The following is a 56,982-nucleotide window of genomic DNA, read 5'->3' as shown; positions in this document are numbered from 1 at the left end:
CCCGCCTTCGCGGGGGCGACGGCCATCAACGCTTGAGCGACAGACCGCCGAAACGCTTGTTGAACTTCGCAACCTGGCCGCCCGCGTCGAGCAGACGTCCGGTGCCGCCGGTCCAGGCCGGATGCGCGGTGGGATCGATTTCGAGCGTCATGGTGTCGCCCTCTTTGCCCCAGGTCGAGCGCGTCTGATATTCGGTGCCATCGGTCATCTTGACCGTGATCATGTGATAGTCGGGGTGAATGTCTTTTTTCATGTCTTAAGCTCCTGTGCCGCTGGTTACCGACCAGCAGCGTGAGTCTGTGCGTCCGGAAACGCGAAGGTGCGGCCTTTAGTGGCGAAATCCCGATTCCGCAAGTGGGCTTGCGGGTCGCCCTTCCGTCATCCCGGCGAAGGCCGGGATCCCGCCGGGGCGTAAGGATGCACGGGTGATATCCCGGCCTTCGCCAGGATGACGAGAAGGCGTGTTGGCTTAGTCGCTCGGCGGATCGGCAATCATCGCAGTGAACTGGCATTCCGCCGCCAGGACGCCGTCGAGCATCGCCTTGCCCTCGAAACGGCAGACGCTGCGCTTGGCCTGGATGATCGTGGCGTGCAGGTCGAGCAGGCAGCCGGGTTCGACCGGCTTCCGGAACTTCGCCCCGTCGATCGCCATGAAATAGACGAGCTTGCCGGTCCCGGCGAGCCCCATCGATTCGATAGCGAGGACACCGGCGGCCTGCGCCAGCGCCTCGACGATCAAGACGCCGGGCATGATCGGCCGACCGGGGAAATGGCCCTGGAAAAAGGGCTCGTTCATCGTCACCGCCTTGACCGCGTGGATCGACGTGTCGGGCACGATCGAAACCACCCGGTCGACGAGCAGCATCGGATAACGATGCGGCAGCAACGTCAGGATCCGGCGGACGTCCGCCGCTCCCATCGCCCCTGCTGCTTTATCCCCGTCGGACACGATATTAACGCGTCGTCGGCGCGGTGCCGGTCGGCGCCGGTGCGGCGGGCGTGGCGCCCGGCTGCGCCGCACGAGCGGCGTCCATCAGCTGCTGGTTGCGCTGCTGGACCAGCTGGCCCGGCTGGTAACCGGCGGGAACCGCGGTCGATACGGTCGGCAGGATGCGGTTGAGTTCGGTCACGACGGCGTCGGTGATGTCGACATTGTTTTCGCGCGCCAGCACCGCATCGGGGTTGAGCAGCAGGTCGATCTTTTTCGCGACCATTGCGGCGCGGATCGCTTCGTTCATGCGAACGCTGATCTGGTCTTCGACATAGGCGATCGCGAGTTCGATCGGCGCGCCGATCTGCCCGAGTTCCGCCTGCGCCGCCTGGCGCTTGTCCTGAACGGCCTTGCCGGCGGCTTGCAGCGCGGCCTGGTTCTGCGGGGTCTTTTTCGCCTCTTCATTATATTTGGCGATCAGGACGTTGATTTCGGCCTGCAGGGTCTGGCCGCGCGACTGCTGCTGATCGATCTGGGCCTTGTAGGTGGTTTCGATCTGCTGCGAGGCGACCGTAAAGGCGTTCGAGCGCGCGGCCGCAACGCGAACGTCAGCGACGCCGACGCCCTTTGCCTGCGCGATCGCAGGTGCGGAAACGATCGGCGAAACCGACAGCGTGGCGATGGCCAGCGCCGAGGCGACAAGAATTTTCTTCATTAGAATTGGGTTCCTACGTTGAATGAGAAGCGTTTGGTATCATCGCCCTCTTCTTTGCGAAGGGCGTAAGCGAAGTCGATCCGGAAGGGACCGAAGGGGGAGTTCCAGTTGACCCCGGCGCCGACTGCAACGCGCGGCATCCAGCTGTCGCCAAAGAAGCGTTCCTCGAACGGATCGAGGCGCGAGAAGCCGGTCGGACAGCTGGTATATTGGCCGGTACCCGTCGGCACGCCGCCCGGCGGCGTCGTCGTCGTTTCGTCGGCGAACTGGCTGGTTCCCGTCGTCGCGTTGCGGCACAGCGACTTGATCAGGCCAAAGCCCGGCGCGGCGGGATTGGTTTCGCGGAAATTGGCGAGCGTGGTCAGCGTCGGCCGCTTGACGCTGAACACCGAACCGACGTCGAGGAAGATCGACGGCCGCAGCCCCAGTTCCTTGGCCCCGGTGCCGAGCGGGATGTCGAGTTCCAGGCGGCCCTGATAATAAGCGCGGCCGCCGAGCGCGTCGTCGATCTGACCCCGGTCGCGGTCGCCCTCGGTGATCACGATCGGATTGGCGGGGTCGGTATTGTCGACCGAATAGCGGATCACGCGCGGGCCGACGCCGCGAATGTCGAAACCGCGCATCTGCGGTTCGCCGAGGAAGAAGCGGTCGGTCAGGCGCACCTTGTCGCTGCCCGGGGTCGGGGCGCTGCCGAAGGGATAGATATAGCCGCCCTCGGCCGACACGTTGAGGACGAAACGGCTACCCAGGTTGAAGTGCTTCGACGCATTGGCGCGGGTGCGGACATATTTGACGCTGCCGCCGAGACCCGCGAAATCCTGGCTCAAGGACAGCGACTGGCCGCGCGTCGGGCGCAGGCGATTGTCGCGGTCGTCATAGGCCAGCGTGTAGCCGATCAGCGACGTCGTGCGCTTGCCGATCGCATCGCACAGATAGCGCCCGGCGACGAGCGGGTCGCACTGGTTGCCGAAGAAATAGATGCCGCGGTCGAGCGTCACATCGTCATAATTCAGGCTGTAACGTCCGAAGAAGGACATGAATTCGGTGAGCGGCACGCCGGCGTTGAGCTGGAACCCGGTGGTCACCTGCTGGAACGTCGTCTGGCGATCATTGTTGATGAAGTTGAACGAGTTCAGATCGCGGCGATAGATGCTGCCGCCGACCGAGATATTGCGGTCGAACAGATAGGGTTCGGTAAAGCCGAGCTCGACCGACTTCGAATAGCTCGAATAGTTGACCGACGCCTGCAACTGCTGGCCGAGGCCGCGGAAGTTGCGCTGGCGGATCGACGCCTGGAGCAGGAAATTCTCGATCGACGAGAAACCCGCCGACAGCGACAATTCGCCGGTCGGTTTTTCCTCGACATTGGTTTCCAGGATGATGCGGTCGGGGGCGCTGCCCTCCTTGCGCTCGATCTCGAGATTTTCCTGGAAATAACCCAGACTGTTGATGCGGTTTTCGGTACGCTTGATGCCGAAGCTGTTGAAGGCGTCGCCTTCGTTCAGACGGAATTCGCGGCGCACGACCTTGTCGTGGGTCAGCGTGTTGCCGTTGACGTCGATGCGCTCCACGTATGTACGCGGGCTTTCGGCGACGTTGAAGGTGATCTGCATCGTCCGCGTTTCGGCGTCGCGGCGGAATTCAGGGTTGATGTCAGCAAAGGCATAGCCGAACAGGCCGGCGGTTTCGCTCAGGCTTTCGACCGTGTCCTCGACCAGCTTGGCATCATACCAGTCGCCCGTTTTCATCGGCAGCAGCGTCTTCAGCATCTCGGGCTGGAAATCGCGCAATTCGCTCTTCACATCGACGTCGCCGAATTTGTAGCGTTCGCCTTCCTCGACCACATAGGTGATGATGAAGTCCTGCTTGTTGCTGGTCAGCTCGGCGACCGCCGAAATGACGCGGAAATCGGCATAGCCGTTCTGCAGGTAGAACAGACGCAGCTTCTGCTGGTCATAGGCGAGGCGATCGGGGTCGTAGCTGGTGTTCGACGACAGGATCGTCAGCAGCCCCGATTCCTTGGTCGCCATCTCGTCCTTCAGGTCACCGTCGCTGAACTTTTCGTTGCCGATGATGCTGATCTGGCGAACCTTCGACTTCGGCCCCTCGTTGATTTCGAAAACGACGTCGACGCGGTTCTGGTCGAGCGACACCATCTTGGGCTCGACGGTCGCGGCAAAACGGCCCTGCCGCTTGTAGAGTTCGATGATGCGCGCGACGTCGGCGCGGACCTTTGAGCGGGTGAAGATCTGACGCGGCGCGAGTTTGATCTCGGGGCGGATCTTGTCTTCCTTCAGGCGCTTGTTGCCTTCCAGGATGACGCGGTTGATCACCGGGTTTTCAGTGACCTCGATCGTCAGCGCACCATTGTTGTCGGTGATCTGGAAATCCTTGAACAGCTCGGTCGCGGCAAGGTCTTTCAAGGCCTGGTCGAGGATCGATCGGTCATAGCGCTGGCCGACGCGCAGGCGAAGGTACGACAGGATTGTCTGCGCCTCGAGCCGCTGGTTGCCGACGATGGTGATCGACTGGACCGTGGTCGCGGCGGGCGCCGCTTCGGGAGCGGGCGCTGGGACGGTTGGCGGCGCGACCTCCTGCGCCATCACCGGCGCTCCGAGCATCGTTCCTGCCAAAAGGAGGGCCGACAGCTGTGTCCGCGCCGAGAATTTGTGTGAAGCCACGCTGTTCATCCCGAAAAAATAACTCAAAAGCGCCAAGCCCGCCTGACCGCGGGTTCGCGCGCAACTCCCTGCCCCAGACTCGCTAGCCAATCAAGCGCGCGATCCCGTCCCACAGGCCCAATGAGCCCAAATCGTTGAAAGTCACGACCAGCATCAGCGTGACGATCGCCGCAAAGCCGAATCGAAACGCCCATTCCTGTGCCTGCGCAGGCGCCGGGCGGCGCCGCACAGCTTCATAGGCGTAGAAAAGCAAATGGCCTCCATCAAGCATGGGCAATGGCAAGAGGTTGATGAACCCCAGATTGATGGAAATCAGCGCGATGAAGAATATTAGCGACGCCAGCCCCAGCGTGGCCGCCTGGCCCGAAACTTCGGCAATCTTCACGGGGCCGTTCATGTCCTTGATCGACCGGCGCCCGGTCAGGAACTGGCCGAGCACCTCGCCGGTCTGGCGGACGATCTGCCAGGTCTGGCGCAGGCCTACAGCAGGCGCCTCGAGCAAGCTGACCGACTGGATCTGAACCGGCGGCGGCGCCAGCCCGATGATCGCCCGTTCATATTCCTTGCCGAAGGGATCCTTGTCTTTGACCAGCCGAGGGGTCAGCGCGATTGTCCGTTCGCTGCCACCGCTGGCGACGCGGACCTGCATCGTTTCGCCCGGACGGTGGGCGACCGCCATCGGAATGTCGCTGAATACGTCGATGCTGCGCCCATCGATCGCGACGATCCGGTCGCCCGGACGCAGGCCAGCGGCGTCCGCCGCCGACCCCGCCTCGATCCCGCCCGCAACGGGCGGCGTCACTAGCGTTCCGCCCACCCAGGCAAAGCCCGCGAGGATCAATATGGCGAACAGGAAATTGGTCACGGGCCCCGCCGCGACGATCAGCGCGCGTTTCCACACCGGCTGCGCGGGAAAAGTATGCGATTTCTGTTCGGCGGGCAGATGCTGCCATTCGGCGTCGGGCTGGCTGACGGCATCGCGGTCGCCGGCGAACTGGACGTAGCCGCCGAGCGGCAGCCAACCGATCTTCCATTCGGTGCCGCGCTTGTCGGTCCAGCTGACGATCTTACGCCCGAAGCCGATCGAGAAGGTATCAGCCTTCACCCCGCACCAGCGTCCGACGATGTAATGGCCATATTCGTGCACGAACACGAGCGGGCCGAGCACCGCCAGAAATGCGATCGGATAAAGCCAAAGCGGAACGTCAAGCATGTTCATATTGGTCCACAAAGCGTTGGGCAGCCGCACGCGATGCGGCATCGACGCTGAATATATCTTGAAGCGATGACGGCGCGGCGGGTGCATCGGCGTCGATCACGCGGCGCACCGTATCGACGATCGCCGGAAAGGCGATGCGCCCCGCTAGGAAGGCGGCCACCGCCACCTCGTTCGCGGCGTTGAGCTGCGCCGGGCGCGCGCCGCCTGCGGCGATCGCGGCGCGGCAGAGCGCGGTCGCGGGAAAACGCACTTCGTCGGGTGCCTCGAAATCGAGCCGCGCGATCGCCGCGAGGTCGAGCGGCGCGCACGGCGTCGCCATCCGTTGCGGCCAGGCGAGCGCGCTGGCAATCGGGATGCGCATGTCGGGCGAGCCGAGCTGCGCGAGCGTCGAGCAGTCGATATATTCGACTAGGCTGTGGATCACCGATTGCGGGTGGACGAGGATTTCGATCCGGTCGAGGCCGACGGGGAACAGATGGTGCGCCTCAATGAGTTCGAGGCCCTTGTTCATCATCGTGGCCGAATCGACGCTGATCTTGGCCCCCATCGACCAGTTGGGGTGGGCGACCGCCTGCGCGGGGGTCACCGCCGCCATGTCGGCGGCGCTCATCGTGCGGAACGGGCCACCGCTCGCGGTCAGGATGATGCGGCGCACCTGTTCGATTTTGCCGCCAGCGAGACATTGGAAGATCGCATTATGCTCGCTGTCGACCGGCAGGATGGTGGCCCCCGACGTCCGCGCAACGGCGGTCATCAATTCGCCCGCCGACACCAGCGCCTCCTTGTTGGCGAGCGCGACATCATATCCGGCGGCCAGCGCCGCCATCGTCGGGGCGAGGCCTGCGGTGCCGACGATCGCCGCCATGACCAGATCGGTCGGGCGCTGCGCGGCCTCGACCAAGGCATCGGCTCCGGCCGCGACGTCGATGTCGGTGTCGGCCAGCGCATCGCGAAGCTCGCCAAACCGCGCCGCATCGGCGATCACCGCGACATCGGGACGAAATTCCCGCGCGAGCCTTGCCAGTTCGGCGACGTCGCTGTTCGCGGTGAGCACGGTGACCCGCCACGCCGCGCCGTCGCGCCGCACCAGGTCGAGGGTCGATTGCCCCACCGACCCGGTGGCGCCGAACAGCGAAAGGCGGCGCTGCGTCATGTCAGCCCGCCGTCCCGACGCTGAGTTGCCCGAGATACGCCAGCGCGCCGAGCAGCAACGCCACCGGCAGCACGCCATCGACGCGATCGAACAGACCGCCGTGGCCGGGGATGAGCTTGCCCGAATCCTTGACGCCCGCGCGGCGCTTCATCCAGCTTTGCGCGAGGTCGCCCATTTGCGCGAGCAGTCCCATGAACAGGCCGATCCACAGCGGCACGCCGATGATGCCCGCGCGGTCGCCGATGGTGGCGCTGGCGATCAGCGCCGCGACCATGCCGCCGATCAGTCCCGACCAGGTCTTCGACGGGCTGATTTTGGGCGCGAGGCGCGCGCCGCCGAAGGCGCGACCAGCGAAATAAGCGCCGATGTCGGTCGCCCACACCATGCCGAATACCCACAGCGCCGCGGTCATGCCGAGCCGGTCGCGGATGAACCACAGCCCCGCCATCGCGCCGAGCACGAGGATCGGGCCGAGCGCGTTCAGCGCGGCCTTCGCGCCGCCGCCAAGCGTCATCCGCTTGACCAGCTGAAACCACTCGACCAGCACGAGGGCGCCGCCGACGAGCAGGAGCAAGCCGAACGCCAGCCCGCCGAACCACAGCGCGGCACCCGCGATCGCGAACAGGATGATCGCCGACCCAATCCGGGTCCACAGGTCCGATTTTGTCGCGGTTGTCATTGCACGAACTCTTTTCTCAAGCCCCTCCCCTTCAGGGGAGGGGTTGGGGGTGGGGGCTCGCGACCTTGCGCATGGCCGTTGGGCCCCACCCCGCTGCGACTAGCGAACAAGTTCGCAAGTCTCGCTGCCCCTCCCCTGAAGGAGAGGGGTTGGAACGGGGACGAACCGACACGCGAGACCATCACAGCCCCCCATAACGACGGTCGCGCCGCGCGAAATGGTCGAGCGCCGCCTTTAGATCGGCGGGCGTGAAATCGGGCCACAGCTTGTCGGTGAAATAGAGCTCGGCATAGGCCGATTGCCAGAGCAGGAAGTTCGACAGCCGCACTTCGCCCGAGGTGCGGATCAAGAGGTCGAGCGGCGGCATGTCGGCGGTGTCGAGGTGCGCGGCAAGCGTTTCCTCGGTGATCGGACCCTCCGCCGCGGCGGCGGTGGCGGCGCGAACCAGCTCGTCCTGGGCGCCATAGTTGAGCGCGACCGCCAGCGTCGTGCGCTTGTTGCCCGAGGTGCGTTCGAGCGCATTGTCGATGAGCGCGACGACATCGGGCGCGAGCGCGCGCCAGTTGCCGATCACTTTGAGCCGGACATCATTCGCCGCAAATTCGTCGAGGTCGCTGAGGATGAAGCGCTTCATCAGCCCCATCAGGTCGTTGACCTCTTCCTCGGGCCGCTTCCAGTTTTCGGAGCTGAAAGCGTAGAGCGTCATCGCCTCGATCCCGAGGTCGCCCGCGGCGCGCACGATCGTCCGCACCGCCTCGACCCCGGCCTTGTGACCGGCGACGCGGGGCAGCAGGCGTTTTTTCGCCCAGCGGCCATTGCCGTCCATGATGATGGCGACATGGCGTGCGCCGTGACTCATAGATCCTCCCCGGAACGGGGAGCGGGACCACCGAAGGTGGTGGAGGGGCACGCGAGGCCACGCGCGGCGTATGATAGAGGGTGCCCCTCCACCATGCTTCGCATGGTCCCCCTCCCCGTTCCGGGGAGGATCGCGATGGCGGCACCGTCGCGCATCGGCTTAGCCCAGGATTTCCTTTTCCTTGGCAGCCGCGGCGGCATCGATTTCGGCGATCGTCGCGTCGGTCAGCTTTTGCACCTCGGTCTCGTGGCGCTTGCGCTCGTCCTCGCTGATTTCCTTCTTGTTCTCGTCGGCCTTCAGATTGTCCATGCCGTCGCGGCGGACGTTGCGCACTGCAACGCGCGCCTTTTCGGCATATTGGCCGGCGAGCTTCGACAGCTCCTTGCGGCGCTCCTGCGTCATTTCGGGGATCGGCAGGCGCAGCATCTGGCCGTCGACGATCGGGTTGAGCCCGAGCCCGGCCGAGCGGATCGCCTTGTCGACCGGGCCGACGTTCGACTTGTCCCACACCTGCACCGACAGCATGCGCGGTTCGGGCGCGCTGACCGACGCGACCTGGTTGAGCGGCATGTGGCTGCCATAAACCTCGACCGTCACCGGATCGAGCAGCGCGGTGTGCGCGCGCCCGGTGCGCAGGCCCGAAAGGTCGCTTTTGAGCGATTCGACCGCACCGTGCATGCGGCGTTCGAGGTCGGCCTTGTCATATTTCGCCATCGTCTTGTCCTCTCTTATGCTTTGGCTCAGGCGGTCGCGGCGGCATCGGTGACGACGGTCGAAACCCCCTCGCCCGCCAGCACGCGCGCCAGATTGCCGGCTTCGCGAATGTTGAATACGACGATCGGGATCTGATTGTCGCGGCACAGCGCCACCGCGCTCGCGTCCATCACCTTCAGATTGTCGGCGAGCACCCGGTCGTAGCTCAGCGTGTCGTAACGGACCGCCGACTTATCCTTTTTGGGGTCGGCATTATAGACACCATCGACACTGGTACCCTTCAAGAGCGCGTCGCACTTCATTTCGGCGGCGCGGAGCGCGGCGCCGCTGTCGGTGGTAAAATAAGGCGCGCCGACGCCCGCGGCGAAGATCACCACGCGGCCCTTCTCCAGATGGCGTTCGGCGCGGCGGCGGATGACGGGTTCGCATACCTTGTCCATCTCGATCGCCGACTGGACGCGCGTCTGGACGCCCAGCTGTTCGAGCGCATTTTGCATCGCCAGCGCGTTCATCACGGTCGCAAGCATGCCCATATAATCGGCCTGCGCCCGGTCCATGCCCTTGGCAGCGCCCGCCATGCCGCGGAAGATGTTGCCGCCGCCGATGACGAGGCAGATTTCGAGCCCGCGATCCTTGGCTTCCTTGACCTCGGCGGCCATGCTCGCGACGGTTTCGGGGTCGATGCCGAACGGGGTCGAACCCATTAACGCCTCGCCCGACAGCTTGAGCAAAACGCGTTTCATGCCGGGTAGAGCCATGTCGGGGGGAACCTCTTTGGGAATTAGATACGCGAATGGCGCGCACCCTAGTGAAGGCGCGCGCCATTGCCAAGCGGACTGCGGCGTTGTGCGGACAGCATTTCCCAAGTCGTCACCCCGGACTTGATCCGGGGTCCATGCGGCGAGGCCGGAGTGGATGCCGGATCAAGTCCGGCATGACGAACGCTGGGAAAAAATGCTGACCGAAGCCCGCAGCCCAATTCTTCTGTTAAACGCCGGCGACCGCCGCGACTTCCGCCGCGAAATCGCTTTCTTCCTTCTCGATGCCTTCGCCGAGCTGGAAGCGGGTGAAGCCCTTGAGCGTGATCGTCGCGCCAACGTCCTTGCCGGCAGCGGCGACGACTTCGGCGACCGGGGTCTTGCCGTCCATCACGAACAGCTGCGACAGCAGCGCGTTTTCCTTGCGGAATTTCGCGATCGCGCCATCGACCATCTTCGACACGATGTCGGCGGGCTTGCCCGACTGCGCGGCCTTTTCCTCGGCGATCGCGCGTTCGCGCGCGACGAGGTCGGCGTCGAGGTCGTCGCCGTTCAGCGCCAGCGGGTTGGCGGCGGCGACGTGCATCGCGAGCTGCTTGCCGAGCGGTTCGAGGACGTCGGCGCCCGCGGTCGATTCGAGCGCGACGAGCACGCCGATCTTGCCCATGCCGGGCGCGGCAGCGTTGTGGACATAGCCGGTCACGACGCCCGAGCCGACCGACACGATCGCAGTGCGGCGGAGCGACTGGTTCTCACCGATCGTGGCGATATTCTGCGTCAGCGCCTCGGCGACGGTACCGCCGGTCGGATAAGCGGCAGCGCCAAGCGCTTCGATGTCGGTGATGCTGCCGGCGAGCGCGACATTGGTGACGTCGCGGACGAAGCCCTGGAACTGTTCGTTCTTGGCGACGAAGTCGGTTTCGCTGTTCACTTCGACCATCGCACCGCGCGTGCCGTCGGTGGCAACGCCGACGAGACCTTCGGCGGCGACGCGGCCAGCCTTCTTGGCGGCGGCGGCGAGACCCTTGGTGCGCAGCCAGTCGATCGACGCTTCGATGTCGCCGCCATTTTCGGCGAGCGCCTTTTTGCAGTCCATCATGCCGGCGCCGGTGCGGTCGCGCAGTTCCTTGACGAGAGCGGCCGTAATTTCAGCCATGGGATATTCCTTTCCAAAAGGGCGGGCCCGTTTCGGCCCGCGGGACGTCCGCGCGCATGGCGGGACGACAAGTAAAAACGATGACGGGACAGCGTCGGGCAGAGCCGCGCCGTCCCGTCATGCGCAAAGCGGATTAAGCGTCGCTCTGGCGTTCGGTTTCGGCGGCCGCTTCGGCCGGAACCTGTTCATCTTCGGTCACAGCCGCTTCGACGAGCACGGGTTCGGCAACGGGTTCGACCGCCGCACCCAGATCTTCGCCGCGATCGGCGCGCGCCTGCTGGCCGCCACGCGTCGCGGCCTGAGCGATCGCGTCGCAGTAGAGACGGATCGCGCGGGCGGCGTCATCGTTCGCCGGAACCGGGAAGGCGATGCCGTCGGGCGAGACGTTCGAATCGAGGATCGCGACGACCGGAATGCCAAGGACGTTGGCTTCCTTGATCGCCAGCTCTTCCTTGTTCGCGTCGATCACGAACATCACGTCGGGAATGCCGCCCATGTCGCGGATGCCGCCAAGGCTCATTTCGAGCTTGTCGCGTTCGCGCGTCTTGTTGAGCACTTCCTTCTTGGTCAGGCCCGAGGTGTCGCCCGAAAGCTGTTCCTCGAGGGTCTTGAGACGCTTGATCGAGTTCGAGATCGTCTTCCAGTTGGTGAGCATGCCGCCCAGCCAGCGGTGGTTGACGAAGTGCTGACCCGAAGCGCGTGCGGCGTCGGCGATCGGACCCTGCGCCTGGCGCTTGGTGCCGACGAACAGCACCTTGCCGCCCGACGCCGCCGAGGAGGCGACGAATTCGAGCGCGCGCGCAAAAAGCGGCACGGTCTGCGACAGGTCGAGGATGTGGATGCCGTTGCGCGCGCCGAAGATATACGGCTTCATGCGCGGGTTCCAGCGGTGGGTCTGGTGGCCGAAGTGGGCGCCAGCCTCGATAAGATTCTGCATCGTGACGACAGGTGCCGCCATGGTCTTTCTCCTTCCGGTTGGTCCTCTGGAAAGCAAGAACCAGGGGTCGCAAGCGACGATCCCGGCACCGGTTTATGTGCGCCTTCCATGTGGAATGGGCGGCCCGTTAGCGGCCTTGGCGGTCAAAAGCAAGCGTCGAGCGCGGCTTTGCGACGAGCCGCGGGCGCACCCCGCCGATCGATCCGGCGACAATTTGACTCGGTTCGTCGCAAAACAGTTGAGAACAAATCAAGAACATGCAACTAAAAGCCAAGCGAAACCGTCATTCCGGTCGGAAAGGTTTCGTTAACGAAAACCCGGAAGGACAGATCATGGTTCAGGTCGCAGCCGCACTCCTCTTTGCCCTCGCCGCCGGACTCGGCATCACGGTGATCCTGGCGATGCTGAAATCGAATGAGGCCGCGATCCTGTCGGCGCTGCTTGGCGAAGGCGCTTTCCCGGTCGCCACGTCACCCGAATCGGACCCCGCGGTCACCGCGCTGCCGATCCACCGGACAAATGCGCGCCGCGCTGTCCCGCGCCGGGTGCCCGTCGCCATGACGGCTCGTCCGCAGTTCAGCCGCGCCGCCTGACCCGCGCATAGCTGGCCAGCCCGAACGGCAGCGTCGCCGCATAGATTGCGCAGACCGCCAGCAGGGTCAGCCAAGGCGCCGTCACCAGCGCGGCACCGAGCAACCCGACCCCCGCCAGCGCGAACAGCCGCCACGACCGGCGCAGGCGGATCGAGGCCCAGCTGTAAGTCGGGATTGCCGAGATCATCAGCATCGCGACGGCCAGTGCCCACGGCATCACCACATACCATTCGCGGAACAGTTCATTGCCCGTGGTCAGCCACAGATAGACGGGGACGAAGGACAGGCCGGCGCCTGCCGGGGCGGGGATACCGGTGTTGAAGCCCGCCGACTTGTGTGGCTGAAAATCGGCATCCATGCGCGAGTTGAAGCGCGCGAGGCGGAGCGCGCAACAGACCGCGAGCGCGAGCGCCGCGGTCCAGCCGAATTTCGGCGCGTCCTGAAGCGACCACAGGAACAGGATCATCGCGGGCGCCACGCCGAAGGCGATGACGTCCGACAGCGAATCAAGCTCGGCGCCGAATTTGCTCTGCGCGCGCAGCAGCCGGGCGATGCGCCCGTCCATCCCGTCGAGCACCCCGGCAAAGATCACCGCGGCGATCGCCAGCTCGAACTGCCCGCCAATCGCGAAGCGCACCCCGGTCAGGCCGAAACAGAGCGCCAGCACGGTGATCGCATTGGGCGCGAAGGCGCGGAGGCTGATGCCGCCGATGCGGCGCCCGGCAGCGTCGGGGGCGATCTGCTGGTCTTCGCTCACCCTATTGCCCGATGCCGTCGATCATGACCGCCTGGCCGATCCGCGCGATCACGGTTTCGCCCGCCAGCGTCCGCTGTCCGAGCAGCACCTGCGGCGTCGTACCGGCGGGCAGATAGACGTCGACGCGGCTGCCGAAACGAATGAGGCCGACGCGCTGGCCGGTGGCGAGATCGTTGCCCATGGTGACGAACGGCATGATCCGCCGCGCAACCAGTCCCGCAATCTGGGTGAAGCCGATCCGCACCCCGTCGGCGCGTTCGACGACGAAATGCTGGCGTTCATTCTCCTCGCTCGCCTTGTCGAGATCGGCGTTGAGGAATTTTCCGGGAATATACACCAGCTTGCGCAGCGTTCCTGCCACCGGCGTGCGGTTGATGTGGACATCGAACACGCTCATGAAAATCGACACGCGCAGCATCGGTGCGTCGCCGATCCCGTCGGCGCCCGCGATCTCGGGCGGCGGCGCGACTTCGGCGATCTGGGTGATCAACCCGTCGGCAGGTGCGATGACGACGTCGCTGCCGGTCGGCGTAACGCGAACCGGATCGCGGAAGAAGGCGCCGACCCACAAGGTCACCCCGAACATCAGCCAGCCGACAATTTCCCAGCCGAGCAGCCAGAAGCACAGCGTGACGATACCGGCGATGAGCAGGAACTTGCGGCCTTCGGGATGGATCGACGGCCATTGCCACTTGATGCCGCCACCGGGGCGGTTGGAAGAGATGATATTGGACATGGCCGTTCTTCTAGGGGGCGCACCTGATACTGACAATGGATAAGGCACGTCCCGGGTTCCGGACCGCCGCCACCACGCCCATTGATCAATGGCGCCGCTTTGCCTAAGGCCCGCTGCAACTCCGACTCCCCAAGGATAAAGGCTGAACGCATGGGCAAGATCAAGGTAGCCAACCCGGTCGTCGAACTCGACGGCGACGAAATGACCCGGATCATCTGGCAATGGATCCGCGAGCGGTTGATCCTGCCCTATCTCGACATCGACCTGCATTATTACGACCTCGGCATCGAGGAACGCGACCGCACCGACGACAAGATCACCGTCGAAGCCGCGAACGCGATCAAGAAATATGGCGTCGGCGTCAAATGCGCGACGATCACCCCCGACGAAGCCCGCGTCGAGGAATTTGGCCTGAAGAAAATGTGGAAGTCGCCGAACGGCACGATCCGCAACATCCTGGGCGGCGTGGTGTTCCGCGAACCGATCGTGATGCGCAACGTCCCGCGGCTCGTCCCCGGCTGGACCGACCCGATCGTCGTCGGGCGTCATGCGTTCGGCGACCAATATAAGGCGACCGATTTCCGCGTCCCCGGCCCCGGCAAGCTGCGCCTGGTGTTCGAGGGCGAGGACGGCACCGTGATCGACGAGGAAGTGTTCCAGTTCCCGACCTCGGGCGTCGCGATGGGGATGTACAACCTCGACGATTCGATCCGCGACTTCGCACGCGCCAGCCTGAACTATGGCCTCGCCCGCGAATGGCCGGTGTATCTGTCGACCAAGAACACGATCCTGAAAGCCTATGACGGGCGGTTCAAGGACCTGTTCGAGGAAGTGTTCAACGCCGAATTCAAGGCGAAGTTCGACGCGCTCGGCATCGTTTACGAACATCGCCTGATCGACGACATGGTCGCCTCAGCGCTGAAATGGTCGGGCAAGTTCGTCTGGGCCTGCAAGAATTACGACGGCGACGTCCAGTCGGACACCGTGGCGCAGGGCTTTGGCTCGCTCGGGCTGATGACCAGCGTGCTGATGACCCCCGACGGCCAGACCGTCGAATCCGAGGCCGCGCACGGCACCGTCACCCGCCACTACCGCATGCACCAGCAGGGCAAGGCGACCTCGACCAACCCGATCGCGTCGATCTTTGCCTGGACCGGCGGGCTGAAGCACCGCGGCAAGCTCGATGGCAATGACGCGCTGATCAAATTCGCCGACGATCTGGAAAAGGTCTGCGTCGCGACGGTCGAAAGCGGCAAGATGACCAAGGATCTGGCGCTGCTGATCGGCCCCGACCAGAATTGGCTGACCACCGAGGGCTTCTTCGAGGCGATCGTGGAGAATCTTGACGCCAAGATGGGGAGCTGACCTAATTTCGTCATCCCGGCGAAGGCCGGGATCTCGCCGGTGCGTAAACACGCGAGGGTGAGACCCCGGCCTTCGCCGGGATGACGGCTTAGATGTGGCTTATAACCACCTAGCCAACCGGGGCCGGCCTGCATAAGGTCGGCCCCTATGGTATCGGAAACCGAAACTTCAGCCATCGGCAACGCGCTGGTGGTGCTCGGCGCCGCGGGCATCGTCATCCCGGCGTTCGCGCGCTTTCGTCTGCCCCCCGTCATCGGCTTTATCCTGGTCGGACTGCTTGTCGGGCCGTCGGGCCTGGGCGCGCTCGCGGGCGATTACCCGTGGCTGGAGCATGTCACGATCGGCTCGCCCGACGACATCGCGCTGTTCGCCGAATTCGGCATCATCCTGCTGTTGTTCTCGATCGGGCTCGAACTGTCATTCCGGCGGCTGTGGTCGCTGCGCAAGCTCGTGTTCGGGGTCGGCGCCGCGGAGTTGCTGATCGGTGGGGCGATATTGGGCGGCGGCCTGTGGCTGCTCGGCGGGCTTTCGACCCCCGCGGCTTTCGGCCTCGGCATCGCGCTGGCGCTGTCGTCGACCGCGCTGGTGCTGCCGATGGTCGGCACCAAATCGGCGGTCGGCCGCGCGTCATTTTCCATGTTGCTGTTCGAGGATCTGGCGATCGTTCCGATCATCTTCATCCTCGGCGCCTTTGCCCCCAATCCGGCGGGTGACAGCACCGAATTGCTGCTGACCACCCTGTGGCAGGGAGCGCTGGTCGTTGCCGTTCTCGCGGTCGCTGGCTGGTTCCTGCTCCCGCGCATTTTCGCGCAGGCGGCGCGCGCCAAGGATCCCGAGCTGTTCCTTGCCGCCAGCCTGCTGGTGGTCATCGTCGCCGCGCTGGCGACCGCCGCCGTCGGCCTGTCGCCGATCGTCGGGGCGCTGCTCGCCGGGCTGATGATCGCCGAAACCGAATATCATGGCGAGGTCGAGGCGATCACCGCGCCGTTCAAGGGACTGGCGCTGGGGGTGTTTCTGATCAGCGTCGGCATGGGGCTGAACCTCAAGACGATCGCCGAGCAATGGCCGATGCTGGTCGCCGCCGTGGTCGGCGTCGTCGCCATCAAGGCGACCGTGACCGCGCTGCTGCTGCGCTTTTCGGGTGCGCGCCGCGGAACGGCAGCCGAGGTCGGTCTGTTGATGGCGAGCCCGTCCGAAACGACGCTGATCGTGCTGACCGCGGCGCTGACCGCCGGATTGATCGACCCCGAAACCGCCAGCTTCTGGCAACTGGTGACGGCGATCGGCCTGACGATCACGCCGTTGCTGGCGCGCATCGGCCACGACATCGCGCGGCGGATCGAGATGCGGAGCGGCGAACTTCCCGAAGAAGAAACGGTCGCGGCGCGCACGATGATCATCGGGTTCGGGCGCGTCGGCCGGACCGTCGCTGAACTGCTGCGCGAACATGGGCGTCCCTATGTCGCGGTCGACGCCGACATCGACACGGTGGCGGCGGCACGGCGCGAAGGATTTTCGGTGCGCTTTGCCGACGTCGCCCGGCCCGGCAGCCTCGACAAGCTGGGGATCGAAAGCGCCGACGCGATCGTGCTGACGATGGACGATCCGGTGCAGCAGTTGCGGATGACCAAGCAGTTGCGGCAGAAATTTCCCGGGCTGCCGATCATCAGCCGCGCGCGCGACGCCGACCATGCCGCGGCGCTGTATCAGGCGGGGGCAAGCGACGCGGTGCCCGAAACGCTCGAAAGCTCGTTGCAACTCGCCGAAGCGGTGCTGATCGACCTCGGCGTCGCGATGGGACCGGTGATCGCGTCGATCCACGACGTGCGCGCCAAGATGCGGCGCGACATCATGACCAAGGGCGAGCTGGACCGCGAACCGCGCATTCGCAAGGTACGCCGCCCGGCGACGGGCGAGGAAGCGGCTTAACGCACTTCGCCTCCCCATATCCGTAGCCCTGAGCTTGTCGAAGGGCGCTTCTCGGATAGGCGCCCTTCGACAAGCTCAGGGCTACGGATCGTTTGAACGGGTCCGATGTTAACGCCCGCCCGCCGATGGCGATGCGGTCGCCGCGCCCAGTGCCGATGCGTCGGCCAGCGTCATCCCCTTGGGCAGGATTGCCAGCGACCATTGCCGCTGCGGGGTCAGATATTGGCGCGCCAGCCGCTGGACGTCGGCGGCGGTGACCGCGGCAATATCGTCCTGCATCGACAGTGCGGCGGCGGTCACACGCGGATCGCGCGTCGCGCCCTCGAGCAGGAACATCCAGTAGACATTGCCGGTCGACGCGCGCGCGACCTGTTCGCGGATCGGGACGGCGTTACGCGTCAGCTCGTCGGCGCTGACCGGCGTCGCAACCAGATCGGCGGCAATGTCGCGCGCGATGCCATAGAAACGGTCGAGGTCCTTGGGCGCGAGCAGGCTGCCGACGAGCAGGTAGCCGCCGCTGTCGAACCCCGTCGGCCAATGGCTGTCCACCACGGGGCCGTAGCTCGCGCCCTGTTCGGCGCGCAGCCGGTCGAACAGCCGATCGTTGAACACCGCGGCGAGCACCTCCAGCCCGCGCGCGTCGCGCGGATTGGCGAGGCCGCCGCCGGTCTGCCACGCGGTCATTGCCGCCGCCTGCCCCTGCTCGCCGCGATGATAGGCGATCTCGGGCGTTTTGGCGGGCTTGGCAAAATCGACGCGCTGGCCGCCGGTGGGTGCCAGTATCTTTCGCGGCGGCAAGGCACCGAGCGTATTCGCCAGAATCTGACGATAATCGACCGCTTCCAGATCGCCGAAAATCTGCACCTCGATCGGGCCGCTGGCGAGCCGCGGTTCCCAGAAGGCGCGGAAAGCGGCGGGGGTCAGCGCCGCGATCGCAGCCTTGTCGGGCGCCGCCCAGCGCGCGTCATTGCCGGTCAGCCAGCCGCGCAGATTGCGGTCCAGCACCGCATTGGGGGTCGCGTCGTTGAGATCATAGCCGGTGAGGTAACCGATGCGCAGACGCTCGACCGGCGCCGCATCCCAGCGCGGTAACGCCAGCTTGCCCGCGATCAGCCGCATCTGGTCGGCGAGATCGGCGGGCTTGCTTTCCGCCGACAATTCGAACGCATCGTCATCGATCGCGAAATTCAGCTGGATCTGGCGGCCATTGGTCAGCTGGTCGATCTCATTCTGGCCCCACGGCCCGATGCCGCTGGCGACCAGCGCATAATCGCCGGTCCACAGCAGGTTCGGCGCGTCGGCGGCGACGCTGCGGTTGCCGGTGCCAAAGCGGACGTTGACGCGCACCTTGCCGGGTTCGACCTTGTTGTTCGACACCAGCGCGGTGACGCCATTGGCGAATTCGATCCGTTCGGCGCGCAGCCCGAGCAGGCTGTTGGTCGAGGTGATCGTGCCCGGCGTCCCGAACGCGGGCAGTTGTTCAAAATCGGCCTGAACCGCCGCCAGCCGGTCGTCGCGCGCGGTCACCGGCGCCTTCAGCGCCGCGAGCACCGCAGCATCACCCCCCGCCGCAGTCGGGGTGGTCAGCACCGCGCGGGTGACCGGCGCGGCAAAGATCGCCTTGCTGATGTCGAGCATCACCTGCGGCGTCGCCGAGGCGCGGATCGCCTTGAACATGTCGACCTGCCCCTGCGGGCTGGTTACCGTTTCGGCAATGTCGACCGCGCGGACCATGTCATCGGCCAGCCGCGCGCCGGGTTCGTTGCGCGCATTTTCCAGTTCCTTTTGCAGGAACGCTTCGATTTCGTTGGCTTCGCGGTCGATGTCGGCCTGCGATGGCGGGTTGGTGACGGCATCGGCGATCACCCCGCGCACATCGGCCAGCGCGGCTTTCCAGTCGCTCAAGGGGACGATCGATGCCATGGTGACGTCGGCGCTGCGGCTGACATATTGCTGTTCGACGGTGGCTACCAGGTAGCTGCCGCCGCTGCGCGCGCGGTTTTCCAGCCGCCGGTTAACCAGCGCCTGGGCGATGAATTCCAGATACAGCCGCCGGGTATTTTCCACCGTATCGATGCGCCGTTGCCACGGCCGCACCATCGCCAGTGTCAGCGCGAGCGGCTGGTTCGGCTCGACAATCTCGCGCGCGGCGGGCGCCGCCGGGTCGGGCTTGCCGAAATCGGGATCGACCGGGTTCGGACCCTCGGCGCGCCAGTCACCATAATATTTGGCGACGAGCCGCGCCAGTTCGGCGGGTTCGGCATCGCCGACGATGACCACCACCGCACGTTCGGGGCGGTACCAGCGGTTGTGAAACGCCGCGACCGACGTCGCGCTCGCCTTGCCGAGCGATGCGGTGGTGCCGATCGGCGAGCGGTCGCCAAGCAGCTGGCCCGCAAACAGATGCGCGTTGGTCGCGTCGGCAATCCGTTTTTGCGGGCCGTCCGATTCGCGCAGTTCGGACATCACCACGCCGCGCTCGGCGGCGACCGCGAGTTCCGAAATTCGCGGTTCGCGGATCATCCCCGACAGCAATTTCATGCTTTCGTCGAGATTGGCGGGTGTCACGCTGGGCAGGTCGAGTTGGTACACGGTCTGCGTCGGAGTGGTTTGCGCGTTGGAATCGCTGCCAAAGGTCACCCCGAACCGCTGCCAGATACGTTTGGCTTCGCCGTCGGGAATATGTTCGGAACCGCGAAAGGTCAGATGTTCGAGCAAATGCGCATAGCCGCGCTCCTGTTCGGTTTCGAACATCGATCCGACATCCATCCGCACCCGGATCGACACCTGCCCGGGCGGTACGCCATTGTTGCGCACCGCGTAGCGCACGCCATTGGGGAGAACGCCGAACTGCCAAGCGGTGTCGCGCGGGATGTCGCTGCCCGCATAGAGCCAGTCGCTGTTTGCCGTCTGGCTGGTCGCCGTGGCCGGCGCCGCGCTGCCCTGTGCGGCCGCCGCGAGCGGGGCCAGCAGCAGCGCAGCGACGCCGACGAACAAAAAGGATCGAGAAAAACGAAGCGACGCGCGCGCGGGGGCATAGGACATTGCGCCATCTTAACCGGTTCCAACCTTGCTGGCCACTGAACTGTCGCGGTGCTTGTCCTGTCGGCGGCGGCGGCCTAGCCAGTGATCATGACCGCTTCACCGCCCTCCCCGCCGATCGCCGCGCTCATCCAGATGACGAGCGGTACCGACCCACAGCGCAACCTGGCGACGATCGATCGCGCGATGGCCGATGCGGCGGCGCGCGGCGCGGCGATGGCTTTCCTGCCCGAAATGTCGCTGCTGCTCGACCGCGATCGGGCGCGATCGGGCGCGCATATCGTCCGCGAGGCCGATAGCCCCTGGCCCACCGCACTACAGGACATGGCGCAGAAGCATGGGCTGTGGCTCCATTCGGGGTCGATGCCCCTGCTTGCCGACGACGGAAAGCGGCGCGTCAACCGCAGCCATGTGATCGCCGCCGATGGCAGCATCCGAGCGCGCTATGACAAGATCCACATGTTCGACGTGACCTTGCCATCGGGTGAGAATTGGACCGAATCGGCGGCCTATGCCGGGGGCGATACACTGACGGTCGTCGATACCCCGCTGGGCCGGTTAGGCCTGAGCATCTGTTATGATTTGCGGTTTCCGGAACTTTACCGGGCGCTCGTCGGTCAGGGCGCGACGCTGGTCGCAATCCCCGCCGCTTTCACGGTGTCGACGGGCGAAGCACACTGGCATGTGCTGATGCGCGCGCGGGCGATCGAAACCGGGTGCCATATCCTGGCAGCGGCACAAAGCGGGCTTCATGACGATGGCCGCGCGACCTATGGCCACAGCCTGATCGTCGATCCGTGGGGGGCGGTGCTGGCGGATGGCGGCACGGTCGAGGGTGAAGCCGGGTATCGCATCGTGTCGGCGCCGATCGACAGCGCTGCGACGGACCGCGCCCGGCAAGCGATTCCCCTGGACCGTTCCCGGGAGATGCGCGGCATCACATTATAGGCGATGCGCAATCGCGCTTGCGGAACCCATTGTGGTCAGGGTCGGCAAACATCCATCGGCGCCGCTGATACAGCCACTACGGACGCACAAAAGGCCCCGAGCGCAGCTCGGAGCCTTTTGGTATCTTTAGCGATCAGCCGAAAATTACGGGCTGGTCGGCGAGTCGTCGTTGTTGTCCGACGCGATGATGATGCCGCCGATGATGGCAGCCAGCGCGACGATAGCGATGATCCAGCTGGTGCCGCCTTCGAGCTCGCTCTGGCCGTCAACGGCCGAAGCTGCACGGGCTGCGGGAGCGGCCGACGCGGCAACCGGGGCTGCAATCATCGAGGTCGCTGCGAGAGAGATCGCAGCCTTTTTGAGCAGGTTCATTATATTCTCCGTCCACTGGATTAGTCTTGTCGAATCGCACCAGGGAAATCCCCAACACTCATCTGCGAGGCCGTCTTAGGCACAGCGTTCAGCAAATGCAACGACGATTTGCCCTAGTCCGGCAATTCTTACCAAATTGCTAAATAGAGAGAAACTTGTTGCAAAAAGGTCACTAGCCCCGGCGAACACGCTCAAAAGATTCGCTTGTCACCGGGTATCCCAAATGCCCCGGAATGCACAAAAACGCCTGCCCTTCGCGATCCTCGATCCATGGTGTCACGAGATCGATCGGAAACTGCCTCGCATGATCCGAAAATCTCGCAAAATCAGGTGCCTGCGCCAATTTTTCGAGATTTCGGCGGGTCGGAAAAATGACCGAGACCTCGCCGCTGTCGGCCATCGCCAGTGTGTTCGTCGCGGTGGCCCAGAAAATATGGCTGTGCTCAGCCTCCTCGACCGTCAGTTCGTGGCTGTGCGGCGGCGCGTTAACGGCATAGAATCGCGTGTCAAATGTCCGCGCTTCCTTGAAGTTCGGGCACCAGCGCGCGAAGGGAACCAATGAATCCAAGGCGATTCGATCGCCGCGCGCCGCCAGCATGTCCGACAGCAGCGTGCCGGCGAGCAAGGCGCGGCGCACGTCGGGAACGTCACGGTCCGCCAGCCCCGGCCAGCCGACCGCGAGCCCGGTTTCCTCGAGCGTTTCGCGCAGCGCCGCCACCCGCGCCGCGCCGTCGGCTTCGGCAAGATCGGGCGCGTGCTGGCGCGCCACGAGATAGTCGTCGGGATCGACGCGCCCGCCGGGGAAAACGACCGCGCCGGCAGCAAAGGCCATGTTCGTCGAGCGCTTGACCATCAGGATTTCGTCGGGACCGCCGTCGTCCGACGGCCGCATGATGACCAGCGTGGCCGCAGGGATCGCGCCGTCGGGCAAATTTTCGGAGGTCGGTGATGATGGGACGGGGCTGCTCATCGACCGAGCGATAACCGGGCCATCGCCGCTTGTCATCCCGGCATTGCGGCCGCCGCGATGCGGGTGCAAGATGTCCGCCGACCGATAAAGGGGAGCAGGACATTGGGAATCGTCGAGATTTTGGGCGTCGCCGGTAGCCTGAGCCTGCTCGCCGGTTGGCGGCTCTATCTGACCATATTGGCCACCGGCACCGCGATGCATTTCGGTTGGCTGCCGCTGCCCGAACATCTCGCGGCGTTGCAGGTACTGGCGAACCCGTGGGTGCTGGGGGTCGCGGCGATCGGGACGCTCGCCGAATTCCTGGCCGACAAGATCGCGTGGGTGGATTCGGTGTGGGACATGGTTCACAGCGTGATCCGCCCGCTCGGCGGCGCCTTGCTTGCGCTTGCGCTCGTCGACGCGTCCGATCCGACCTGGCAGGTGATCGCCTTTCTGCTCGGCGGCGGCGGCGCCCTGCTGAGCCACGGCGCCAAGGCGACGACGCGCGCCGTCGTCAATGCCAGCCCCGAACCTTTCAGCAATGCGGTGGTCTCGACCGGCGAGGATGTCGCGACCGGCGGCCTGCTCGCACTGGCGATCGCCTTCCCTCCGCTCGCAATCCTGATCGCGGCCGTGATGGCCGTCGCCGCGGTCGTCGTCATCATCGCGCTGCGCCGCCTGCTCCTCAACATCAAGGCGACGCTGAAGCGCGCGCTGGGCGATGAGGCTCCGCGAACCGACGGGGGACCGCCCTCCTAGGGACAACTCCGGCCAAACTGAATCATAGCCCAGAACTCGTCGAAGGGCGCTTATCCGAGAAGCGCCCTTCGACAAGCTTAGGGCTATGGCGACGAATGATGCCGTCTATTCGGGACAAACCTCTGAGCCAAACCCTAGGCGGCGCCCGGCAACAACTGCTTCAGCGGCGTTTCGGTGTCGGCGAGCTGCTCGGCGGTCGCCACCACTCCCGCGGTGACGATCATCCGGCCCTGGACATAATCCTTGGTGGCGTTGACGCAGTCGATCGCGATCACCTTGCCCGCCTTCAGATAGATCACCGAAAAGCTGCGCGTCGCCGGGTCGCCGCGCATCACGGCGCGGTCGTGGCCGGTCGACAGCCCTGCGGTCTGAAGCTTGAGGTCATATTGGTTCGACCAGAACCACGGAATCGCGTGATAGGGCGCTTCGTCGCCGACGATACCCTTCGCGACGACATTCGCCTGGTCATTGGCGTTCTGAACCGATTCCAGGCGGATCACGACGCCTTCGGCATAGTCATTTTCATGCGCGGCGCAGTCGCCGATGGCATAGATATCGGGCAGGCTGGTCTTGCACAGGCGATCGACCAGCACACCGTTGCCGCCATTGGCTCCCGCGGCGATCAGCGGCTCGACGGCGGGAATGATGCCGATGCCGACAATGACCAGGTCGGCGGCGATGGCCTCGCCATCCGCCAGCCGCACCCCGGTCACATGATCGCTGCCTTCGATCGCCTCGACCGCGACCCCGAGCCGGAGGTCGACGCCATGATCGCGATGTTCGCGTTCGTAGAAGCGCGACAGTTCGGTCCCGGCAACGCGCGCCAACACCCGATCGAGCGCTTCGAGCAGGACGACCTTCTTGCCTGCCTTGCGCAGCACCGCCGCGGCTTCCAGCCCGATATAACCGCCGCCGATCACGACGATCTGATTTGCAGTTTCCGACGCAGCCTTCATCGCATCGGCATCGGCCTTGGTCCGTACGCCCTGTACGCCGGGCAGGTCACCGCCCGGGATGGGGAGCATCCGGGGCGATCCGCCGGTCGCCCAGACGAGCTTGCCATAGCCGATCGTCTCGCCGCCATCGGTGGTGACCGCATGCGCTGCCGGATCGACAGCGACGACGCGCTTGCCGAGCAGCATCGTCACCTCGCGCTCGTCCCAATATTTGGCGGGGCGCAGCTGGATCCGTTCGAATTCCTTCTCGCCCGCGAAATATTCCTTCGAGAGCGGCGGGCGTTCATAGGGAAGCTCGGGCTCGTCGCCGATAATCGCGATGCTGCCGGTGAATTTCTGCGTGCGCAGCATGATCGCGACCTGCGCCCCGCCATGGCCAGCGCCGACAATCACCACGTCAAAATGCATCGCTCGCTCTCCCGCTTTTCAAGCGCGTCCCCTTGCACGGCGACGTAACGGAAACAAGGCGGTTCGCCCTGCGACGCGGGCAAGAAAAACTTCGCGCTGCGGAGGCTCAGAACCGATGGCGGCGTCAGCCGCGGCGCGCGAGCCGGGCCCGGATCGCCGCGGTATAGGTGCGGCCGACGCGCAATTCGGTGCCATCGTTCAGCACCGCGATCAGCGAGTGAAACTGCCCGGCCTTGACGCGATCGACCGCATCGATACGCACCATCGTGCTGCGGTGGATGCGCTGAAACTGGAACGCCGGCAACAGTCGTTCAAGCGTTGCCAGATTTTCATTGTATAAATAGCTGTTCCCGTCGACATGCACGCGGACATAGTCACGCTCGGCGCTGATGTGCGAGATGCTCTCGGGCTTGATCCGGACATATTCGCCGCCCGCGCGAACCCATAATTCGCCCAGGTGATTGCGCGTTTCAGGCTCTGCCGCGCGCAGCGTCGCGACGACCTCTTCCAGTTCGCGGATGCGGTCGGCGCTGTGTTTTTGCTCGACCGCCATGCGGGCGCGCTCCATCGCGGTCTGGAACCGTCCCGCCTCGATCGGCTTGGTGACATAGTCGACCGCCTGCGCATCGAAGGCACGCAGTGCCTGATCGCTGAACGCGGTCACAAAGATCACCGCCGGAGCCGGGTCGGGCAAATGGCGGAGCAGGTCGAAGCCGCTGCCCCCGGGCATCCGGATATCGAGCAGGATGATGTGACACGGGGCACTGGCCAACCACTCGGCCGCCTGCGCGACATTGCCCGCCTGCGCGACGTCGCCGACCCACGGCAGTTGCTGCGCCAGCCGCACCACGCGGCGGCGCGCCAAGGGTTCGTCGTCGACGACCAGGATCGCAAATTCCCGCATCAGACCGACCATGGTAGCTTGATCTCGGCGCGAAACAGCGCCGGGGTCAATCTGGTTTCGAACGAACTGCGCGTTCCGAAACGCGCCGCGAGCCGTTCGGCGACGTTGCGCAGCCCGATCCGGCTCCCCGGTCGCGGCGAGCCCTCATCGATCGAGCAAAGGTCGTTTTCGACCCGGATGCACAGCTGGTCGCCATCGCGCCACGCGGTGATACGGATGCCGACTTCGCCCGTGCATGGTTCGATCCCGTGCTTTACCGCATTTTCGACCAGCGGCTGGAGCAACAGGTTCGGGACCAGCGCCTTCAACGCCGCAGCCTCCACGTCGATCGTGAAGCGCATGCGGTCGGGAAAGCGTTCGCGTTCGATCTCGAGATAATCCTCCTGCAATTCGAGTTCGGCGGCGAGCGTCACATCCTTCAGCGGATCGAGTTCGAGCGTCTGGCGCAGAAAGGTCGACAGCGACAACATCATGCGCTGCGCGCGCGCCGTCGCCCCCTCCTCGACCAGACCCATGGCCGAATTGAGCGTGTTGAACAGGAAATGCGGGTTGATCTGGTACCGCAGCGCGCGCATTTGCGCCGACAGCGCTTCTTCGCGCGCCAGGGCAAGGCTCCGTTCGCGGTCGCGCACGTCGAAGCTGTAAAGCAATGCGACGTACAGGCACGACCAGCCGAAAAACATGCCGGTGCTCGAAATCATCGTATGCCCGAACACCACCTGGTCAAACGTCCAGTTCGCGGGCCGCACAAACCAGATATAGACCAGAATATCGATGCCGCTGAGGATGGCGGCCGCTATGACCGAAAATACGAAAATGACGGTCACTTTGACAAAGATCGACGCCTGACGCAGCAGGAACAGCAGCGCGGTGACGATCAGCGTCAACCCGACGCCAAAGCTGTTCGTGATGAACTTGCCCAATGCCGATTTGACGGGATCGACGCCGGCCAGACCCCATAGAAAACTGTCGGTAATGAAAACGCAGAACCAGAACAGCGCCGCCAGCTTGACCGTGGTCACCGTAATCGCCTTGCGCTCCTGCACCACGGCGGAGGGCAATGACGCGAGCGGGCGCGCGCCATTCTGCGGAAAAATCGTCGATTCCGCCTGACGCTCCTTAGCGCTGGTCATCGCCGACAAGCCATTGGTAGAAAACCCCACCCGTTCATTGCCCCCAATAAGCCAATCGCCGGTTTCCCCCCTCATCGTTCGCCGACACTGCGATAGCATCGCTGCGCCATGAAACCTATCGATCCGTCAGTCTATCCCGCGCCGCTGTCGGCGACGGATAGCTTCGCCCCCGAAGACCGTACCATCGTGCTGGTCACCATATCGCGGCACTGCGGCGACGACGTCATTTCGAGGATAAAGTCCGCGCTTCCCGACTCGGACATCATCAACCTGTCGCAGCTCTACGTCGATCGCAACGCGGGGGCGACGACGCCCGGGCCCGTGGCACCGCCCTCCCCGCTCACCGATCGCCAGCGCGAAATTCTGGACTATCTGCTCCGCGGCCTGTCGAACAAGGAAATCGGCCGCAAGCTCGGGCTGTCGCATTTCACGGTGCGCAACCATGTTTCGAATATCCTGCGCATTCTGGGTTATCCCTGCCGCCGGGCGATGCGGCGGTCGCTGACACCCGAGCGTACCGCGCTGACATATCCCACCACCCTGGCCGCGTAGCCGCCAGCGGGCTTGGCCGTGACGAACCGCACCGACGGCGCGGCGGCATAGGCCGCGCGCGCCCGCACGTCGGCCATGATCGCCCGGATCCGGCGCTCGCCCGAGCGCAAGATGATGAAATTTCAGCCCCTGCATCGATGCAATCCTGTGGAAATCTATCGACGTCCACACCCTAGCGGAGGGCAACCGCGAACCCAATCGACCGCGTGAACCGGTACATGAGGCGCCTTCGCGCTGCTCGCATCAGCGCGGCGAAATTCCGCATCGCGGGTCATCGTCGGCGACAAATTCCAGCCGCTCGATCAGCGAAAACCCCAGCGCCGCCTTGTCGCCCGCCGGAAAGCGGATTTGCAGCCTGCTATTCCTGTCCTGACCCAGCTCGACCAGCCAGCTGCCGTCTTCGCGCACCCCCGGCGCCGCATAAGGCGGCCCGACACCGCGGCTGGGGTAAAAGGTGAGCGCGCTGCGGTGCAATTGCCCCGCGGGGTGCTCGCGTCGATCGTCGGGATCGATCGGCCGCATCGGCGCGACCGGACCCCATAATGCCACCGTCACGCCGCCACTGATCAGATAGGACTGCCCGGCGCGCTGCGACTTCCAGGGACGACGCAATTGCTCCCCCGCCGCAACCGCAAAACCGATGCCCCCCCGGCAATGATAGCCCGGCCCGACATCGGGCTGAGCGGGGTACAGCCCGGCGTAATAGGGATTGTCGAACGATCGTTCAAAACCCGCGGCGCGATAATCGGCCTTGCCTGCGTCGAGGTCAGAGGGCCGAACGCAGTCGGCAACGCCAGCGGCACCCAGCTGAAATCGCGCCAGAATCGCCTTGTCGGCGTCGGACCCGTCGAACGAAGGCGACGCGACGATCAGCATCGGCAGCATGTCGGCGGATGATGCCGCGCCGACGCGCGTCTCGATCGCATAACGCACCGCGTCTTTGCCGAAGCCATCGCGCGCGAAAATCGCATAGGGCGCCGCGGCAGGCGGCAAGTCGCCCGAATAGCGAAAGGCGATCGCAGGATTGTTCGGCAGACCGCCGGTCGCGAAAACCCCGTGCCTGACCGGCCCATTGAACAGCGAGAGCGCCGAAGGCGGCATCAGCATCGGGGTGGCGGCGATCAGATGATCATCGCCGATGATCCGAAAAATCGGGCCGACCAGATGCACCGCCTCGTCCGCGCGCACCGCGATCGACAGGTCGCCTTCGCAAACGACACGCGGGCCATAGGCGCCATATTCGGACGGGGTCGGCGGCGGCAGCGTCGCGTGCGCGGGCGCGGTGAACAGCAGGCCGAGCATGGCGAGACACGACAGACCCATTTTTCCGATCATGGCGTCGGCACCTCCAACGCGATACCGCTTCGCCGCAGCCAGTCCGCGACCGCGCGCCGCGACCGCCAGTTTTCCTCGGTCAGAAGATGGCCGGGGGTCATGAACAGGTAGCGCTGGAACGTCTGCTCCTGCGCATTTCGCGCTGCGGGGGGACCGCCCGCGCGCAGCAGCGCCAACACATAATCCGGCTGGTTGATCTGCGCCGCGACGTGCAGCGGCGTGTTGCCCGTGGCATCGGCCTGAGCGAGATCGGCGCCTGCGGCGATGAGCATGGCGAACTGCCGGTCGCGATCTGCCATCATGGCCGACATGATCGGGGTGCGCTGGCTGCGCGCATTGCGAACATTGGGACTCAGTCCGCGCGCGAGAAGCAATTCCAGATAGGCGGGGTTGCGGGCCATCGCGGCAGCGTGAACCGCGGTATCGCCGTCGCGATCCGGGCGCAGCGGATCGCGCCCCGCATCGAGCAGCGCGCGCAATCCTTCGAGGTTCGATCCCGCAGCGATCCACGCCGCGATGCTCGGCTCACCCTGCTCGCCGGCGATCGCGACGGTCGGCGGATCGGCGGGGGCGCGATCGGTCGCCGACGCGGCAATCAGGAAAGCGCAGCACTCGAGCGCAGCGCGCGCCGGTTTCGCGGCCATCCTGTTCAAAATCGCCATCCCACCGACAAGCGCCTTTGGCCGCCCAAAGACAACATCGATCGATGCACTGGTACGCCGCCCCGCGACCCGGCCCCGTGCCGCCATGACGTGCTAGCCCATCGCGTCGGTTGCCGGGCGTCGCCGATCGCGGCAATCTCACGCATCGGTTTGTCGCTGCGCTGTTGCGCATCGTCTCCTGGCATCCTTTGCAGGCGCGGCGACACCGGAAGCTCTAGTCCGCCAAAGGGTCGCTTGGTGGCGAAGGGGCTTGCAGCGATGCAGGCCCCTTCCTTTTCCAGCGAAAAAGGCGAACCGGTACCTTATCGGGCTGGCATCCGCGTCCGCATTGCGCGACCAAGCCACCACTGCCGCCGTGATCGTGATGGCAGCGGAGTTTCAGCGCCCGATGCAGATGCCAACCGCCGAACGAATATTGGTTGCCGACGACCACCCCATTTTTCGCGACGGGATGTGCCGTCTGGTTGGCGGTGCTTTTCCGCAAGCCGAGATCATCGAAGCGGGCAGCGTCGATGAAATGCAGGCGCTGGTCAGCGGCGGCGCGGCGCCAACGCTGTTCATCCTCGACCTGTTGTTTCCCGGCATGGATCCACAGACGACGATTGCCACGCTGCGCGGCCAGTTTCCCACATCGTCGCTGATCATCATTTCGATGACCGACGACACCGAAACGATCGCGCGGGTGATGCAGCAGGGCGCCGACGCATTTATCGGCAAAGCGATGCCGTCCGACGCGATGCTGTCGGCGATCAGAGCGGTGCGCGGCGGCGACACGCTGGTCCTCGTGCCCACGACCGCCTCCATCGTTCCGCAGCCCGCATCGCCGCGCCGCAGCCAGGATTTCACACCCCGCCAGCGCGACGTGTTGTCGCAACTGGCGATGGGCAAAACCAACAAGGAAATCGGTCGCCAGCTCGACATATCGCCGTTCACCGTGCGCATCCATGTGTCGGCGCTGCTGCGAATATTGGGTGCCCAAACGCGGAGCGAGGCCGCGGCAAAGGCGAGCGCGCTGGGGCTGCACTAGTGTCTGTCCTGCTCAGGCTGAATCATATCACCGTAGCCCTGAGCCTGTCGAAGGGCGCTTATCAGCGAGAAGCGCCCTTCGACAGGCTCAGGGCTACGGATCAGCCTGAACAGGGCAGACTCTAACCCCGCGCAGCACGGCGGCGTAACGCTGCGATCGCCGACCGCAAGGCGGCGGGTTGCACCGGTTTTTTGAGGATCAGCACCGCGGCGTCGGCGATGATCTCCTCGATCGCCATTTCGTCATGCCCGGTCATCACGATCGCCATCGGCCGCGGCATTTGGTGCCGGTGCAGCGCGATGCAATCGGCACCGGTCAGCCCGCCGCCGATATCGAAATCGGTGACGATCAGGTCGCACGGCTGAGCCTGCGGCGGGACGGTCGACCAGGCCGTCACGGCCGCGCCCCAAGAACGGAGCAGATGCGCGGTGGCATCGAGCACGTCGACATCGTCCTCGACCAGCAGGACGCGCAAATCGTGCAGCGGCGCCGCATAGCCGCTATCGCCGCCCGTCTCGCGCACCGCCACGGACGTTGGTGTCAGCCCGTGGATCGCCACCGCCGTACCATAGCCGGGCCGCGAATGAATTTCCGCAGCCAGTCCCATCAACGCACCTAGCCGCCGAACGATCGAAAGTCCCAAGCCGACCCCTTGGGTGTCGGCACCGCCGAGTTTGCGAATCTGGTAAAATTCGTCAAACAGCCGCGGCAGATGTTCCGCCGCCACGCCGGGGCCGCGGTCGATGACCCAGATCGACATGGAAGCGCCGCGGCGTCGGCAGCCGATCAGCACCGGACTGCGCGGCGCGTATTTGATCGCGTTCGATACCAGATTTTGCAGCATCGTCAGCAAAAGCGTCTTGTCAGCCAGAACGACCTGGTCGGACGGCACGAAGCGCAGATCGACGCCTGCCCATTCGGCGCTCGCCTGATTCTGTTGATCGAGCAGCCGGAACAGCTGGCGGATCGCAACCGGCTCGAGCGTCGGCGTCACCGCGCCGCTGTCGAGGGTCGAGATGTCGAGCAGCGATCGGAACAGTTCGGCGACGCCTTGCAGCGAGCGGTCGATGCGATCGACAATGCCGCGTTGTTCGGGGGCCAGCCCGGTCTGGGTCAGGCTGTTGAGGAACAACCCGATCGCATGCACGGGTTGGCGCAAATCATGGCTGGCCTGCGCCAGGAACCGCGACTTGGCGGCGTTGGCCTCTTCGGCGTCGCGGCGCGCCTGTTCGGTGCTGCGCTGCAGGGTCCGAATGTACAGCGGGACGATCAGCGTGGTCAGCGACAATGTGACGACCAGCGGCGGATTGGCCTGCCAATAGGGGGTCAGCATCGTGATGATCGCCAGCGTGACCTGCGCCATGACCGCCGCGACGATCATGTAGCGCGAACCAAAACGCAGGCCGTTGCCGACCGTGACCCACATGATCATAGCATAGATTGGCAGCATCACCTGGCATCCGACGATGATCGCGAACCCCAATCCGGCATAGTCATTGGCCATCGAAAACAGACGGCGCGCCGGATAATGGCCGGGGTAGCGTCGGATGACATAGAGCAGGCCGATCGCGAGCGGCGTATAGCACGCGAAATAGCCCAGCACGGCGATCGCCCAAGGCTCGACCCGGTGATCGGGCGACACGATGATGCTGGCGACGGTGGCGTAAGTCGAAATCAGCACCAGCAGCGCGAGGCGGATCCACGACTGTTTACCTTCCAGCGCGTCTTCGAGCGGGGTGCTGTTCGCACGCTGGAACAGCCCCCGCACACCTGCACCCATGTCGGCGGCGATTTGCCCGTATCGCATCTACGACCCGTCTCTGGATTTAGTCGCCAAGCGATGCCCGGCCGCAGCGAACGAATGTGCCGGTGGGGGAGCGGCGGGCGCAAGCGTTCCGATGCACCATGACATGTTGCCGCGACGGCGCGGTGGGGTCCTCCCAGAAGTGCCCTGCATGGCTGCGAGCGCTGACAGGCGGGTTCGATGCAGTTGCACAGCTTCAGGCTTGCCGCGATCGGGGAAACGGCGCCGCGAGATCATCGCGGCGCCGTGGCGCCATCATGGCTGCGGATCAGAACGCCTGCTTGAGGTTGATCAACACGCCCTGATCGACCCCCGCCCCGCTGTTGTCGCGCCGTGAATATTCGACATCGACCGCGGTCCGATCGCCGATCATCATTTCGACCCCCAGCCCCATCAGGAACCGGCTGCGGGCGTAGCCGGTCAGCGGCACAGCGTTGAACGGTCCCGAGAGCTGGTCGAAATAGGCGACCAACGCCTCGCTGTCGCGTTCGATGTCACGCTGATATTCCAGCCGCAGCCGCGGCAGGAAGAAGCCGTTTTCGACCGCGATGCGATAATCGAACTTGGCGCCGGCCCCGATCGACGTGAAGGCCACGTCCTGATCGCGATAGGTGAGGTCGAACACCGAACCGCTGTTTTCGGTATAGCCGTTCAGCGTGCCGCGCTGCGCGTCGATCCGCGCATAGGGCGTAAAGCGCCAGTTGCCGCTTTCGATGTCGGCGCCCGCCGAAACCGAGCCGAACCATTGGCGACCGCTGCGCGACGAGTTGACCATCGCACCCGACAGCGTGACGTAGCGACGGAGGTCGAAATCGAGCCACTGATAACCGGCGAGCCAGTCGAGATAGAGCCCGCCGCCGAGCAGGTGGCTGCCGTAGATCGCCAGCGTTTTCGCCTCGCCTTCGCTCTGCGACCCGTTGCGGCCGACATCGGTCGTCTCACGCCCGAGGCCGATGCCGATACCGGCGGCAAAGGACGGGTTGAAGCGATAGTCGGCGCCGAAGGTCACGCCTTCCGATTCAAAGCGTTCGGACGGGCGCCCGGTCTTTTCGTCACGGTCGCCCCAGCGGATCGTGCCGCCCGCCCAGATGGTGAGCGGCGATGGAGCACTGCCCCCCGACCCATTGGCGTTGGCTGCCGCGTCGTTGCCGTCGCCAGTCGTCGCCGCGCCGATCGCTCCGCCGCCGAGCAGCCCGCCGCCCATCGTGCCGCCGGTCACCGGACCGCCGTGCGGGTTGGTGCCAAAGCCGCCCGGTTGACGGGTACCCCCGCCCATGGCGTTGCCGCCGCTATTGGCGCAGATCGGATTGGTCCATGCGGTCACCGTGTCGATGCAATGATCCGACGCGCTGATCCGCAGCGAGTTGCTGAACCCGCCGCTGCCACCGCCGCGGCGCATCCCTTCGAGCCGCCGACTGAAATTGCCGATCTGGATATCGACGAAACGCCGGGCCGAATTGACCTGTGCCTGGACCAGTCCGCGCACTTCGGGATCGTTCGCCGGGTTGGGCCGTGCCACGATGCGCAGCGTGTAAGTGATCGTCGCGGTCGATGGCGTGCCGCCGGTGCTGTCGGTGACGGTGATCGCAAAGGTCGCGTCGCCCGATCCGGTCGGCGTCCCGGCGATAACGCCCGTGGTCGCATTGATCGCAAGGCCCGCAGGCAGCGCGCCCGAGCTGACCGCGAAGCTGTACGGCGCGATGCCGCCCGCTGCGGTGATCCGCTGGCTATAGGCGACCCCCTGCGTGCCCCCCGGCAGCGTGACCGGGGTGACGGTGATCGCGGAATTGGCGACGTTCAGCGTCAGGCTGGCAGCGCCCGTCTGGCCATTGGCGTCGGTGACGTTGACCGTGAAGGCAAAGGCGCCCGCCGCCGTCGGCGTTCCCGACACGATGCCGCCTGGCGACAGCGCCAGTCCAGCGGGCAGCGTGCCGCCGTTCAACACGAAGCGATATGGCCCGACCCCGCCCGCAGCGGTCAGCGTCGCGCTGTACGCGGCGCCGGCGGTTGCGACCGGGAGGGTGGTCGGAGTCACCGCGACCAGCGGCGCCGCGACGGTCAGGCTGTAATTGCCCTGCACGGTGAACGGCGCCCCTGCCCCGGTCGATCCGGTATCGGTCGCGGTCACCGCGAAGTTGAAGCTCCCCGACGCCGTCGGCGACCCGGAAAGCAGTCCGGTCGACGGATTGAGGGTAACACCCGCCGGCAGATTGCCGGTCAGGCTGTAGCTATGGGGACCGACCCCGCCCGTCGCGGTGAGCGCCTGGCTGTACGCCGCCGCGTAGGTGGCGGTGAAGCTGCCCGTTGCGGGGGTCAGCGCCAGCGTCGGCGCGCTGACAGCAAGGGTGAAGGTCTGGCTGGTGCTGAACGGCCCGCTGCCGGTCGACGCATCGGTGCCCGACACCGCGAGCGCGAAGCTGCCCGCCGCCGTCGGCGTACCCGCGATGGTCACGCTGTTCGCGCTGCTGCCGCTGATCGCCAGCCCGCTCGGCAGGTTCGTGACCTGATAACCCGAGAAGGGCTGTGCACCGCCGCTGAAGGTGAAGGTCTGGCTGTAGGCCGTCCCCACCGTCGCGGTCAGCGGTCCGCCCGCGGTGATCGCGATCGCCGGATTGGCGACGGCAATCGTGACCGTTGCCGGTGCCGATGTCCCGCCCGCGTTGGTCGCGGTGTAGGTGAAGCTGTCGCCGCCTGCATAACCGGCGTTCGGAGTATAGGTGATGCTGGTGCCGCTGGCGACCGCGGTCCCGTTTGCAGGCTGCGTCACGATCGCAACGCTCGCCGCCGCGCCGCCGGTCAGGTTGAGCGCGATCGGGTTGGCGGTGCTGCCATAAGCGACCGTTGCCGACACCGGATTGGCAATCGGCGCCGGTTGTTCGACCAGCAGCGTATAATTCTGCGTCGCCGCATAAGGCCCGCTGCCTGTGCTGCTGTCGGTGGCGGTCACCGCAAAGTTGAAGGTGCCAAAGGCGGTCGGCGTACCCGACAGCGTCCCGCCTGCCGACAGGGTCAACCCGCCCGGCAATGCGCCGCCGGTCACGGCATAGCTGTACGGCGCGGTGCCGCCGCTCGCGGGATTGAGCGGCGCGCTATAGGCAAAACCGACCTGCCCGCCCGCGAGCGTCGTCGGGGGCAGCGACACCACCGCCGCGCCGATGGTCAAGGTATAAGCGCGGCTGCCCGTCTGGGCATTGGCGTCGGTTGCGGTCAGCGTGAAATTGAAGCTGCCACCCGCCGTCGGGGTACCCGCGATGACGCCGCCAGCCGACAAGCTCAGCCCGGGCGGCAACGCGCCCGCGCTTACCGCGTAACCATAGCCCGCGACGCCGCCCGACGCGCTCGCCGTCTGGCTGTAGCTGGCACCGACGGTGCCGTTCGGCAGGCTTTCCGGCGAAATCATGATCGTCGGCGCGGGGACGTTGATGATGTAATTCTGCGCGATGGAGAACGGCGATCCGGTGCCGGTCGATCCGGTATCGGTCGCGGTGACGGTTACCGAATAGCTGCCCGGCGCGGTCGCAGTGCCGCTGAGGCTGTTGCCCGCGAAGGTCAGCCCGGCGGGCAACGCACCGGTGAGCGCATAAGTGAACGGCCCGACCCCGCCGCTGGCGGTAAAGGCCTGCGTGAAGGGGGTGTTATAGGCGGCGGTCAGGGTCCCTGCCCCGGGGGTCATGTTCAGCGTCGGTGCTGCGACGACAAGCGTAAAGACCTGGCTCGTGCTGAACGGCCCCGTCCCGGTCGAGGCATCGGTCGCCGATACGGTGATCGGGAAGCTGCCCGCGCTGGTCGGCGTTCCGATGATCGCAACCGTATTCGCACCGCTGCTCCTGACCTGCACCCCGGCTGGCAGGCCGGTGACCTGATAATTGGTGAAGGGCTGGGTTCCGCCATTGAAGGTAAAGGTTTCCCCGTAAGGCACCCCGACCGTCGCCGTCAGCGGTCCGCCCGCGGTGATCGTGATCGCCGGGTTGGCGACGCTGATCGTCACGGTGGCCGGTGCCGAATTGGCGCCATTGTTGCTGGCAAGATAGGTGAAGCTGTCGGTCCCGGCAAAGCCGGTGTCGGGAATATAGCTGATCGTCATCCGGTCGACGATTGCCCGCCCACCCGTCGGCGGCGTGACCACCGCGACCGAGTTTGCGGTGCCGGTGATGCTGAGCGGGATCGGGGTGAGCCCCGCGCCATAAGCCACATTGGCCGTGACCGCTCCAACGACGGGCGGCGTGTTGACGATGTTGATCGAATAGCTTTGCTGGACGACCTGCGGCCCCACGCCGCCATCACTGTCGGTCGCCGTGACGACAAAGCTGAACAAATTTGCGGTCGTCGGGGTTCCGGTGATCGCACCCGAAGCCGACATCGTCAGGCCGTAAGGCAGTTCGCCCGACGTCACGACATAGCTGTACGGGGCAACGCCGCCGCTGGCGGACGCGATCTGCGCCGAGTAAGCGACGTCGGTCGCGCCGTCGGGCAGCGTCGTGGGCGGCAGGACCAGCGGCACCTGGGCAACGGTGATCGAATAGGCGCGCGCACCGGCATAGGGTCCGGGCGCCGCAGTGGCGTCGGTGGCGGTGATCGTGAAGCCCCAACTGCCGCTGAGGGTCGGCGTGCCCGACAGCGTTCCGCCGGGCGCCAGCGTCAGGCCGGGCGGCAGCGATCCCGACGTCACGGCAAAGCTGTACGGCGCGATCGATCCGTCGGCGGTAATCGTCTGGCTATATGCCACGCCAAAGGTCGCGTTCGGCAGCGTCACCGGATCGAGCACGATCGTCGGCGCCGCGATCGCCACGGTATAGGCGCGGCTGGCCGTATAGGGTCCGGGTGCGCCGCTGCTGTCGGTCGCGGTGATCGTGAAGCTAAAATTGCCAGCGGCAACGGGAGTGCCGGACAAACGTCCGTCGGGCGCGAAGGTCAGGCCGGTGGGAATGGTGCCCGCGGTCACGGCATAACTGTAGGGCGAGACGCCGCCACTGGTGGTCAGGATCGCGCTGTACAGGATGCCGACGGTCCCGCTAGGCAGATTGACCGGCTGGATGTCGAGCGGCACATCGTCGTTGGTGATCGTGCCCGTGCCGGGGTTGGTGCCGATCGTCGCGTTGGTCACGCCGGACATGGTGGCGGTGAAACTTTCGTCGCCTTCCGGGGTGGTGTCGCTGTTGACGGTCACCGGAAACGTCTTGCTGGTTTCGCCGGGCGCGAAGGAGAATCCTCCGCTCGCCGCGACATAGTCGCTACCCGCGGTGGCGGTGCCGTTGGCGGTCGCCACATTGACGGTCACGCCAAGCCCGCTCGGCGCGTCGAGCGTCATCACGAAGTTCAGCGTCCGCGTGCCGATATTACCCTCGACGATCGACGGGCTGCTGATCGACAGCGTGGGCTGTGCATCGTCGTTGGTGATTGTGCCGGTGCCTTGCGACCCGTTGACGAATGCGCCGGTCACATTGGCGATGCGGACGAAGAAGGTCTCGTTCGCCTCGTTCAGCATATCGCCGTTGACGACGACGGTGAACGTCGCCGACGTCGCCCCGGCGGGGATCACGACGCCGGTCTGACTGTTCGCGACATAGTCCTGACCCGCCGTGGCGGTACCATTGAAGGTCGCGATATCGAAAGTCACGCCGCCGGTCGCGGCGGGCGCCGACAGGTCGACCGTAAAGACCATATTGGTCGTCCCGCTGTTGCCTTCATTTGCCGTGACGCTGCTGACGGCGACGCTGGGGAAATCATCGTTCAGGATCGTCCCGGTCGCGCTGTTCGGCGCGCCGACCGTATAGCCCGCTCCCGCCGCGAGAGTGATGATGACCGTTTCATCAGCCTCGATCGTACCGTCGGAATTGGGATTGACGACGATGGCGTGGCTGGTGGTCCCGGCGGGGATGGTGACCGGCGAATTGACCGGTGCGTAGTCGGCACCGTTCGTCGCCGTACCACCGACGGTCAGGTTCATCGTGATCGGCGAAGCCGACGCCGCGTTGAGCGCGATAGTGTAGATCAGATTGTCGGCGCCGTTTTCGAGCACGCTGGCCGGGGCCACCGAAATCGAAGCGGTCGGAACATCGTCGTTCAGGATGGTGCCGGTCGCCGACGCCGGGGCGCCGACCACATAGCCAGCCCCTGCCGCGACGGTCAGGATGACGGTTTCGTTCGCCTCCACCGTTCCATCGGCTGTCGGATCGATCGTGACGGTCGCGGTGGTGGCGTTGGCCGGAATCGTCACCGACGGCGTGCTACCGCTATAGTCCGTTCCTGACGTCGCCGTTCCCGATGTTGTCAGGTTGACGGTCAGCGCGCTGGCGCTCGCGGCGCTGCGCGTGACGGTATAGACCAGATTGGTCGCGCCATCTTCGGACACCGACGCAGGCGCGACCGCAATGGTGACGGTAGGCGCCGCAATGACGTTGATGGTCAGCGTCTCCGCTTCGAAATATTGTCCGGGGCCGGTGCTGGCGTCGGTAACGCGCAGCAGGATGTTGGCCGTGCCGGTGCTGCTGGGCGTTCCCGTAATAAGGCCGCCTGATGACAGGCTGAGCCCGAAGGGCATGGGCGTCCCCGGCGGCTCGGTTGCATAAATATAGGGCGCCACCCCGCCATTGGTCGCCAGCTGCGCCGACGCCGCCTGCTCCGACACCAGCGTGACCGTCGGCGTTGCCAGCGACAGGCTGGGGTTCTGGACCGATCCGGTGTAGCCTTTGTCCACGGTGTGCGCCGTTGGCGTCGTGCTATCCGTCGCGCGCACGCTGAAAGAATAGCCGCCACGCTGGGTCGGCGTTCCGCTCAGTATCCCGCTGGGAGAAAGCGACAACCCGGCAGGAAGCGCACCGGCTTGCAGCGCATATGTATATGGAGCCGTACCGCCGGTAGTCGTCAGCGTTTGCGTAAAGGGCGTACCAGCGGTTAACGTCGGCAATGTGCCAGGCGAGACGGTCAACGGCGATGCTGCCGCCGTGATCGTGATGGTGACCAGCACGTCACGATCGTTCGCCCAGGTTGCCTCCGTAAACTCGAACACGTCGGTCGAGCCGATACCGGTCGTACCATTGTGGCTGTAGTCGAGGAACCACTGGTTACCGACACGGCGCGTGACGGCGGAGCCGTGGTCAGGCAGATTATACGGTCCTCCGACGGGAGAACTTCCACCGTCGACCGGGCCGGTTCCGACAAGGCCAATGTCGGAGGTACAGGCGGTGATATCAATCGTCACCGCTCCGCCGGACGCAACGGTGGCCGTTTGCGGGGGACACAGGGTGGCCGTATGCTGCGCGCCGGCAGTTTCGGGCAACAGCGCGCCAAACGCGACAAGCACCGCAATCGCCATCCACCGCGCCATCGCCACGCGCAAAACCGCCAGTTTCATAATATTCCGTCCCCACGGGGTCCATCAAATGACCAAGACCGCCCGCGGCGGACCCTAGGAGCGGGGACGCCGCATCACTAGGAAGGGAAATGTGCTAGTTCATATAAGTTGAGGGATTTAACCGCATAGATTCAGACCGCTTTTGTCCGCCCGAATATGAGGCGTCAAAACGCCCTGTGCGTCCCAACCGGGCGACGATTCCCGGGCTCCGACAACACGGGGCCAACGCGGTGCGCGGCCGTCGACGCACCGTCGCAATCGAGCAGCGCCCAGGCCGGAAAAGGCGTTGAATAACGCCCGCAGAGGGCGTTCATTTTTTGGGCTTTTGCGGAATCCCCGCAAAGGAAAAATGGTGCCCAGAAGAGGACTCACGTCTACCATCCTTTCTGTCGTTAAATCAGCATTTTAGGCGATGTGGTTTTCGGAAAGGCCCACAATTTCGCCCGCGCCACGTAACTAAGGTATTGGTTCGATGCCTTTTTAGGGACTCTGGCAATTTCAAAGCCTCAGAATTCCGCCATTCTTGCGTTGGAACAAATGCAGAAAGTGGGCCTTTTGATTCGGGCTCCGAAACGCCCCCTTACCTCGTCGTCCATCCTGCTGCCTCCCCTCTACGAGCGTGCCTCGAGTGAGTGCATTTCGGCAAGCGTAGAGAGGTAGATGCTCAAGCCAGTGGCCACGCCTCGGTAGAGTTCATCGCAATCCACCTGGACGTGGGTAATCGCCTTAGACGCGATGTTCCCTGGCAATGCCCAAATTGCGTCCGGGGGCAAATAAGCCACCATCGAACGAAGGTTCTTGCGAAGAATTAGAGATAGCTGCGCTCGCTGAGCCGATTGGGAGACGTCGGGCAGAAATCGCTCGCAGGCGAGCCGTATTTCAATTTCCTCGCCCCTGTGCTGCTCAAGCGTTGCACTGGTCTCGACGATCACACACTTCAGCCGAACGAATGTCTCGTCTAAGCGGCGCTCCGGCTCGTCGACGATGTAATAGGTGGGCCAGGCCGCCTGAATCTCGGCCCTGAGAGAATAAACCGGCTTAGGCGTAGCCTTCCTTTTGCGTCTGGTCTTCGTCATCGCAGCTCTCTCAGACAACGCGACGGTGACGATCGCCGCTTTCGAGCAGGCTACATGTCGATGGGCGTGAAACCAATCAGTTGAAGATCAGCGAGTGGCCGCGGCTGACCAAGATGCCTTTGGCCATCCCGATCAAGCTTCCCCGTTAGCAGAGTACGCGCTCGCACCGACGGTCGGGCTATCGTCGGTGGTCATTTCTGCGAGATCAGGCACGCCTTCCTGTCCGGCGTGCGTCCTGACTTCGCTCGCCCGTTCCTCAATCTCCTTCGCGAAAATGGCGAGCATGGCGGAACCTGCAGCCATGGCGGCGACCTCTTCGACTGCAGTAGGTAGCTCTCGCAGCAACCGTGCCGTCAGTTGTTCAACGCGTTGGATCGTGCCTCGTGCTGCGAGGCCTGCGCCTTCAGCCATGCGACGCCAGTGGCGACCGTAGATGTGGCGGCCGCGGCGCTGGCCGCCGAGGGCCTGTGCGTGGTTCTGAGTTATGTTGGGCCATGCGAGGCCGGACATCAGGTCGTAGAGTGGTGCGAGCTGCGGAGCGCCCCGTCCGAGCAGGATGGAGTAATTCTTGGCGTGGGAATCGACGTTCCCGACGGCTACGTTGAAGATCACGGCGTCGAGCAGCCGCGTGATGTCGCGCGCGGTCATATGCTGGCGGACGAGTGCGAACATGTCGGCGATTGAGGGGCCGCGCATGCCAGTGCCGTTGAACTCGTACTTGGCAGCAGGCGGACGGCGGAGAGCCTGGCAGAAATCCTCCTGATGCAAGCGACGGACATCCTTGCCGGTGCCCACCCGGTCATAGCGCTCAACGAGCAGGTAGCTGCGTTCCCCTGCAACGCCAGCCTTAACCGGCGCGACATTGAGGCCGATGCGGCGGGCAAGGACCATGCACAGCATCTCATTCTGGACGCTGCCGGGCAGACGCGGATTATCGGGCTTGAGGATGTGGGTGGACGGCGCGCCGTTGATCGGCACGGCGACCTGACCGTCGATGATCGCCACCGGCAGTTTTTCCTGCGCGCCGGCGAGGCTCATCGAGACGCCGTCCTCGCCGACCAGGAATGGCCGTGCGGGCAGTTCCTCGATGATCCGCTCCAGTGCGCCGGCATCCGGGATTGGACGATAGCCGGGCTCGCCGCGCGATTGCTGCCGCACGATGGTGAGCGCGCCTGCCAGATCGCTGCCCGTCTGCGCGATCAGGCTGAGCGCATCTTCCGGTGCAGCGCCGAGGGCCCGCGTCATGGCGCGCAGCGGTTCGCCCTCCGGCAGGAGGTTCATCAGCCAGGGAAGGACCTGTTCTCCTTCATAGGGCTCTGGCCGGATCGGCATCGCCAACGAGACCGGGAAGCCGTCAGGGGATGAACGCCAGGCGTCCGCATAGGCAAAGCGGGTTGCCTGCGGGTCGGCGCTGATCGTGGCGACCAGACGGTCTTCGTAGTGAACCGGAAGTTCCACCGTCAGGTCTGCGAAATGCCGGTAGCGGTAAGCCTCAGGCCTACCGCCTTGGCGGCAGCAAGCGCCTTGCCGAGTTGCGCGGTGGGCTTTCCTGCTTCCAGATCGACGATGAAGCGTTCGCCGCTGTTGATGGCGAGCGCCAGCTCCCGCTGGGTAAGGCCGAGGGCCTTGCGGGCAGAGGCGACGGCTGCGCCGAACTGGGTTGCATTTTCGATCATACGTTTCTTACCGACCGGGAAGATCGCATAGCCATCATAAGACTTCAAGGGCATTTCTTACCGAGCGGGAAGAGTGGTTTCAAAGTCATCGCCCTACGCGGAAAATCTTACCGAGCGGTAAGGCCAGGCGATTATCCTTTAGCACGTCCCGTATTACGGATGGCTATTCTGGCTATGCCAGCTGTCACCGTTCATTACGGCAGGCAACGCGACGGTGAAGATCACCGCTTTTGAGCAGGTGGCGGGCGCATGAGCGCGAAACCAATCAGTTGAACATGACTGATGCTTAAGAGATTTCTAAGAACGGGCTGCCAGATTGAAGACTTTACCTGCTGCGCTGTGAAAGAACTTGCGGCGAGCAGGACCACAGATGTTGCCAGGGAGCCCATGAACCCCGCTCACAATTCCGCATTGGCGCAGCGCTACCTGGTCGATGACCTCCCTGGTGCACACCAGCCCGGAGCCCGGTTGCACGGCATTCTCCAGAGGATCGATGTCGGAGCTCAGATTACGCCGCTTGCACGGCAATTTCTTGCATCGACGGGTCTGCTCGCTCTTGACGCATTGGCAAGTGGACAGCTGCCACTGGCTGAGTTTCAAGCTCAAGCCGCCAAGGAGCGCAATTCACGAATCCAGCAAGCATCGATCAAGGCCGCCGAGGCAGAAGTTGAAGCCGCTAAAACTGCTGCCGCCAAAGCCGACGCAGTGAAAGCAACCTTTGCCGCCATGGCGAACGACCCGGTCCTTCGTCGAAAGCGCGAGGCAAAAGATCTCCGCCGACGCTTTGGATTGGGCTACGTCGATGACGAACATTACGGGCGCGTCATCGGTCTTTTGAAGCAAGTCGAGAAAGGGCAGCGCCTCCGCACCGAGGACGTGGCTTGGCTCAGAGTCGAGGCCGAATACTGCTGGACCGATGAACTGCAGAAGGCGTGGCATCGCTTGGAGGCCCAAGCACTAACCGAAGCCTGGGAACGCACTGGTGACGCCTGGAACGTAGTCAACGCCAGTGGCCATTGGCGCAAGGCGAATGATGCCGAGCGAGCTCTATCCGTGACCGAAAAGGCGCTGGTACAAACCTCCCTCTCGCCGAAGCTGCAATCTGCCCTCTCGACGACCCGCGGCGGGGCGATGCGCGATTTGCGGCGGCTTGAAGAAGCAGAAGCGCTTGGACGACAGGCCCACAGTCTGACGCCGGCAGATTACCGACCCTGCACGCTGCTGGGGGCTGTGTTGCTCGAGCGCGGTGACCTTGCGGGAGGGCATGATTGGTACGCCAAGGCCGAGCAGCTGGGCGCGTCTCGGAAGGCCATTGACCAAGATTTGCGATCTGTGCTGGTGCGATTGCCATTGCAAGAGCGGCAGCGGATTTGCGACTATCTTGTCGCTGAAGATCCCGAGAGGTTCGCCTGGCTGCTGGGCCGCTGGGAGTCTCGCGAGCGCGGACAAGGCCGAGTCACAAAGGCTGGGCTTGCGTGATTATCGTGCCAGACGATCCTGGCTCGCCAGGTCAGGATGAGGTCTTGAAGGCCTCAGTGCTAAAGGTATTCGACGGCGACGGCTTCCTTGCCAACGTATGGCATCCTTTCCGAGATACTTGGGTCGAGCGCATACCCTTTCGCTTCGCATTCATCGATGCACCAGAGATGGGACAGCCCTGTGGTCCCGAAGCGAGGGATTTTCTTGCAGCGCTCATCGCAGGCAAGGAGCTTAGGCTTGATCCGGTTGGCAAGGAATCGACGGGCTACATGCCAATCGATCCCTACAAGCGCCTGCTCTGCGTTGGCTTCCTGACCGAGCAGATGGAAGCCGGCAGGATTGACTATTACCATCAGGGCAAATGCGGCAGCGGTTTGGTGAAGCGGCCTCGGTCGGTGACCCGCAACATCGAAGTCGAAATGATCGTGAACGGCTGGGCATGGGTTGTCGAGCAATACAGCTTCGAACGGGAAGACGAGTACTTCGAGGCGCAGGAAGATGCGCGAAAAAATGGGCGTGGACTATGGAAAATGGATAACCCCGAGCCTCCGTGGAGCTTCAAAAGACGACAAAGACGCCACCGGCAATCCTCCCGAGCGCAGGGACAGTTGCTCTAGATCGGAAAGAAAATGCTTCGGCCGCTCAGGTGACGAAGAGCGGGTACTGTGGCAGCGAGCTTGGCGATGATTGGAAGATCCCGGACATATCGGCCCAGCCTGTGGGCACGCATCTTCCTGTCGGAAAACTGGAAGCTGGTCCTTAGCGCATCCACGTCGGACCGCATTCGGCTGAAATTAAAGGCTGACGACGAGGTCCTATGCCTCGATGTCACAGACGTATCATCGACCAAGGCGCTGCTATGGCATACAGTCGAAATCCGGTCGAAGGGCCGCGTCGATGCGTTGTCAGGCCTGACTGCCAAGTCCGCTCAGACATTACGCCAGGATTTGCTGGCTTTCGTGAACCAGCATCTCGCGGAGCTGATCGATTCCGACAAGGAACGTCTCCGTGAGGTGGACACCAAGATCCGCGCCATAACGGACAGCAACCAGCAGTACCTGGCCCATGCTGATGTGAGCCGGGCAATTGCCAGCGTTCCCGGCAGCGCCTCGGTTGCCCTGGCCCACCCTCTGTTTGACGCCAATCTGATCCCGGCTTCGCTGAAAGAATATCTCCCCACTTCGTTTGCCATGCTCACCGATCCGGCTGTTCGCAGCCGCTACAACGAGAGCTTCGTGGTTCACGAGCTGCAAAAGTTCGACGGGTTCTTTTCCAACCTTGGCGGATTCTCGCTCTCGCAGGAGCAGCGAGAGGCTTGCATCCGACTTGAAGACAACAATCTCCTCGTGGCGTCAGCCGGCTCTGGCAAATCCGCGACGATGGTCGGGAAAGTAGCCTACGTCCTGGAGAAAGGATTGTACCAGCCCGGCGAAATTCTCGTTCTTGCCTTCAATAAGAGTGCGGCCGACGAGCTGAAGGAGCGGATCGCGAAGCAGCTCGGCATCGACGAGGACGCCTTGGAATGCCGGGTAACCACCTTTCACGCCTTGGGTCGGGGAATAATCGAGGAGACCGAGGGACGGCCGCCGCAGCTGGCCAACTGGGTCGAGCACCCGGCTGGTGAAGCCCGCGTGATCGACAAGATCATTCGCGAGCTGATGAATACGAACGACGAGTTCAAGCGGCTCTGGATCGACCTACTTTCGATCCTGCCCAAAGCCGATATTCCCGTTGAGGCCTTTGACTCCGAAGCGGACTACAATCGCTACATCGCGGATCGAAACGACCGAGGTGGCAGCACCATCGGCACCCTTGCTGAAATTTATGTTCGATCGCTTCAGGAGCAACGGATCGCGAACTGGCTGTGGGTCCACTCGGTCGAGTTCGAGTATGAGAAGCAGATCTCATTCGAGGAGGAGGACGGAAGCGAGCGGTTCGTTCAGCCTGACTTCCACTACCCTCTGACCGACACATTCCATGAGCATTTCGCCATCAACGCGGATGGCTCCTCACCGTTCGACAATTACGTCGAACACATGAAGGGCAAACGCGCAGGGTACCAACGCGAAGAACTGGATTTCTTCGAGACGACCTCGGCACAGGCACGAGACGGGACGTTGTTGCAGCGGCTCGAGGCCGAACTGGTCAAGCGGGATATCCCGCTGACCGAGAAGAGCACCGAGGAAATCCTGAAAGCGATCGAGCCGGTGGTGATTACGCACTACCAGAAGCTGATCGGCGTCTGCATCAAGCACATCAGGGCCAGTCAGCTGACCTTGGAAATGCTGCTAGAGCGGGCAAAAACCCTGCATGACAAGCCTCGCGCCCAATATTTCGCGCGGGCGGTCTGGCTGATCACGCAAGCCTACTCGCGCAAGCTCGACGAGGCCAAGCGGATCGATTTCGATTCGATGATCGGCGACGCGGTGCGCCTCGTTGAGACGGGCCGTTATCAGAGCCCCTATTCGCTCATTCTCGTCGATGAATTCCAGGACATCTCGGATCCGCGGGCCAACCTGATCAAGGCGCTCAAGCACCAAAAGCCATTCACCAAGGTCTTCGCCGTCGGAGACGATTGGCAGTCGATTTATCGCTTTGCCGGATCCGATATCACGATCTTCACTCAGTTCGAGGCCAACTTTGGAGCCTGCTGGCAAGGACGCCTCGAGCAAACCTACCGATGCAACCAGCTCCTGGCTGATACGGCCGCACGCTTCGTTCAGCGCAATCCCGCGCAGATCACGAAAACTGTTCGCTCGACGCGTGCCGCCATCCCGCGTTCAATTCGCGTGATCCCTGTCACCGTCGAATGGCGTAAGCCGAGTTTTCCGGCTGCATGTTTCCAGCTGCTCGAGCGCCTCGACACTTTCCTGGAAAGCATTGCCTCCCAATGGCGCCAGCACGAAGGGCAGAAGCTGAAGGTCCTCGTGCTGTGGCGTTATAACCTGCTTGATCCGTTCGGCGGACAGATGCCGCACTTCTCGAACATCGAGGTCACGGGCCTGTCCTTTCATCGGTCCAAAGGCCTGGAAGCAGACTACACGATCCTGCTCGACGTCAGCGAAGGCGACTACGGCGTTCCGAGCCGAATCGAGGATGACGAGCTTCTCAACCTCGTCATCCCGCGGCCGGAAACCTATGCCTACGCCGAGGAGCGCCGTCTTTTCTATGTGGCACTGACCCGCGCCAGCAGAGGGACCTTCATCCTGTGCAATCGCCGCAAGCCCTCGCGATACATCCGCGAGCTTCGGGAAATTGCCGGGGAGGACGTCCGCTTCGAGACGGTCGACGGCAAAGAACTGGATCAGTGTCCAAGCTGCCATGTCGGGCAGATGGTCGAGCGCCAAGGGCGGAACAACACGACATTCTTTGGCTGCAACCAGTTTCCGGAATGCCGCCATACACGTCAGGCCAACGCCGAACTCGCACGGGCCTGACGAACGATTGGAGGCCTTGCCCTCGAAGATTCAGGGCTTTGTGAGCGAGGCTACGCGAGCCGTCAGATCCGCCTTTGCCCTCGAAAGTGCGGCGGTGTTGGTCTTTGTTGAACAGCGTTCGGCGGCTTTGTCGCCAAGGAAAAAGGCGATCCGCTCAGCATTCGCCCCACTGGGATGGGGTAGCCCCTCCAATATGCGGCGACCATCTACCAGTCCCTGGGCCGCAAGAACTTGCATAGCCGCGGCGACCTTCGGCCCCAGAGGGACAATCACCGCATCGCACAGCGCACGAAGCTCTTGGCCAGTATAGGCCTCGAGCCAACCTCGCAAAGCGGGCGTCTTGACCATATCGGGCTGCCCTGACCAGTTCTGTCCATCGACGAACACGGGATACCGCAGCGCCGATGTGAAATGCACGAGGTCGCCTTTGTCGGACCACAGCGAAGCCGTTGATGCCAAGCCCAACCATTGTCCGACACCGATTAGGTCGAGCATGCGGACGAGATTGGTCCGCATGGGTTCACCCGAGAAGCTGGCAAAGGTCTTCGCGGCAGCGGCGGCCTCCGCAACCGTTTGCCCTTCCAGCAAGGCCTTCCGCGCGGCGCGCAGCGCATTAGCTGCCTGGAACCGGCCGGGGGTCATGCCGACAATGACGACGCGCGCTGATGTGTTGATGTGATCGAATGGCGCGTAGATCATCTCCACATGCCTCGCGCCGACGCGTTCGCTGGCCATTCTCAATCTTTGAACTGCTTGCGGATCTTCGATTTCCGCATCGCTCAGGCCGGTGAGGACGGGGACAAATTCTTCAAATATCGTCAGGGACATGGAGAGCCTTGTAATCAGTTGTGGCCCTTATTGCAGATCCACGCGTCGATGTCCTCCTGCGCCCAAGCAACTGCATAGCCACCGAGTTGGACCGGCCTCGGAAACTTCCCTTCGGCCATCCAGCGATAGATCGTTGATCGGCCGAGCCCGACGCGGTGCTGTACTTCCTTGAAGCGGATGAGGCGTGTCACGCGCTTCGGCTCTGCGGCCGGCGGCACGGCACCTTCAGTCATGACGGCCTCCAACGGTAGCGGCAAAGATATCTCCCAGCAGGGCATCCTTACGCTCAAGTTCGTCGATATGATCGGCAAGCAGCCGTGCCACCCGGTGCGCGGTTCCCTTGGCCCAGCGCGGCTTCACGTCATGCACCTGGTTGCCAAGGACGCGCTCGAGGGCGGCAGGCAATTCGCAGATGAGTTCCTCGAAGAACTTGGCGATGTCGGTCTGAAGCCAGCGGGTCGCCTGATCGCCGCCAGCCCCGAGGAACAACAGCATGTGGGCGTGCGGGGCCATCCCGGAGGACGCCAGAATCCGAAGCGCTTCTCCTACACTGGGGCTGCGCTCCCCCATCAGCGTCCGGCGCAGCGCATCCTTATGAATATCGGCCTCGCGCGCGATTTCGCAGCGATTGCGACCGCTCAGTTCAACGGCGGTGTGCAGCAGGTTTGCGAGCTCCTGTCGGGTCTGGGTTTCACCAAGTACGCCCATGTCGATCATTGCTGTTTCTCCTCTGGCTGAAATGACCGACTCATCGGCTATGCGAAGAGGAAGGGTGTAGGAAAACGAAAAGAACATAAACGGAACATTGAGGAAGCCCCGAATCGCCCGCGTTCAGTGATTCGCGCAGAAATCCGACGCGTACCCGCACATTTCGGCATGGTCCGCGCAGTTTCCGGCTGAATTCGCGCTCAGGACGAGCGAGCTGGCGCGAAGGTCGGCCCGACAGGTCTTTCCCGTCGCTTTTTGCTTGGTCGAAGTGGCGAGAGCGTAGGTCTGGATTTCCTACAGGCACATCGAGGGATCACGAAGAACAGACAGCGAACGGCGTGGCCGCTTGCTGTTTGACCAACCTTCGAAAGGTCCTGCCCATGAATACCCCTGTTCCGCTTGCCCGCCGTACCCGGCTCAAGGACTATATCCTGCCCACTCTCGTGGCGCTCGCCGGCGCCGGTGCGGCCTATGCCGGCGCTGACACCACCTTCGATCCGGCTCTCACCAAGTTCACTGATTTCCTCGAAGGCTCGGGCGGCAAGATCATCACCGTCCTCAGCCTTGCAGGCGGCCTCATCGGCCTTGCCTCCGGGCGCTTCTCGCTCGGCCAGGTCGCCGTTCCCGTGGGCGTCGGCATCGGCGTCGGCACCGGCGTTCCGATCGTCACCTCGGTCGTGACCGCGGTCATCTGAACAGCGGATCCGGTCACGGCGGGAGGGCGGCATCATGGCTGACAAGTACCTCGTACCCCAACGGCTCGACGATCCGGAGCTCATCGGCTTCTGGACCATCGACGAGTTCGCGGGGCTGCTGATCCCCTTTGCCTGGGGGATCCTCGCGCAGCACATCTTCATCGGGATCGCTCTCGCCTTTGCGGCCTGGTTCGTCTTGCGGAAGGCGAAATCCGGAAACGCGGGCTCGGCGCTGGTGCATGCTGCCTACTGGTACCTGCCCGGGGGCTTCCTCGGGCTCAAGGCCACGCCGCCCTCCCACTGCCGTCTCCTGGCCGGCTGAGGGAGGACGCCATGCGCGCTGAATTCGCCTACGAAGAGGCCCAGAAATACCTGCGCCAGCGCAATCGCCTTGCGGTGGTAGCCGGGGTGCTCGGGCTTGCGAGCCTGCTTGGGCTTGGGGCTGCTGCCACACGGGACCGCGAGGTTGTCCTCGTGCCCGTGACGAGCGAGCGGCTGTCGCTCACCAGCGCGGGACCCGACGCCCACTATCTCGAGCTCGTCACCCGCGACACCGCGCTGATGCTGCTCAATCGCAGCCCGCAGGGCCTCGATTACTGGATGGGCGAGATCCTGAAGCTCGCCGATCCAGCGGCTCATGGGCAGCTCAAGGCCGAGCTCGTCAAGATCGTCGAGGAGCAGCGCGGCTCCGACATTTCCCAGGCCTTCGTCATCCGCCGAATGGATGTCGATCCAGGCGGCCTCACTTCGACTGTCACCGGCACGCTCAAGACCTTCGTCGGCGCGCAGGTGATCGCCAGCAACGATCGCAGCTTCCGGCTGAGCTGGAGCAAGCGGGGCCTCTCCCTCGCGCTCACCGGCTTCGAGCAGCTGCCCGACCCCAGCCAGAAGGATTGAACACAGCCATGAGCGCTCTCACACCCTGTGCTTCATCGGCGCTTGGCGCCGGTGTTGCCTGCCTTTCCCTAGGCGCGACGCGCCGCATCGATACGGGCTGGAAAGCGCTGGGCATCGCCCTTTGCGCCCTCGCGTTCAGCGCGGCGCCAGCGCGTGCCGACCAGTTCGTCGAGGCGGCTGACAATGCCAAGATCGACTGCACGCTCTCGCGCGGTGAACTGACCCGCATTGCGCTCATCGACGATGGCTTTGCCAACGTCTCGAAGATCGCGAGCGCCTATCCCTATAACGATTTCACGATCACCCATGAGCCGGTTCGCGGCGACATCTACATCTCGGTGCCGCCGCAATTCGCCTCGGACCGGGTGAGTTTCTTTGCCACGAGCAAGGCCGGGTTTGTCTACAAGTTTGCGTGTCGGACGGTCTCCCAGGAAGCGAGCCAGGTCTTCGTCACCAATCCGGCCCTCAAGGTGCGCGAGGCCGAAGAATGGGAGCAGACCAGCGGCCCTGACGATGCGGCCATCCGGCTGATCGAGGCCATGGCAGGGGATGCGGTGCTTCCGGGCTTTACCGGACGGACCGAACTCGGGTTGCCGCGCAAGACTGGCACCATCGAGGTCCAGCTGGTTGCAGAATACTCCGGCGCCGAGCTGACCGGTCAGCGCTTTCGCCTGCGCAATCTCGGCAAGGTGCCGCTCGAGCTGGGTCAGGATCGCGAAGGCCCCGCTGGCGCCATAGCCTTTGCCTACGGCCGGGACATCCTCGCCCCCAGCGAGGTGACCAGCGCCTTCCTCGTCTTCCGCAAGGGAGGGCTGGAGTAATGGCAAGCGCAGACAAGCCGGCGACCGATCCGGTTCCCCAGACCCCTGAGACGGCTGATGCCAGCGCCACTCCGGAAAGCCGGCGTGAGGTTGGCAGGCGGAATCTGAACCACCAGATCGCGCAGCGGCAGAAGGCCTTGCTCGCAGGCGTCGGCGCTATTGCGCTGATCGGCGGGGCAGCCTTCCTGTTCAGCGGCGACGACGACAGACACGCGGGCGCCTCCGGCGATACCGTGAGCATCGACACGGGCGGGCTGGTCAATCGCAACCTGTCCGAACGCGAGTTCGTCGCGACCTACGGCAACCGGGCCGATGCCCAGGACCGGGAGATCAAGGCGCTCAAGGAGGGCCAGGTTTCGCGGCCCGAGCTCGAGCAGCAGCTCGCCGCGCTCAAGGCCGAGAACAGCCAGATGCGGACCGACGGCCAGACCGCGATCGACGCCATCTCGGCCGAGAATGCCGCCTTGAAGGCGCAGCTCGACCAGGCTGCGCGCGCCTCAGCTGCCGCGGCTCCGCCGCCCCCGGCTTATGGTCCTGGCGTCGCCACTGGCGCTGCGCCTGCCGCTGGCCGGACGGCAGCGAGCGGTCCGTTGCCGGAAGAGGGCAAGGTCAGCCTGACGAGCTTCGAGACCGGCGCTGCCGGTCCGAAGAAGCCCGCCGCCGACAATGCAGCCCCGCCTCTCGTCTTGCAGGACAGCCGGGATTACCTGCCGCCCAACAGCTATGCGCCGGCGCGCGTGATCGTTGGCGTCGATGCCTCGACCGGCGTTGCCAGCCAGACCGATCCATTGCCCGTGGTCCTCAGGATTACCGGGCCAGCGCGTTCGGTCATGCGGCGCGGCAAGGTGCTGACGACCGATCTCACCGGCTGTCTCGTCAATGGCGCAGCGCGCGGCGACCTCAGCAGCGAGAAGGTCTACGTAAAGCTTGCCCGCATGACCTGCGCGCAGCCCGGCGGGCGCTATGCGGTGAGCGAGGTCAAGGGCTTCATCAGCTTTGCCGGCAAGTCGGGCGTGCGCGGCCGCGTCGTCAGCCGCGAGGGCAGCCTCGTGGGCCAGGCCCTGCTTGCCGGGATCGTCGGCGGCTTTGGTCGCGGCTTTTCCGCCAACGCCAATGGCGTCTTCACGGGCCAGATCGGCGCTGACGGCAAGCGCCAGGCGCTCTCGCCCACCGACATTGTCGCGGGCGGCTTTGGCCAGGGCGCGGGCGAAGCTGCCGACACGGTGAGCAAATACCTCATCGAACGCGCCGAACAATACCAACCCGTCGTCGAGATGCCGACCGGCATCGAGGTCGAGATCGTCTTCCTCGACGGCGTTCATGTCAGGAGCAATACGAAATGAATTACTCGGAATTCCAGCCGGGACTGAAGGCGCGCGCCGCGACTGCGGCCCTCGCTGTCACCACAGCCTTCACCGTGATCAGCCTCGGCCTCGCCGCGGTCACCGCTGAGCCGGCACGGGCCGAGGGCATGGCGAGCGATGTGCGCGCAGCGCTCATGGCCCGCCTGCCCAAGACGCCGATCACCGGCCTGTCCTGTGAAGGCTTTGGCGGGCTGTGCGAAGTGGTCTCGGGAAACACGCTGTTCTACGTCGATGAGACTGCCCGATATCTCATGGTCGGCCGCCTCTATGACATGGAGACGCGACGCGATGTCACGGCAGCGCGGCTGCTCGAGCTCAACCCGGATCTCCTGGCGGCAGGGGCCGCACGCGCGGACGCAGACAATGCCCGGCACGAGACTGGGCCCGAAGCTCGACCGACGGCAACCAAGGTCGACCTGACCGGTCTGCCGGCGGAAGGCGCGATCCAGTGGGGACCGGCGAATGCTCCCAAGGTCGTCGTTTTTTCGGATTTCCAGTGCGGTTACTGCCAGCGCCTGACCGGCGAACTGGTCAAGGCAGGCGTCCGGGTCGAGGAGCGGCCGATTTCGATCTTCGGGGCCAAGAGCCGCGAGATTTCTGAAGCGGTGCTGTGCGCTACCGATCCAGTCGCGGCCCTGCACCGGGCTTATGCAGGAGAGGCTGTGCCGCAGCGTAAGGGCTGCAAGGCCAAGGGCCTCGATGCGAATGAGGCGTTTGCCCGGGCGCAGGGTTTCTCGGGCACGCCAGTCGTGGTGCGCGCCAGCGATGGCGCCGTGCTGCAGGGTTATCGCCCGGCTGCTGAAATCCGCAAATTTCTTGGTCTCGCTTCGAACAAGGGAGGCCGCTGATGCGTAGCTTCAGCCATGTGCCTCGCTCCGCGGCGCTGCTCGGCCTTCTGCTGGCGACCAGCGGCTGCGCGGTGCTCGGCGGCAACGTCAAGGGCAACTTCTCCTGCCGGGCACCGGAGGGCGACTGCGCGCCGACCTCGGTGATCGATGGCCGGGCGACCGAGACTGTCGGTGAAAAGGCCGACGATCTCCTAGCGCAGCGTCCGGGGGACGCCGCTCCGACTTCGGGCAGCCTTAAGATTGTCCTGGCCGCCTATCGCGATGGGCAGGGCCGCAGCCATGCGGCGCGGGTGGTCGAAGTGCCGCTGCCCGAGCCGGCAAGCGCGCACTTCCAGAATCCGGCAAGCCGCCGCGAGGTTGCGCGGGCGCTTGCGCGGGCCGTCGCCACGGCACGCGAGCCGCAGGGCGAAGCGCCGCCGCCCGTCGCTGACACCACCGACACCGCCAACTCCGCCTTGCCGGACGTGCTTACTGCCCCCTTGCAGCACGCGCCGGCCGGGGGATCCGGGACTGCCTCCCTCCCGCCCCGGGTCCCCCAACCAATCGCTGGACAAGGGGAGCCTGCTCCCCAGGAAGGAAACGTGCCGTGAGCCTCTCCCTTGCCAAAGCCCGCGATGCCCTGATGGGTGCGCTGTTTGCCGATACGGCGTCAGCGGAGAAGCCGCGGGCGCGCTTCGGTCTCGACATGCTGTCCGATTGGCTGCCTTACCGGGTCTTCGACGAGAGTGCCGGGCTCTACCGCAACGCTCGTTCAAAGGGTTTCATCCTCGAGGTGACCCCGTTGATCGGCGCCGACGAGCGCACCGGCGAAATCCTGGGTCAGTTCTTCTCTGAAGGACTGCCCCAAGGGGCCTGCCTGCAGGTGCTCAATTTCGCGAGCCCGCGGATCGGGCAGATCGTCTCCCCGTGGTTTGCGCCGCGCTATGAACAAGGCGGCATCTACGAAGCGATCGCGCGGGAGCGGCTTGCCCGGTTCTACGATCTGGTCTGGGAAAGCGGCTCGGCCTTTGCCCCTTTCCATGTGCGCAGCAGCCGCCTGATCGTCTCGCTCGGTGTCCCGGAACACACGAACGTCACCGATGCCGAGCTTGCCGAATGCCGCGAGGCTCTGCTGGGTCTCATCCATTCGCTGGGGCTCGATGCGCATCCGCTGCGTCCTTCGGCACTGATCGGCCTCGTTGACGAGCTGACCTCGCCAACCACGGCGCGCGAGCCTGAGCGCCAGACCTGGAATCCGCTCGAGCAGATCGATGTCCAGGCGATCCGCTCCGATATCGAGCTTGAGGTCGAGGACGACCGCATGGTGCTGAGGACCGAGCGGTTTCGTGAGATGGGCCGCGACAGCGCTGGGAACCCGGATGTCGGGGTGTGCCTCCCCGATACGTTCGACGTACGCCACTTTGCCGTGCGTTCGTTTCCCGAGCGCTGGGCGCCGTGGGAGTGCGCGCGGCTGATCGGTGACATGTTTGCCGACAAGCTGCGGTTTCCCTGCCCGACGGCCACCATGTTGTGCCTCGTCTATCCCGACCAGGATGCAGCTTCAGCCCGCGCGGGCTACAAGTTCATGCGCACGACGAGCCTGTCCCAGACGAAGAGTGCGCGCTTCCTCCCCAAGCTTGCCGACCAGTCGGCCGAGTGGCGTCACGTCCAGAACGAGCTCCAGGCCGGAAAGAAGCTGGTGAAGCTGTTCTATGGGCTGACCAGCTATTCGCCGCTGGGCTCGGGTGATGCCCATGAGCGCGTGATCAAGGCGATCTTCAAGGCGGCAGGCTGGGACCTCACCGATGAGCGGTTCCTTCAGCTCCAGGGTTTGGTCGCCGCATTCCCCTTGAGCCTCGCCGACGGGCTGGCGGACGACATGCTGCGTCTGAAGCGCATGCGCACCATGCTCTCGACCACTGCGGCCAATATTGCGCCAATGCAGGGCGAGTACCTGGGCCGCACGGTTCCCCACCTCCTGCTTGTCGGCCGGCGGGGCCAGCCGTTCTGGTGGTCGCCGTTCGAGAACGGGGCTGGCAACCACAACATCGCGATTTGCGGCAAGTCCGGCTCGGGCAAGTCGGTCCTGCTCCAGGAGCTCTGTGCGGCTCTGCGCGGTGCAGGCGCAAAGGTCGTGGTGATCGACGATGGCCGCTCGTTCGAGCACTCGGTCAAGTTGCAGGGCGGGCGCTTCGTCGAGTTCACGCTTGCTGCGGGCTTTTCGCTCAATCCCTTCTCGATGGTCGACGATGCCCGGGCTGAGGCCGACGAGGATTACCGCCTCGACTGCTTTGCCATGATCAAGGCGATCATTGGACAAATGGCCCGCCACGACGACAAGCCCAGCGACACCGAGCGGGGGCTGATCGACCGCGCGGTCACCACTGTCTGGGACACGCTCGGCAGCGGCGGCAGCATCGACGATATCGCAGGCGCTCTCGAACAAGGCGGCGGCGAGCTCGGCGTCAATCTCGCGACCGCGATTGCGCCCTATTGCCGGGGCGGCAGCTATGGCGGGTTCTTCTCAGGAAAGGCCAGCTTCGCGCTCGACGATGATTTCACCGTCTTCGAGATGAGTGATCTTTCGAGCCGCGAGGAGCTCAGAAGCGTCGTTCTTTCGGCGATCATGTTCATGACCGGCCAGGCCATGACGCGGACCTCGAGAGCCACCCGCAAGCTGCTGCTGATCGACGAGGCCTGGTCGATGTTGAAGGGCGGCTCGATGGGCGAGTTCGTCGAGACCTATGCCCGCACCGCCCGCAAATACGGGGGCGCGCTCGCAACCGCGACCCAGTCCCTGAATGATTATTACAAGTCTGACGGCGCGCGCGCCGCGCTTGAGAACAGCGACTGGATGCTGATCCTCCAGCAGAAGGCCGAGACAATCTCGGACTTCCGGCAGAGCGCCCGGCTCGACATGGACGACCGGACCGAGACGCTGATCCGTTCGCTGAAGCGCTCAGGTGCGGAATATTCCGAGATCTTCATCAAGGGTCCGGAGACCGAAGCGATCGGCCGCCTCGTGCTCGATCCGCTCTCGGCGACGATCTTCTCGTCCGATCCCAATACCTATGCGGCCATCCAGGCGCTTGAAGCCCGGGGCATGCCGCTCGCCGAGGCGATCCGCAAGGTCGCCGGCCTGGCTCCGGGAGAGCGCTGATGGCCTTCCATCAAACCCCGTTCGACCACATCGGTGTGTGGTCGCCGCCGATGCGGTTCATCCCGTTCCTGCAGGGCACCTGCCTTGTCCTCATCGAGGCATCGCGCTTTGCGGCCTCGAGTCTGCTCATCGTCCTGGGCCTCCCGCTGTTTGCGTTCCTGTTCCTCGCGGGCTGGGACATGGGTCTCCTGTTCGCCCAGCTCGGCAACCTTGCCGATCACTACCGCGAGGCGGACGCGATCCGCCGGATCGCTTTCTCCCAGGACCTGCAGGGTGCCTTCATCGCCGCCGTGCTGGGCGTGGTGTTGGTGCGGACCCCGCGCTTCCTGAAACGCCTCGAAACAGCCCTCGCTCCGGCCAGTCCCAAGGAGACTGTCAATGGCTGACGCTCGCCGATTGCAATCTTTTAATCGCCCGCTCGCGCTCCGTCTTGGCGGGGTTCTGCTCACGGTTTCCATTCTGCTGTGGGGGGCCTGGGTCAGCCGCGAAGTGGCCCGTCCCCGTGAACAGATCGTCACGGTGCGCTTGGCTGAGACCATCGCGCGGTTCGTCGATGCTGAAGCCCGCGCGGCCCGAGACCCTGAAGTCGGCCAGGCCCGCACGCTCGCCTATCTCAAGGCGGCCGAA

General features: G+C 64.5%; 50 protein-coding genes (1 of these 50 running past the window's edge). 20 read left to right on the top strand and 30 right to left on the bottom strand.

The features are described from left to right. Positions 1 to 25 precede the first annotated feature (25 nt). The 12 genes from rpmE to rpsB all read right to left on the bottom strand — a co-directional run bounded on the left by rpmE (position 26) and on the right by rpsB (position 11,823). On the bottom strand, positions 26 to 253 hold the full coding sequence (gene rpmE / locus G9408_RS01240; protein ID WP_120216905.1) for a 50S ribosomal protein L31: 228 nt from the start codon (positions 251 to 253) through the stop codon (positions 26 to 28). Between the two features lie 216 nt (positions 254 to 469). Further along, a complete protein-coding gene (gene fabZ, locus G9408_RS01235) occupies positions 470 to 919 on the bottom strand; it encodes a 3-hydroxyacyl-ACP dehydratase FabZ (protein ID WP_168452356.1) in 450 nt (149 codons plus the stop codon). 34 nt (positions 920 to 953) lie between these two features. Continuing rightward, positions 954 to 1,646, bottom strand: a complete 693-nt coding sequence (locus G9408_RS01230) for an OmpH family outer membrane protein (protein ID WP_168452355.1) — start codon at positions 1,644 to 1,646, stop codon at positions 954 to 956. Then, positions 1,646 to 4,336, bottom strand: a complete 2,691-nt coding sequence (gene bamA / locus G9408_RS01225; protein WP_168452354.1) for an outer membrane protein assembly factor BamA — start codon at positions 4,334 to 4,336, stop codon at positions 1,646 to 1,648. The genes G9408_RS01230 and bamA overlap by 1 nt, the downstream gene beginning before the upstream one ends. Positions 4,337 to 4,409: 73 nt before the next feature. Next, positions 4,410 to 5,540 (bottom strand): RIP metalloprotease RseP, encoded by a 1,131-nt coding sequence (rseP, locus tag G9408_RS01220; protein ID WP_137871009.1) that lies wholly within the window; start codon positions 5,538 to 5,540, stop codon positions 4,410 to 4,412. Continuing rightward, positions 5,533 to 6,699, bottom strand: coding sequence for a 1-deoxy-D-xylulose-5-phosphate reductoisomerase (locus G9408_RS01215; RefSeq protein WP_168452353.1), 1,167 nt, complete (start codon positions 6,697 to 6,699; stop codon positions 5,533 to 5,535). Before G9408_RS01215 ends, rseP begins: the two co-directional genes overlap by 8 nt. 1 nt (position 6,700) lies before the next feature. Continuing rightward, positions 6,701 to 7,378: a phosphatidate cytidylyltransferase gene (locus tag G9408_RS01210; RefSeq protein ID WP_168452352.1), complete on the bottom strand. Its 678-nt coding sequence runs from the start codon at positions 7,376 to 7,378 to the stop codon at positions 6,701 to 6,703. A 181-nt stretch (positions 7,379 to 7,559) separates the two neighbouring features. Further along, positions 7,560 to 8,237, bottom strand: coding sequence for a polyprenyl diphosphate synthase (gene uppS / locus G9408_RS01205; protein WP_137870998.1), 678 nt, complete (start codon positions 8,235 to 8,237; stop codon positions 7,560 to 7,562). 159 nt (positions 8,238 to 8,396) lie between these two features. Beyond that, a complete protein-coding gene (frr, locus tag G9408_RS01200) occupies positions 8,397 to 8,951 on the bottom strand; it encodes a ribosome recycling factor (RefSeq protein WP_120216917.1) in 555 nt (184 codons plus the stop codon). Between the two features lie 26 nt (positions 8,952 to 8,977). Further along, positions 8,978 to 9,709, bottom strand: a complete 732-nt coding sequence (gene pyrH / locus G9408_RS01195) for a UMP kinase (protein WP_168452351.1) — start codon at positions 9,707 to 9,709, stop codon at positions 8,978 to 8,980. Between the two features lie 229 nt (positions 9,710 to 9,938). Then, positions 9,939 to 10,865, bottom strand: a complete 927-nt coding sequence (gene tsf / locus G9408_RS01190) for a translation elongation factor Ts (protein ID WP_168452350.1) — start codon at positions 10,863 to 10,865, stop codon at positions 9,939 to 9,941. A 133-nt stretch (positions 10,866 to 10,998) separates the two neighbouring features. Next, positions 10,999 to 11,823 (bottom strand): 30S ribosomal protein S2, encoded by an 825-nt coding sequence (gene rpsB, locus G9408_RS01185; protein ID WP_137870995.1) that lies wholly within the window; start codon positions 11,821 to 11,823, stop codon positions 10,999 to 11,001. Between the two features lie 311 nt (positions 11,824 to 12,134). Between rpsB and G9408_RS01180 the strand changes: the two genes are divergently transcribed. Beyond that, positions 12,135 to 12,395, top strand: a complete 261-nt coding sequence (locus tag G9408_RS01180; protein WP_168452349.1) for a hypothetical protein — start codon at positions 12,135 to 12,137, stop codon at positions 12,393 to 12,395. Here G9408_RS01180 and G9408_RS01175 read toward each other — a convergent pair. Together G9408_RS01175 and G9408_RS01170 are read right to left on the bottom strand one after the other, a co-directional pair. Beyond that, complete coding sequence (locus G9408_RS01175) at positions 12,379 to 13,152, bottom strand: CDP-alcohol phosphatidyltransferase family protein (RefSeq protein WP_287409618.1); 774 nt, start codon at positions 13,150 to 13,152, stop codon at positions 12,379 to 12,381. The genes G9408_RS01180 and G9408_RS01175 overlap by 17 nt on opposite strands. A gap of 1 nt (position 13,153) precedes the next feature. Then, a complete protein-coding gene (locus G9408_RS01170; RefSeq protein ID WP_168452348.1) occupies positions 13,154 to 13,888 on the bottom strand; it encodes a phosphatidylserine decarboxylase in 735 nt (244 codons plus the stop codon). 150 nt (positions 13,889 to 14,038) lie between these two features. Between G9408_RS01170 and G9408_RS01165 the strand changes: the two genes are divergently transcribed. Both G9408_RS01165 and G9408_RS01160 read left to right on the top strand, forming a co-directional pair. After that, positions 14,039 to 15,253 (top strand): NADP-dependent isocitrate dehydrogenase, encoded by a 1,215-nt coding sequence (locus G9408_RS01165; protein WP_137870992.1) that lies wholly within the window; start codon positions 14,039 to 14,041, stop codon positions 15,251 to 15,253. Between the two features lie 147 nt (positions 15,254 to 15,400). Further along, entirely contained in the window at positions 15,401 to 17,182 is a 1,782-nt protein-coding gene (locus G9408_RS01160) for a cation:proton antiporter domain-containing protein (RefSeq protein WP_168452347.1), read from the top strand. 108 nt (positions 17,183 to 17,290) lie between these two features. Here G9408_RS01160 and G9408_RS01155 read toward each other — a convergent pair whose 3' ends face one another. Next, positions 17,291 to 20,227, bottom strand: a complete 2,937-nt coding sequence (locus G9408_RS01155) for a M16 family metallopeptidase (protein WP_168452346.1) — start codon at positions 20,225 to 20,227, stop codon at positions 17,291 to 17,293. 87 nt (positions 20,228 to 20,314) lie between these two features. Here G9408_RS01155 and G9408_RS01150 point away from each other — a divergent pair, with 87 nt between their 5' ends. Further along, the gene (locus tag G9408_RS01150) at positions 20,315 to 21,172 is read left to right on the top strand and encodes a carbon-nitrogen hydrolase family protein (RefSeq protein WP_168452345.1); all 858 of its coding nucleotides are present in this window, start codon (positions 20,315 to 20,317) and stop codon (positions 21,170 to 21,172) included. 144 nt (positions 21,173 to 21,316) lie between these two features. On the opposite strand, the gene G9408_RS01145 is transcribed toward G9408_RS01150, so the two are convergent. Further along, on the bottom strand, positions 21,317 to 21,544 hold the full coding sequence (locus tag G9408_RS01145) for a hypothetical protein (RefSeq protein WP_120216933.1): 228 nt from the start codon (positions 21,542 to 21,544) through the stop codon (positions 21,317 to 21,319). A gap of 172 nt (positions 21,545 to 21,716) precedes the next feature. Further along, positions 21,717 to 22,514, bottom strand: coding sequence for an NUDIX hydrolase (locus G9408_RS01140; protein ID WP_168452344.1), 798 nt, complete (start codon positions 22,512 to 22,514; stop codon positions 21,717 to 21,719). Between the two features lie 102 nt (positions 22,515 to 22,616). Between G9408_RS01140 and G9408_RS01135 the strand changes: the two genes are divergently transcribed. Beyond that, entirely contained in the window at positions 22,617 to 23,252 is a 636-nt protein-coding gene (locus G9408_RS01135; RefSeq protein ID WP_168452343.1) for a DUF4126 domain-containing protein, read from the top strand. Between the two features lie 134 nt (positions 23,253 to 23,386). On the opposite strand, the gene G9408_RS01130 is transcribed toward G9408_RS01135, so the two are convergent. The 3 genes from G9408_RS01130 to G9408_RS16450 form a co-directional block, all read right to left on the bottom strand. After that, complete coding sequence (locus tag G9408_RS01130; protein ID WP_168452342.1) at positions 23,387 to 24,616, bottom strand: NAD(P)/FAD-dependent oxidoreductase; 1,230 nt, start codon at positions 24,614 to 24,616, stop codon at positions 23,387 to 23,389. Between the two features lie 124 nt (positions 24,617 to 24,740). Then, entirely contained in the window at positions 24,741 to 25,520 is a 780-nt protein-coding gene (locus G9408_RS01125; protein WP_168452341.1) for a LytR/AlgR family response regulator transcription factor, read from the bottom strand. After that, a complete protein-coding gene (locus G9408_RS16450) occupies positions 25,520 to 26,653 on the bottom strand; it encodes a sensor histidine kinase (protein WP_210423154.1) in 1,134 nt (377 codons plus the stop codon). The genes G9408_RS01125 and G9408_RS16450 overlap by 1 nt, the downstream gene beginning before the upstream one ends. Positions 26,654 to 26,761: 108 nt before the next feature. Here G9408_RS16450 and G9408_RS01115 point away from each other — a divergent pair, with 108 nt between their 5' ends. Continuing rightward, positions 26,762 to 27,205 carry a helix-turn-helix transcriptional regulator gene (locus G9408_RS01115; RefSeq protein ID WP_168452340.1) on the top strand — a complete coding sequence of 148 codons (444 nt, stop codon included), beginning with the start codon at positions 26,762 to 26,764 and terminating at the stop codon, positions 27,203 to 27,205. Positions 27,206 to 27,448: 243 nt separating this feature from the next. Here the strand turns inward: G9408_RS01115 and G9408_RS01110 are convergent, their stop codons facing one another. Together G9408_RS01110 and G9408_RS01105 are read right to left on the bottom strand one after the other, a co-directional pair. Next, positions 27,449 to 28,540, bottom strand: a complete 1,092-nt coding sequence (locus tag G9408_RS01110) for a hypothetical protein (RefSeq protein ID WP_168452339.1) — start codon at positions 28,538 to 28,540, stop codon at positions 27,449 to 27,451. Then, positions 28,537 to 29,184 (bottom strand): ankyrin repeat domain-containing protein, encoded by a 648-nt coding sequence (locus tag G9408_RS01105; protein ID WP_168452338.1) that lies wholly within the window; start codon positions 29,182 to 29,184, stop codon positions 28,537 to 28,539. The genes G9408_RS01110 and G9408_RS01105 overlap by 4 nt, the downstream gene beginning before the upstream one ends. Before the next feature lie 346 nt (positions 29,185 to 29,530). On the opposite strand from G9408_RS01105, the gene G9408_RS01100 reads away from it, so the two are divergent. After that, positions 29,531 to 30,229: a LuxR C-terminal-related transcriptional regulator gene (locus tag G9408_RS01100; RefSeq protein ID WP_210423153.1), complete on the top strand. Its 699-nt coding sequence runs from the start codon at positions 29,531 to 29,533 to the stop codon at positions 30,227 to 30,229. Between the two features lie 121 nt (positions 30,230 to 30,350). Here G9408_RS01100 and G9408_RS01095 read toward each other — a convergent pair whose 3' ends face one another. The 5 genes from G9408_RS01095 to G9408_RS01075 all read right to left on the bottom strand — a co-directional run bounded on the left by G9408_RS01095 (position 30,351) and on the right by G9408_RS01075 (position 42,187). After that, on the bottom strand, positions 30,351 to 32,036 hold the full coding sequence (locus tag G9408_RS01095) for an ATP-binding response regulator (RefSeq protein ID WP_168452337.1): 1,686 nt from the start codon (positions 32,034 to 32,036) through the stop codon (positions 30,351 to 30,353). 265 nt (positions 32,037 to 32,301) lie between these two features. Then, positions 32,302 to 39,387, bottom strand: coding sequence for a putative Ig domain-containing protein (locus G9408_RS01090; protein WP_168452336.1), 7,086 nt, complete (start codon positions 39,385 to 39,387; stop codon positions 32,302 to 32,304). 611 nt (positions 39,388 to 39,998) lie between these two features. Continuing rightward, positions 39,999 to 40,463, bottom strand: a complete 465-nt coding sequence (locus G9408_RS01085) for a hypothetical protein (protein WP_168452335.1) — start codon at positions 40,461 to 40,463, stop codon at positions 39,999 to 40,001. Between the two features lie 132 nt (positions 40,464 to 40,595). After that, the gene (locus tag G9408_RS01080; protein ID WP_168452334.1) at positions 40,596 to 41,921 is read right to left on the bottom strand and encodes a type II toxin-antitoxin system HipA family toxin; all 1,326 of its coding nucleotides are present in this window, start codon (positions 41,919 to 41,921) and stop codon (positions 40,596 to 40,598) included. A gap of 2 nt (positions 41,922 to 41,923) precedes the next feature. Further along, positions 41,924 to 42,187, bottom strand: a complete 264-nt coding sequence (locus tag G9408_RS01075) for a helix-turn-helix domain-containing protein (protein WP_408021857.1) — start codon at positions 42,185 to 42,187, stop codon at positions 41,924 to 41,926. Positions 42,188 to 42,526: 339 nt separating this feature from the next. Between G9408_RS01075 and G9408_RS01070 the strand changes: the two genes are divergently transcribed. The 3 genes from G9408_RS01070 to G9408_RS01060 all read left to right on the top strand — a co-directional run bounded on the left by G9408_RS01070 (position 42,527) and on the right by G9408_RS01060 (position 47,055). Further along, entirely contained in the window at positions 42,527 to 43,618 is a 1,092-nt protein-coding gene (locus tag G9408_RS01070) for a hypothetical protein (protein ID WP_168452333.1), read from the top strand. After that, the gene (locus tag G9408_RS01065) at positions 43,615 to 44,235 is read left to right on the top strand and encodes a thermonuclease family protein (RefSeq protein WP_168452332.1); all 621 of its coding nucleotides are present in this window, start codon (positions 43,615 to 43,617) and stop codon (positions 44,233 to 44,235) included. Before G9408_RS01070 ends, G9408_RS01065 begins: the two co-directional genes overlap by 4 nt. 66 nt (positions 44,236 to 44,301) lie before the next feature. Beyond that, the gene (locus tag G9408_RS01060; RefSeq protein ID WP_168453394.1) at positions 44,302 to 47,055 is read left to right on the top strand and encodes a UvrD-helicase domain-containing protein; all 2,754 of its coding nucleotides are present in this window, start codon (positions 44,302 to 44,304) and stop codon (positions 47,053 to 47,055) included. A gap of 30 nt (positions 47,056 to 47,085) precedes the next feature. Here G9408_RS01060 and G9408_RS01055 read toward each other — a convergent pair whose 3' ends face one another. Genes G9408_RS01055 through G9408_RS01045 form a run of 3 tightly spaced genes read right to left on the bottom strand, consistent with a single transcriptional unit; the run spans position 47,086 to position 48,600 of the window. Continuing rightward, positions 47,086 to 47,883, bottom strand: a complete 798-nt coding sequence (locus G9408_RS01055) for a hypothetical protein (RefSeq protein WP_168452331.1) — start codon at positions 47,881 to 47,883, stop codon at positions 47,086 to 47,088. A 14-nt stretch (positions 47,884 to 47,897) separates the two neighbouring features. Further along, positions 47,898 to 48,116 (bottom strand): helix-turn-helix transcriptional regulator, encoded by a 219-nt coding sequence (locus tag G9408_RS01050; RefSeq protein ID WP_168452330.1) that lies wholly within the window; start codon positions 48,114 to 48,116, stop codon positions 47,898 to 47,900. Continuing rightward, positions 48,109 to 48,600 carry a hypothetical protein gene (locus tag G9408_RS01045; RefSeq protein ID WP_168452329.1) on the bottom strand — a complete coding sequence of 164 codons (492 nt, stop codon included), beginning with the start codon at positions 48,598 to 48,600 and terminating at the stop codon, positions 48,109 to 48,111. Before G9408_RS01045 ends, G9408_RS01050 begins: the two co-directional genes overlap by 8 nt. Before the next feature lie 371 nt (positions 48,601 to 48,971). Between G9408_RS01045 and G9408_RS01040 the strand changes: the two genes are divergently transcribed. The 10 genes in view from G9408_RS01040 to G9408_RS00995 are tightly spaced (at most 34 nt apart) and all read left to right on the top strand, a layout consistent with a single transcriptional unit that may run on beyond the window. Next, positions 48,972 to 49,286: a hypothetical protein gene (locus G9408_RS01040; RefSeq protein ID WP_168452328.1), complete on the top strand. Its 315-nt coding sequence runs from the start codon at positions 48,972 to 48,974 to the stop codon at positions 49,284 to 49,286. Between the two features lie 34 nt (positions 49,287 to 49,320). Continuing rightward, a complete protein-coding gene (gene traL, locus G9408_RS01035; RefSeq protein WP_019053870.1) occupies positions 49,321 to 49,608 on the top strand; it encodes a type IV conjugative transfer system protein TraL in 288 nt (95 codons plus the stop codon). An 11-nt stretch (positions 49,609 to 49,619) separates the two neighbouring features. After that, complete coding sequence (locus G9408_RS01030) at positions 49,620 to 50,183, top strand: type IV conjugative transfer system protein TraE (protein ID WP_168452327.1); 564 nt, start codon at positions 49,620 to 49,622, stop codon at positions 50,181 to 50,183. 8 nt (positions 50,184 to 50,191) lie between these two features. Next, the gene (locus G9408_RS01025; RefSeq protein ID WP_168452326.1) at positions 50,192 to 51,004 is read left to right on the top strand and encodes a type-F conjugative transfer system secretin TraK; all 813 of its coding nucleotides are present in this window, start codon (positions 50,192 to 50,194) and stop codon (positions 51,002 to 51,004) included. Beyond that, the gene (locus G9408_RS01020) at positions 51,004 to 52,347 is read left to right on the top strand and encodes a TraB/VirB10 family protein (protein ID WP_168452325.1); all 1,344 of its coding nucleotides are present in this window, start codon (positions 51,004 to 51,006) and stop codon (positions 52,345 to 52,347) included. Before G9408_RS01025 ends, G9408_RS01020 begins: the two co-directional genes overlap by 1 nt. Further along, the gene (locus G9408_RS01015; RefSeq protein ID WP_168452324.1) at positions 52,344 to 53,216 is read left to right on the top strand and encodes a DsbC family protein; all 873 of its coding nucleotides are present in this window, start codon (positions 52,344 to 52,346) and stop codon (positions 53,214 to 53,216) included. Before G9408_RS01020 ends, G9408_RS01015 begins: the two co-directional genes overlap by 4 nt. Further along, entirely contained in the window at positions 53,216 to 53,806 is a 591-nt protein-coding gene (locus G9408_RS01010) for a hypothetical protein (protein ID WP_168452323.1), read from the top strand. Before G9408_RS01015 ends, G9408_RS01010 begins: the two co-directional genes overlap by 1 nt. Further along, complete coding sequence (traC, locus tag G9408_RS01005) at positions 53,803 to 56,355, top strand: type IV secretion system protein TraC (protein ID WP_168452322.1); 2,553 nt, start codon at positions 53,803 to 53,805, stop codon at positions 56,353 to 56,355. Before G9408_RS01010 ends, traC begins: the two co-directional genes overlap by 4 nt. Further along, positions 56,355 to 56,741, top strand: coding sequence for a hypothetical protein (locus G9408_RS01000; protein WP_328804347.1), 387 nt, complete (start codon positions 56,355 to 56,357; stop codon positions 56,739 to 56,741). The genes traC and G9408_RS01000 overlap by 1 nt, the downstream gene beginning before the upstream one ends. Further along, on the top strand, positions 56,734 to 56,982 hold the 5' portion of the coding sequence (locus tag G9408_RS00995; RefSeq protein WP_210423152.1) for a TrbI F-type domain-containing protein. Its footprint extends 138 nt past the window's final position; only the first 249 of its 387 coding nucleotides appear in the window; its start codon is at positions 56,734 to 56,736; its stop codon lies off the right edge, out of view. The genes G9408_RS01000 and G9408_RS00995 overlap by 8 nt, the downstream gene beginning before the upstream one ends.

The organism is Sphingopyxis microcysteis (assembly GCF_012274265.1).
GTDB classification, from domain to species: domain Bacteria; phylum Pseudomonadota; class Alphaproteobacteria; order Sphingomonadales; family Sphingomonadaceae; genus Sphingopyxis; species Sphingopyxis microcysteis.
Note: the sequence above shows the minus strand (reverse complement) of the source record. Positions and strands in the feature narration are given on the sequence as shown.

What these genes read in the sequence shown, in the direction of transcription:
- G9408_RS01045 (WP_168452329.1), bottom strand. Translation starts at nt 48,600, where the DNA reads ATGATCGACATGGGCGTACTTGGTGAAACCCAGACCCGACAGGAGCTC.
- G9408_RS01140 (WP_168452344.1), bottom strand. Translation starts at nt 22,514, where the DNA reads ATGAGCAGCCCCGTCCCATCATCACCGACCTCCGAAAATTTGCCCGAC.
- G9408_RS01030 (WP_168452327.1), top strand. Translation starts at nt 49,620, where the DNA reads ATGCGCGCTGAATTCGCCTACGAAGAGGCCCAGAAATACCTGCGCCAG.
- G9408_RS01010 (WP_168452323.1), top strand. Translation starts at nt 53,216, where the DNA reads ATGCGTAGCTTCAGCCATGTGCCTCGCTCCGCGGCGCTGCTCGGCCTT.
- G9408_RS01070 (WP_168452333.1), top strand. Translation starts at nt 42,527, where the DNA reads ATGAACCCCGCTCACAATTCCGCATTGGCGCAGCGCTACCTGGTCGAT.
- pyrH (WP_168452351.1), bottom strand. Translation starts at nt 9,709, where the DNA reads ATGGCTCTACCCGGCATGAAACGCGTTTTGCTCAAGCTGTCGGGCGAG.
- tsf (WP_168452350.1), bottom strand. Translation starts at nt 10,865, where the DNA reads ATGGCTGAAATTACGGCCGCTCTCGTCAAGGAACTGCGCGACCGCACC.
- uppS (WP_137870998.1), bottom strand. Translation starts at nt 8,237, where the DNA reads ATGAGTCACGGCGCACGCCATGTCGCCATCATCATGGACGGCAATGGC.
- G9408_RS01060 (WP_168453394.1), top strand. Translation starts at nt 44,302, where the DNA reads ATGATTGGAAGATCCCGGACATATCGGCCCAGCCTGTGGGCACGCATC.
- rseP (WP_137871009.1), bottom strand. Translation starts at nt 5,540, where the DNA reads ATGCTTGACGTTCCGCTTTGGCTTTATCCGATCGCATTTCTGGCGGTG.
- G9408_RS01215 (WP_168452353.1), bottom strand. Translation starts at nt 6,699, where the DNA reads ATGACGCAGCGCCGCCTTTCGCTGTTCGGCGCCACCGGGTCGGTGGGG.
- G9408_RS01090 (WP_168452336.1), bottom strand. Translation starts at nt 39,387, where the DNA reads ATGAAACTGGCGGTTTTGCGCGTGGCGATGGCGCGGTGGATGGCGATT.
- G9408_RS01020 (WP_168452325.1), top strand. Translation starts at nt 51,004, where the DNA reads ATGGCAAGCGCAGACAAGCCGGCGACCGATCCGGTTCCCCAGACCCCT.
- rpsB (WP_137870995.1), bottom strand. Translation starts at nt 11,823, where the DNA reads ATGGCGGCACCTGTCGTCACGATGCAGAATCTTATCGAGGCTGGCGCC.
- G9408_RS01000 (WP_328804347.1), top strand. Translation starts at nt 56,355, where the DNA reads ATGGCCTTCCATCAAACCCCGTTCGACCACATCGGTGTGTGGTCGCCG.
- G9408_RS01165 (WP_137870992.1), top strand. Translation starts at nt 14,039, where the DNA reads ATGGGCAAGATCAAGGTAGCCAACCCGGTCGTCGAACTCGACGGCGAC.
- G9408_RS01130 (WP_168452342.1), bottom strand. Translation starts at nt 24,616, where the DNA reads ATGCATTTTGACGTGGTGATTGTCGGCGCTGGCCATGGCGGGGCGCAG.
- G9408_RS01095 (WP_168452337.1), bottom strand. Translation starts at nt 32,036, where the DNA reads ATGCGATACGGGCAAATCGCCGCCGACATGGGTGCAGGTGTGCGGGGG.
- G9408_RS01105 (WP_168452338.1), bottom strand. Translation starts at nt 29,184, where the DNA reads ATGGCCGCGAAACCGGCGCGCGCTGCGCTCGAGTGCTGCGCTTTCCTG.
- G9408_RS01040 (WP_168452328.1), top strand. Translation starts at nt 48,972, where the DNA reads ATGAATACCCCTGTTCCGCTTGCCCGCCGTACCCGGCTCAAGGACTAT.
- G9408_RS01115 (WP_168452340.1), top strand. Translation starts at nt 26,762, where the DNA reads ATGAAACCTATCGATCCGTCAGTCTATCCCGCGCCGCTGTCGGCGACG.
- G9408_RS01015 (WP_168452324.1), top strand. Translation starts at nt 52,344, where the DNA reads ATGAATTACTCGGAATTCCAGCCGGGACTGAAGGCGCGCGCCGCGACT.
- G9408_RS01230 (WP_168452355.1), bottom strand. Translation starts at nt 1,646, where the DNA reads ATGAAGAAAATTCTTGTCGCCTCGGCGCTGGCCATCGCCACGCTGTCG.
- G9408_RS01085 (WP_168452335.1), bottom strand. Translation starts at nt 40,463, where the DNA reads ATGACGAAGACCAGACGCAAAAGGAAGGCTACGCCTAAGCCGGTTTAT.
- G9408_RS01160 (WP_168452347.1), top strand. Translation starts at nt 15,401, where the DNA reads ATGGTATCGGAAACCGAAACTTCAGCCATCGGCAACGCGCTGGTGGTG.
- G9408_RS01210 (WP_168452352.1), bottom strand. Translation starts at nt 7,378, where the DNA reads ATGACAACCGCGACAAAATCGGACCTGTGGACCCGGATTGGGTCGGCG.
- G9408_RS16450 (WP_210423154.1), bottom strand. Translation starts at nt 26,653, where the DNA reads ATGACCAGCGCTAAGGAGCGTCAGGCGGAATCGACGATTTTTCCGCAG.
- G9408_RS01155 (WP_168452346.1), bottom strand. Translation starts at nt 20,227, where the DNA reads ATGTCCTATGCCCCCGCGCGCGCGTCGCTTCGTTTTTCTCGATCCTTT.
- G9408_RS01150 (WP_168452345.1), top strand. Translation starts at nt 20,315, where the DNA reads ATGACCGCTTCACCGCCCTCCCCGCCGATCGCCGCGCTCATCCAGATG.
- G9408_RS01125 (WP_168452341.1), bottom strand. Translation starts at nt 25,520, where the DNA reads ATGCGGGAATTTGCGATCCTGGTCGTCGACGACGAACCCTTGGCGCGC.
- G9408_RS01145 (WP_120216933.1), bottom strand. Translation starts at nt 21,544, where the DNA reads ATGAACCTGCTCAAAAAGGCTGCGATCTCTCTCGCAGCGACCTCGATG.
- G9408_RS01050 (WP_168452330.1), bottom strand. Translation starts at nt 48,116, where the DNA reads ATGACTGAAGGTGCCGTGCCGCCGGCCGCAGAGCCGAAGCGCGTGACA.
- rpmE (WP_120216905.1), bottom strand. Translation starts at nt 253, where the DNA reads ATGAAAAAAGACATTCACCCCGACTATCACATGATCACGGTCAAGATG.
- G9408_RS01055 (WP_168452331.1), bottom strand. Translation starts at nt 47,883, where the DNA reads ATGTCCCTGACGATATTTGAAGAATTTGTCCCCGTCCTCACCGGCCTG.
- traL (WP_019053870.1), top strand. Translation starts at nt 49,321, where the DNA reads ATGGCTGACAAGTACCTCGTACCCCAACGGCTCGACGATCCGGAGCTC.
- G9408_RS01025 (WP_168452326.1), top strand. Translation starts at nt 50,192, where the DNA reads ATGAGCGCTCTCACACCCTGTGCTTCATCGGCGCTTGGCGCCGGTGTT.
- G9408_RS01110 (WP_168452339.1), bottom strand. Translation starts at nt 28,540, where the DNA reads ATGATCGGAAAAATGGGTCTGTCGTGTCTCGCCATGCTCGGCCTGCTG.
- G9408_RS01180 (WP_168452349.1), top strand. Translation starts at nt 12,135, where the DNA reads ATGGTTCAGGTCGCAGCCGCACTCCTCTTTGCCCTCGCCGCCGGACTC.
- fabZ (WP_168452356.1), bottom strand. Translation starts at nt 919, where the DNA reads ATGGGAGCGGCGGACGTCCGCCGGATCCTGACGTTGCTGCCGCATCGT.
- frr (WP_120216917.1), bottom strand. Translation starts at nt 8,951, where the DNA reads ATGGCGAAATATGACAAGGCCGACCTCGAACGCCGCATGCACGGTGCG.
- bamA (WP_168452354.1), bottom strand. Translation starts at nt 4,336, where the DNA reads ATGAACAGCGTGGCTTCACACAAATTCTCGGCGCGGACACAGCTGTCG.
- G9408_RS01170 (WP_168452348.1), bottom strand. Translation starts at nt 13,888, where the DNA reads ATGTCCAATATCATCTCTTCCAACCGCCCCGGTGGCGGCATCAAGTGG.